48 protein-coding genes, 9 tRNA genes and 1 rRNA gene (1 of these 58 running past the window's edge) are annotated in these 57671 nt (G+C 41.2%); 8 read left to right on the top strand and 50 right to left on the bottom strand.

Translation table 11 applies throughout. The features are described from left to right. The 6 genes from ACQKL5_RS19085 to ACQKL5_RS19060 form a co-directional block, all read right to left on the bottom strand. Positions 1 to 2090 carry the start of an amino acid adenylation domain-containing protein gene (locus tag ACQKL5_RS19085; RefSeq protein WP_427610466.1) on the bottom strand. 5080 nt of this gene lie to the left of the window's left edge, so the window shows 2090 of its 7170 coding nt (coding positions 1–2090); its start codon is at positions 2088 to 2090; its stop codon lies off the left edge, out of view. Positions 2091 to 2125: 35 nt separating this feature from the next. Next, positions 2126 to 3037: an isochorismatase family protein gene (locus tag ACQKL5_RS19080; protein WP_427610440.1), complete on the bottom strand. Its 912-nt coding sequence runs from the start codon at positions 3035 to 3037 to the stop codon at positions 2126 to 2128. Positions 3038 to 3057: 20 nt separating this feature from the next. Continuing rightward, positions 3058 to 4692 carry a (2,3-dihydroxybenzoyl)adenylate synthase gene (locus ACQKL5_RS19075; RefSeq protein WP_427610439.1) on the bottom strand — a complete coding sequence of 545 codons (1635 nt, stop codon included), beginning with the start codon at positions 4690 to 4692 and terminating at the stop codon, positions 3058 to 3060. Between the two features lie 20 nt (positions 4693 to 4712). Beyond that, positions 4713 to 5930, bottom strand: coding sequence for an isochorismate synthase DhbC (gene dhbC, locus ACQKL5_RS19070; protein ID WP_427610438.1), 1218 nt, complete (start codon positions 5928 to 5930; stop codon positions 4713 to 4715). Positions 5931 to 5985: 55 nt separating this feature from the next. Then, a complete protein-coding gene (locus tag ACQKL5_RS19065) occupies positions 5986 to 6771 on the bottom strand; it encodes a 2,3-dihydro-2,3-dihydroxybenzoate dehydrogenase (protein ID WP_427610437.1) in 786 nt (261 codons plus the stop codon). A 154-nt stretch (positions 6772 to 6925) separates the two neighbouring features. Further along, positions 6926 to 7798 (bottom strand): alpha/beta hydrolase, encoded by an 873-nt coding sequence (locus tag ACQKL5_RS19060; RefSeq protein WP_427610436.1) that lies wholly within the window; start codon positions 7796 to 7798, stop codon positions 6926 to 6928. Between the two features lie 420 nt (positions 7799 to 8218). On the opposite strand from ACQKL5_RS19060, the gene ACQKL5_RS19055 reads away from it, so the two are divergent. Genes ACQKL5_RS19055 through ACQKL5_RS19040 form a run of 4 tightly spaced genes read left to right on the top strand, consistent with a single transcriptional unit; the run spans position 8219 to position 12075 of the window. After that, positions 8219 to 9187: an iron-hydroxamate ABC transporter substrate-binding protein gene (locus ACQKL5_RS19055; RefSeq protein ID WP_427610435.1), complete on the top strand. Its 969-nt coding sequence runs from the start codon at positions 8219 to 8221 to the stop codon at positions 9185 to 9187. 22 nt (positions 9188 to 9209) lie between these two features. Then, entirely contained in the window at positions 9210 to 10217 is a 1008-nt protein-coding gene (locus ACQKL5_RS19050) for a FecCD family ABC transporter permease (protein WP_427610434.1), read from the top strand. Between the two features lie 28 nt (positions 10218 to 10245). Continuing rightward, positions 10246 to 11238: a FecCD family ABC transporter permease gene (locus ACQKL5_RS19045; protein ID WP_427610465.1), complete on the top strand. Its 993-nt coding sequence runs from the start codon at positions 10246 to 10248 to the stop codon at positions 11236 to 11238. Positions 11239 to 11253: 15 nt separating this feature from the next. Next, complete coding sequence (locus ACQKL5_RS19040) at positions 11254 to 12075, top strand: ABC transporter ATP-binding protein (RefSeq protein ID WP_427610433.1); 822 nt, start codon at positions 11254 to 11256, stop codon at positions 12073 to 12075. A 51-nt stretch (positions 12076 to 12126) separates the two neighbouring features. Here ACQKL5_RS19040 and ACQKL5_RS19035 read toward each other — a convergent pair whose 3' ends face one another. Together ACQKL5_RS19035 and ACQKL5_RS19030 are read right to left on the bottom strand one after the other, a co-directional pair. Continuing rightward, positions 12127 to 15252 (bottom strand): MMPL family transporter, encoded by a 3126-nt coding sequence (locus ACQKL5_RS19035; protein WP_427610432.1) that lies wholly within the window; start codon positions 15250 to 15252, stop codon positions 12127 to 12129. Then, positions 15253 to 15717: a MarR family winged helix-turn-helix transcriptional regulator gene (locus ACQKL5_RS19030; protein WP_427610431.1), complete on the bottom strand. Its 465-nt coding sequence runs from the start codon at positions 15715 to 15717 to the stop codon at positions 15253 to 15255. Between the two features lie 172 nt (positions 15718 to 15889). On the opposite strand from ACQKL5_RS19030, the gene ACQKL5_RS19025 reads away from it, so the two are divergent. Further along, positions 15890 to 16423 (top strand): YtxH domain-containing protein, encoded by a 534-nt coding sequence (locus ACQKL5_RS19025; RefSeq protein WP_427610430.1) that lies wholly within the window; start codon positions 15890 to 15892, stop codon positions 16421 to 16423. A 56-nt stretch (positions 16424 to 16479) separates the two neighbouring features. Here the strand turns inward: ACQKL5_RS19025 and ACQKL5_RS19020 are convergent, their stop codons facing one another. The 12 genes from ACQKL5_RS19020 to ACQKL5_RS18965 form a co-directional block, all read right to left on the bottom strand. Next, positions 16480 to 18261 (bottom strand): ABC transporter ATP-binding protein, encoded by a 1782-nt coding sequence (locus tag ACQKL5_RS19020; RefSeq protein ID WP_427610464.1) that lies wholly within the window; start codon positions 18259 to 18261, stop codon positions 16480 to 16482. A 31-nt stretch (positions 18262 to 18292) separates the two neighbouring features. Further along, entirely contained in the window at positions 18293 to 20035 is a 1743-nt protein-coding gene (locus tag ACQKL5_RS19015; protein ID WP_427610429.1) for an ABC transporter ATP-binding protein, read from the bottom strand. A 299-nt stretch (positions 20036 to 20334) separates the two neighbouring features. Next, positions 20335 to 21225 carry a peptidylprolyl isomerase gene (locus tag ACQKL5_RS19010; protein ID WP_427610428.1) on the bottom strand — a complete coding sequence of 297 codons (891 nt, stop codon included), beginning with the start codon at positions 21223 to 21225 and terminating at the stop codon, positions 20335 to 20337. 236 nt (positions 21226 to 21461) lie between these two features. Continuing rightward, positions 21462 to 22535, bottom strand: a complete 1074-nt coding sequence (locus ACQKL5_RS19005; protein WP_427610427.1) for an ABC transporter substrate-binding protein — start codon at positions 22533 to 22535, stop codon at positions 21462 to 21464. Then, complete coding sequence (locus ACQKL5_RS19000; protein WP_427610426.1) at positions 22532 to 23335, bottom strand: ABC transporter permease; 804 nt, start codon at positions 23333 to 23335, stop codon at positions 22532 to 22534. Before ACQKL5_RS19000 ends, ACQKL5_RS19005 begins: the two co-directional genes overlap by 4 nt. Positions 23336 to 23338: 3 nt before the next feature. After that, entirely contained in the window at positions 23339 to 24142 is an 804-nt protein-coding gene (locus ACQKL5_RS18995; protein ID WP_427610463.1) for an ABC transporter permease, read from the bottom strand. Beyond that, a complete protein-coding gene (locus ACQKL5_RS18990) occupies positions 24132 to 25241 on the bottom strand; it encodes an ABC transporter ATP-binding protein (RefSeq protein WP_427610462.1) in 1110 nt (369 codons plus the stop codon). The genes ACQKL5_RS18995 and ACQKL5_RS18990 overlap by 11 nt, the downstream gene beginning before the upstream one ends. 75 nt (positions 25242 to 25316) lie before the next feature. Then, positions 25317 to 25859, bottom strand: coding sequence for a helix-turn-helix domain-containing protein (locus ACQKL5_RS18985; protein ID WP_427610425.1), 543 nt, complete (start codon positions 25857 to 25859; stop codon positions 25317 to 25319). A 333-nt stretch (positions 25860 to 26192) separates the two neighbouring features. After that, positions 26193 to 27575: a protoporphyrinogen oxidase gene (locus ACQKL5_RS18980; protein WP_427610424.1), complete on the bottom strand. Its 1383-nt coding sequence runs from the start codon at positions 27573 to 27575 to the stop codon at positions 26193 to 26195. A 135-nt stretch (positions 27576 to 27710) separates the two neighbouring features. Continuing rightward, the gene (locus ACQKL5_RS18975; protein ID WP_427610423.1) at positions 27711 to 28211 is read right to left on the bottom strand and encodes a GNAT family N-acetyltransferase; all 501 of its coding nucleotides are present in this window, start codon (positions 28209 to 28211) and stop codon (positions 27711 to 27713) included. Positions 28212 to 28329: 118 nt separating this feature from the next. Beyond that, positions 28330 to 30363, bottom strand: a complete 2034-nt coding sequence (locus ACQKL5_RS18970; protein WP_427610422.1) for a Na+/H+ antiporter — start codon at positions 30361 to 30363, stop codon at positions 28330 to 28332. Positions 30364 to 30630: 267 nt separating this feature from the next. Beyond that, complete coding sequence (locus ACQKL5_RS18965; RefSeq protein WP_427610421.1) at positions 30631 to 31533, bottom strand: diacylglycerol/lipid kinase family protein; 903 nt, start codon at positions 31531 to 31533, stop codon at positions 30631 to 30633. Between the two features lie 562 nt (positions 31534 to 32095). Here ACQKL5_RS18965 and yhfH (ACQKL5_RS18960) point away from each other — a divergent pair. Then, entirely contained in the window at positions 32096 to 32239 is a 144-nt protein-coding gene (yhfH, locus tag ACQKL5_RS18960; protein WP_427610461.1) for a protein YhfH, read from the top strand. 22 nt (positions 32240 to 32261) lie between these two features. Continuing rightward, a complete protein-coding gene (gene yhfH / locus ACQKL5_RS18955) occupies positions 32262 to 32402 on the top strand; it encodes a protein YhfH (protein ID WP_402969337.1) in 141 nt (46 codons plus the stop codon). 144 nt (positions 32403 to 32546) lie between these two features. Here yhfH (ACQKL5_RS18955) and ACQKL5_RS18950 read toward each other — a convergent pair whose 3' ends face one another. The 19 genes from ACQKL5_RS18950 to sigW all read right to left on the bottom strand — a co-directional run bounded on the left by ACQKL5_RS18950 (position 32547) and on the right by sigW (position 55080). Continuing rightward, on the bottom strand, positions 32547 to 34181 hold the full coding sequence (locus ACQKL5_RS18950; protein WP_427610420.1) for a PucR family transcriptional regulator: 1635 nt from the start codon (positions 34179 to 34181) through the stop codon (positions 32547 to 32549). 251 nt (positions 34182 to 34432) lie between these two features. Next, entirely contained in the window at positions 34433 to 34648 is a 216-nt protein-coding gene (locus ACQKL5_RS18945) for a hypothetical protein (protein WP_427610419.1), read from the bottom strand. Between the two features lie 13 nt (positions 34649 to 34661). Then, entirely contained in the window at positions 34662 to 36146 is a 1485-nt protein-coding gene (locus ACQKL5_RS18940) for an NCS1 family transporter (RefSeq protein ID WP_427610418.1), read from the bottom strand. Positions 36147 to 36189: 43 nt separating this feature from the next. Continuing rightward, positions 36190 to 37608, bottom strand: coding sequence for a dihydropyrimidinase (gene hydA, locus ACQKL5_RS18935; RefSeq protein WP_427610417.1), 1419 nt, complete (start codon positions 37606 to 37608; stop codon positions 36190 to 36192). Between the two features lie 15 nt (positions 37609 to 37623). Then, a complete protein-coding gene (gene preA / locus ACQKL5_RS18930; protein ID WP_427610416.1) occupies positions 37624 to 38910 on the bottom strand; it encodes an NAD-dependent dihydropyrimidine dehydrogenase subunit PreA in 1287 nt (428 codons plus the stop codon). A 26-nt stretch (positions 38911 to 38936) separates the two neighbouring features. Then, complete coding sequence (locus ACQKL5_RS18925; protein WP_427610460.1) at positions 38937 to 40295, bottom strand: NAD(P)-dependent oxidoreductase; 1359 nt, start codon at positions 40293 to 40295, stop codon at positions 38937 to 38939. Between the two features lie 556 nt (positions 40296 to 40851). Further along, a complete protein-coding gene (gene hflX / locus ACQKL5_RS18920) occupies positions 40852 to 42108 on the bottom strand; it encodes a GTPase HflX (protein WP_427610415.1) in 1257 nt (418 codons plus the stop codon). Between the two features lie 319 nt (positions 42109 to 42427). Then, positions 42428 to 44548: a heavy metal translocating P-type ATPase gene (locus ACQKL5_RS18915; RefSeq protein ID WP_427610414.1), complete on the bottom strand. Its 2121-nt coding sequence runs from the start codon at positions 44546 to 44548 to the stop codon at positions 42428 to 42430. After that, positions 44541 to 44903 carry an ArsR/SmtB family transcription factor gene (locus tag ACQKL5_RS18910; protein ID WP_427610459.1) on the bottom strand — a complete coding sequence of 121 codons (363 nt, stop codon included), beginning with the start codon at positions 44901 to 44903 and terminating at the stop codon, positions 44541 to 44543. The genes ACQKL5_RS18915 and ACQKL5_RS18910 overlap by 8 nt, the downstream gene beginning before the upstream one ends. Before the next feature lie 377 nt (positions 44904 to 45280). Next, positions 45281 to 45481: a cold-shock protein gene (locus ACQKL5_RS18905; RefSeq protein WP_034304915.1), complete on the bottom strand. Its 201-nt coding sequence runs from the start codon at positions 45479 to 45481 to the stop codon at positions 45281 to 45283. 324 nt (positions 45482 to 45805) lie between these two features. Beyond that, positions 45806 to 46360: a nucleotidyltransferase family protein gene (locus ACQKL5_RS18900; RefSeq protein WP_427610413.1), complete on the bottom strand. Its 555-nt coding sequence runs from the start codon at positions 46358 to 46360 to the stop codon at positions 45806 to 45808. Between the two features lie 229 nt (positions 46361 to 46589). Then, positions 46590 to 47471 carry a helix-turn-helix transcriptional regulator gene (locus tag ACQKL5_RS18895; protein WP_427610412.1) on the bottom strand — a complete coding sequence of 294 codons (882 nt, stop codon included), beginning with the start codon at positions 47469 to 47471 and terminating at the stop codon, positions 46590 to 46592. Between the two features lie 374 nt (positions 47472 to 47845). Further along, a complete protein-coding gene (glmS, locus tag ACQKL5_RS18890) occupies positions 47846 to 49648 on the bottom strand; it encodes a glutamine--fructose-6-phosphate transaminase (isomerizing) (RefSeq protein ID WP_427610411.1) in 1803 nt (600 codons plus the stop codon). A 77-nt stretch (positions 49649 to 49725) separates the two neighbouring features. Then, entirely contained in the window at positions 49726 to 49950 is a 225-nt protein-coding gene (locus ACQKL5_RS18885) for a hypothetical protein (RefSeq protein ID WP_427610410.1), read from the bottom strand. Between the two features lie 156 nt (positions 49951 to 50106). After that, positions 50107 to 51456, bottom strand: coding sequence for a phosphoglucosamine mutase (gene glmM / locus ACQKL5_RS18880; RefSeq protein ID WP_427610409.1), 1350 nt, complete (start codon positions 51454 to 51456; stop codon positions 50107 to 50109). Between the two features lie 53 nt (positions 51457 to 51509). Continuing rightward, positions 51510 to 52856, bottom strand: coding sequence for a CdaR family protein (locus ACQKL5_RS18875; protein ID WP_427610408.1), 1347 nt, complete (start codon positions 52854 to 52856; stop codon positions 51510 to 51512). After that, positions 52849 to 53673, bottom strand: coding sequence for a diadenylate cyclase CdaA (gene cdaA / locus ACQKL5_RS18870; protein WP_427610407.1), 825 nt, complete (start codon positions 53671 to 53673; stop codon positions 52849 to 52851). Before cdaA ends, ACQKL5_RS18875 begins: the two co-directional genes overlap by 8 nt. Positions 53674 to 53870: 197 nt before the next feature. Then, on the bottom strand, positions 53871 to 54500 hold the full coding sequence (locus tag ACQKL5_RS18865) for an anti-sigma factor family protein (RefSeq protein ID WP_427610406.1): 630 nt from the start codon (positions 54498 to 54500) through the stop codon (positions 53871 to 53873). Positions 54501 to 54516: 16 nt separating this feature from the next. Continuing rightward, a complete protein-coding gene (gene sigW, locus ACQKL5_RS18860; RefSeq protein ID WP_427610405.1) occupies positions 54517 to 55080 on the bottom strand; it encodes an RNA polymerase sigma factor SigW in 564 nt (187 codons plus the stop codon). Positions 55081 to 55246: 166 nt separating this feature from the next. Between sigW and ACQKL5_RS18855 the strand changes: the two genes are divergently transcribed. Continuing rightward, on the top strand, positions 55247 to 55432 hold the full coding sequence (locus ACQKL5_RS18855) for a Spo0E family sporulation regulatory protein-aspartic acid phosphatase (RefSeq protein ID WP_427610404.1): 186 nt from the start codon (positions 55247 to 55249) through the stop codon (positions 55430 to 55432). Positions 55433 to 55563: 131 nt separating this feature from the next. On the opposite strand, the gene rocF is transcribed toward ACQKL5_RS18855, so the two are convergent. The 11 genes from rocF to rrf form a co-directional block, all read right to left on the bottom strand. Further along, entirely contained in the window at positions 55564 to 56466 is a 903-nt protein-coding gene (rocF, locus tag ACQKL5_RS18850; protein ID WP_427610403.1) for an arginase, read from the bottom strand. A 182-nt stretch (positions 56467 to 56648) separates the two neighbouring features. Next, a tRNA-Ala gene (locus ACQKL5_RS18845) sits at positions 56649 to 56724 on the bottom strand. A 21-nt stretch (positions 56725 to 56745) separates the two neighbouring features. After that, positions 56746 to 56817 (bottom strand) — tRNA-Gly (locus ACQKL5_RS18840). Between the two features lie 3 nt (positions 56818 to 56820). Next, positions 56821 to 56895 (bottom strand) — tRNA-Gln (locus tag ACQKL5_RS18835). Between the two features lie 97 nt (positions 56896 to 56992). Then, positions 56993 to 57076, bottom strand: a tRNA-Tyr gene (locus ACQKL5_RS18830). Between the two features lie 16 nt (positions 57077 to 57092). Then, positions 57093 to 57168, bottom strand: a tRNA-Thr gene (locus tag ACQKL5_RS18825). A gap of 19 nt (positions 57169 to 57187) precedes the next feature. Beyond that, a tRNA-Val gene (locus tag ACQKL5_RS18820) sits at positions 57188 to 57263 on the bottom strand. Positions 57264 to 57279: 16 nt separating this feature from the next. Next, a tRNA-Glu gene (locus tag ACQKL5_RS18815) sits at positions 57280 to 57354 on the bottom strand. A gap of 29 nt (positions 57355 to 57383) precedes the next feature. Next, positions 57384 to 57456, bottom strand: a tRNA-Thr gene (locus ACQKL5_RS18810). 3 nt (positions 57457 to 57459) lie between these two features. Continuing rightward, positions 57460 to 57534: transfer RNA gene (locus ACQKL5_RS18805), tRNA-Asn, on the bottom strand. Between the two features lie 43 nt (positions 57535 to 57577). Next, positions 57578 to 57671: ribosomal RNA gene (gene rrf / locus ACQKL5_RS18800) — 5S ribosomal RNA — on the bottom strand; the annotation flags it as partial.

The following is a 57671-nucleotide window of genomic DNA, read 5'->3' as shown; positions in this document are numbered from 1 at the left end:
TCGGTAATGATGTTTGCCAAAGCCTTGGGTTCTTGAATCTTCTCCTTGGCAGCAACGACGCAGCTGGCTCCATTAAGAAGTGGCAGGTATATTTCTAAACCGGATATATCAAAAGCGATGGTAGTAACCGCCAAAAGTCTATCCTCTTGATTCAAAGAAAAATGACTTTGCATGGAAGAAAGGAAGTTAATCAAACTTTCCGATTGAATGACCACACCTTTTGGATTCCCTGTGGACCCTGATGTATAAATCATATACGCAGGGTTAAGCGGTGATATGGCTCCATTCCTTTTTACGTCATCCACATTCCCATCAGAATATTTCCCTGTTGTAAGAGCACTCTCTTCCTCTTCCAATATGATGAGCTCCGTTTCACCATCATTTGACAGTTTCGAAGCAAGTTCTCGATTAGTAATGAGGCAAATAGGCTTAGCGTCTTTCAGTATGTAATCGATGCGATCGGTTGGGTAATCCGGATCAATGGGTAGATATGCGGCCCCTGTCTTTAATACACCCAACATGACCACCACCATGTTAGCCGAGCGTGGTAGGGCAATCGCCACGAATTTTTCCGGTCCTAAACCTTTTTCCAAGAGAAGATGGGCAAGTCGATTAGCGCGCTTATTCAGTTCGTCATAACTAAGGACATTCACTTCATCGACCAAGGCTGTTAGATATGGGCTTTTGGCTGCTTGTTTTTCGAACAATCCCGGCAAGTTAACAGGTGCTATCTCCTCATTCGTTTGGTTCCACTCGTGCATGACCCTCTCCCGTTCTTCCGGTAAAAGCACGTCAAGGTCCCCTATACGGTGGACCTCTTCTGAAGTGGCCACCTTCTCGAGCAACCTTAAGAATCGGTTATGATGAATGCCTAGCTCTTCCAAATCGTACACTTCCGGGTTCGCATCCAAATCGATCCTTAGTCCATTTCCATCAGACTTGTCATATATGTTTATCGATATGTCATCGACGGGTCCTGTAGCCAGTTTATGTGTAATCCCATGATTACCGGCAAAGTCCAGTCCATAGTCAAAAGGCATGACATTGATTTGTGGACCGAACAATCTTTGATTATCACCAAGGAGCTTAAGGTCACGACGAAGCTCTTCGTGTCTGTAATTTTGATGGCGACGAATATTACGTACTTCGCTTGATACTTGCTTCACTAACTCCTTCAAGGTCATATCCGGTCGGACGGTTAAACGAAGTGGTAGTAAATTCATCACCATACTCGGAATATTGATTGAAGCAGATCCTAAACGTCCCATCATCGGTAGGGAGAGGATGACATCTTCCGTGCCCGTCAGACGATGAATATATACAGCGGTGACAGCCATGGCCACTTCATGCCATGTCCCCGAATATGTACGAGCATTTTTTTTGAAAGACTGTGTGGCAAAAGATGATAAATATCCTGTTTGGCTAAGAAAACCGTTAGACGTCCTAGGAGCGCGTTCGGCAAGGCTCATGACTTCCGGTTGATCAGCAAAACGCTCCATCCAAAAATGACGGTCCGCTTCGAATTTTTCGGATACTCTATATTGTGCGTCTTCTTCCAGAAGCTTAACGAATGGACTAAAGGCTCCATCTTTACAGGGTTGACCTTGGACTAGAGCCGTATATAGTTTCGACACTCGTTGCGATAGTAGTGAAAAACCAAAGGCGTCCATGACAATATGATGAATCCGCTGATACCAGAAATACCGCTCCGCTCCTACCTTAAACAATGCTTGAGAGTATAGACTATCCGTTTTTATGTTAATGGGATGAAGCAGGTCTTCTTTCATCCATTGCAAAGCCTTCTCTTCAGGATTATATTGATTACTCATATCCATGAAGTGAAACGGGATATCATTGGCCTCATCCAAGACTTGATAAGGTCCATTTTGATTTTCCCCAAAGTGGATGTGTAAACTCTCAGCCTCCCTCACTGCCTGGGTTAAGGCTTCTTCAAACTTACTTATTTCGATTTTCCCTTTAATTTCGATGTATTCACCGGTATTATAAATCGGGTTCTCCGGCTCTAGTTGCTGTGCAAACCATATGCCGGACTGCGCACCGGACAATGCCCAGCGGGTTTGATTCTCCATATTACTCACCTCATCTACCTCCTTTTCACCTCAGATCAAGCTAAAACTTTTTGGGAAGACAGCAGGTTCCACCAATCAGCAATTGTCGGGTTTTCAGCCATTTGCATAAAATTAATTTCTGCTCCTTTTCCTCTTAAAATTTCTACAAGGCTCATCATGCGAATGGAGTCCATCCCTCTGTCGACTAAATCCTCGCTATCATCGATCCCTTCTGAAGGGTCTTCACCAAGAAGTTCAAAAATCAGCATTCTTAAGTCATCTAATGACAAATCCGTTCTTTGCTGCGTCGCAACAGATGATGAATCTTCACTGACCTGTAATTGATCAAGCAACTGAAGTGTTGAGATGGTAAACGCACATCGTTCCGCTGCATATTTCAAAGCCATTTTATGCTCTTCCAACGAAAAATCGGCTACCGCATCTGCCACTAGGAATGACTGTATATCTTGCATAAACGCTTCGCTTGCGGTTAAAAGGCATCCGATATGTGCATATACTCCGCAAATAATAAGTTGGTCACGCCCCTGTTCCTCCATTAATTCCAGAAGATTGGTTCTTTTGAATGCGCTATATCTCCATTTAGTCAGCACGATGTCATCATCAGACGGCGCAACATCACCCACGATACTTGTTTGATTTGGGTCATCATCGAGCCCAGTCCCCCAAAAATCTGTCAGGAGCGCACGATCCTTAGGATTTTGATCGCCCGGTTGTGCCGTATAAACAACCGGTATGCCTAATTCCGCACAACGATTTTTAATGGTTGTTATGTTCTTCAACAGTTGCGGTATAGGCGAATCATTTTTTTCATAAAAATCAATGAAGTACTGCTGCATGTCATGAATGAGAAGAACTGTGCGTTTCAGTTCCACCTTCCACTCAACCTTGTTTTTCGGTAAATCAGATTCAGTTGGCATTACATATGGTGTGATAGCAGGAATAGCCATCAAATCACTCCTTCATCCTTTTATTTTATTAATGTCGTTCGGCGTTCCTTTAACTTCTCGGAAATTATGTGACGCAATGCTTTTTTACTCACTTTTCCTAGTGGGGTTTTTGGAAAAGTCTCGATGAATTCCACACGGTCGGGAATTTTAAATGTAGCTAAACCCCTGTCCTTCAGGAATTGTTTAAGCTCTCTAGCTTTAGGCGTTTCTCCCCTAGGTATCACGAATGCACATGACCGCTCCCCAAGGTATTCATCAGGCATCGAGACGATGGCTGCATCATGAACGGATTCATGGGCCAGCAGATGGTTTTCCACTTCCTCCGCCGCAATTTTTTCTCCCCCTCGATTGATTTGATCCTTATCTCGTCCTTCAACGACTAAGTAGCCCGAAGAATTTATGCTTACTAAGTCACCCGTGCGGTAAAATCCATCTTTAGTGAAAGCCTTTTCGTTATGTTCCGGTGCCTTGTAATAGCCGCAAATCGTATAAGGGCCTCTTGTCAAGAGTGTCCCTACTTCACCGGGTGCAACTTCCTTATCTTCTTCGTCAACCACACGAATTTCATCAAACTCCGACATTGGACTTCCTTGCGTGTTCACGATAAGCTCATTTGAATCATCAAGCCTTGTATAATTCACTAGTCCTTCCGCCATGCCGAATACTTGCTGTAATTCACATTGGAATGCCGGTCCTACACGACGGGCTGCCTCGGCACTAAACTTCGCTCCGCCAACTTGAAGCACCTGGAGGCTGGATAGATCATCATTGCTTGTCGAAACGGAATCGAGCCATCTCAAAGCAAGTGGTGGTACGAGCGCGGTAATCGTCACGCCATGCTCTTCAATGAGAGGGAACGCTTCATCGGGACTTGGACCAGGTGAAAGAACAACCCGTCCCCCACCATACAACGTGCCAAGAATGCCAGGTGAACTCATCGTAAAATTATGGGCGGTTGGAAGGACCGCCAAATAGATGCTATCTTGATTAATTCGGCAAATTTCAGCACTTACCCGCAAACTGTATATATAATCATCATGCGTTCTTGGAATTAATTTTGATAATCCTGTGCTTCCGCCGGATAACTGAAGGAAAGCAACATCACTGGACTGAACGTTGGTTTCCACCAATTCGGTAGAATCAGCATATAGACTTTCTAACGTCACAAACTCCTCTGCATCCCCCGTTACAATCACATTCAACAAGCTATCATTCTTATTTTGGACGCCACGTGCGAGTGTCCTGTAGTCAAAACCACCGTGCGTATCTGGAATGATGTAGGCAACAGCTTCAGTGAATTCGCAAAAATATCCGATTTCATTGCTGCGATGGGAAGGAAGAGCATATACAGGAAGAGCACCGATCCTGAATAAAGCGAAGATGACTTCAAAAAACTCCACGACATTAGGAAGCTGGATGACGACCCTATCATTCTTCTTTATTCCTAACTTTTGAAGGCCGGCCGCCAACCGATCGGCACGACTATCCAACTCTGCATAAGTCAGGTTTCTTTCCCCTCCCGTAATGGCAATCCTATCGCCATGCTCCTTGGCACGGTCACGTAGCATGCCGCCGAAAGTCTCCCCTTTCCAACAACCTTCTTGTCTATATAAATCAGCCAATTCCTTAGGCCACGAAGTATAACCTTCTAACATTTCTTTCCCCTCCATGCCGTTTACTTTGATAAATCCGTATCCATCCCCATTGCGCGAAGCATGGTTTGAAACTTAGCGGAAGTTTCGGCAAGTTCTTCTTCCGGTTTTGATTCTCCAACCACTCCGGCCCCGGCAAATAAACGAAGCGCCTTTTCTTCCACTTCTGCGCATCGAATCGTGACGATCCATTCACCGTCACCCTTTGCATCACACCATCCAACCATTCCCGTAAAATAACCCCGGTCGAAAGGTTCAATTTCCAGGATGGATTCCCTTGCCTGTTCAAACGGCGAACCGCAAACGGCAGGAGTCGGATGAAGGGCAATCGCAAGTTCTAGAGAAGAGGTTTCGGGATTGGCAAGTTCCCCCTTCACTTCCGTCGATAGATGCCACATTGTCTCTGTACTTATGACCGATGGGCTTTTGGGAACTTCTATCTTTTTGAAAAATGGACGAAGTGCTTCTGCCACTGCCTCCACTACGACAGCATGTTCATGTAAATCTTTTGAAGACGAAAGCAATTCCTTTGAACGTCTTTGATCTTCCACTGGATCGTCACTTCGCGGTCGCGAGCCTGCCAACGGATTAGCCACCACGTGTAAGCCAGTTCTTGAAACAAGTAGTTCCGGGCTTGCACCGATTAATGTTTTGGAGCAAAGGCTTGAATCTACGTTCTCTCCCAAATCAACGGCAAATGTATAACCTGTTGTATTTTGTCTTGCCAGGTTATGAAGCAGCTCGTTGATATTTACACTGTCCGAAGATGTAAGTTGCAAGGACCGGGCCAATACGATTTTGTCCAACTGGCCACTTGCTATATGGGCCAGCCCTTTTTCGACGCCATTTTTATACTGATCGGGTTCGGGAACGGAAATGATATCGTATGTAGGAATAGAATCGGTCTCTAGTGTTCTACCAACCCCATATTCTTGTGAAAGTGCAGATACATGTACGGTTTCAGGCACATGCAGATGAGCAGGCTTTTTATAATCGAATGGGATTGCCCCCGTGACGATAGGATTGTCATGCCCAAGCTCTTTTGCCTGCTCCAACGCAGCTGCAACCCTGTTAGCAAGATCTTCCATCTGGTTCTCTTTTTCTTCATTTCTCGGAACAGTCCTCATTGAACCTTTTCCTAATAGGGTTTGGTTCGGGCTTGATAGGAAGAAGTCACCAACTTGGTAGTCATCCAGCAAAGGTTTTTCCAGTACAGTAGAATTATATGGTTGCTTCGTCATTTGCTTAACCCCTTCGTTATTGAATAGTCTGATATTATCGTGGATATTCGTGCGTTTAGACTCCTAGTGTAGCTCCACCATCCACAAGAAGATTACTCATGGTAATATGATTTGATTGGTCGGATATGAAGAAGAGAATGGCATCCACAATGTTCGAAGGCTCTGCCATTTTTCTAAGTGGGATTCCTCCTTTAAATACTTCAGGGGTGCCGTCGATCACCGATTTTGGTCCATTATCCCCTTCCCATAAAGACCACTGCATTTCCGTAGCAGTCGAACCAGGAGCAACTATGTTGCAACGAATATTATGCTGAGCTAATTCCAGTCCTAAGCACTTGGTAAACATGGTGGCCGCCGCCTTGGATGCTGCATAGGCCGCTAAGTTGATTCGTGGAACACTCGCCGCATTTGAACCCACTGTAACGATGGAACCTTTTTTACGGGATATCATATGATTACTCACGGAACGAGAGACATTGAAAACGCCCGTGGAATTAACGGCAAAGGTCCTTTGCCAATCTTCATCACTATATGACTCGATTAGACCCGGACTAAGTACCCCAGCTACATTCACCAATATTTCTATCGGTCCAATTTCACGCTCTATGGTATTAACGATGCTATCGATTGCAGAACTATCACTCACATCGGCTGTAAACCCATATACATCTAACCCTTCCGACCTCAAAGCGTCTACGTGCTTCCGTAATTTATCCGTTTGGAAATCTACTGCCGCTACAACAATGCCAAGCCTAGCTAAAGATTGGACCACTGCACCTCCAATGCCTTGTGCTCCTCCTGTGACTAGTGCAACTTTGCCCTGACATTCCTCAAAGTACATGCTTAACTCTCCCCTTCTTGATAAGATAACCTAGTTGAACCGCGTGCTAGGTTATCATCAATAATGATAATCATTATCATTTGAATTCTACAGGTAATGTTATACATGTCTACATCCATGGTCAATGGGTATTCGTTGATTTGCTAAGAAAGACCTATTCCATGACCGGACTATTAGCACTAAGAGCAAAACGCAATCCTTTGTTAATTAATGGGGGTAAAACAGAAACATGGTTTTCCTCTTCGAACTCCTTGAATTTTACGTATAGACCACTTTTCACGGAACTCCTTAACCGTTCGGAAAGTTCTAATGCATTTTCGTTCATGCCGCTTTTGTGTCTTTTTTCGAATTCTCCCACACCTACAAATAAGGAAATTCTCCTATTATCCATTTTCAAACGTTCCAGGAAGGGATTCTCTTCTTCATGGAACCATTTCTTATTCCAATGGATTGATGGGCTCCCTGCGATATACGTTTGGAAAGCATGAGGCTTGCTAAATAAGGTATAGAGGGTAAACAATCCACCTAATGAATGACCAAGTAGCGATTGCCTGTCCCGGTTAACTTTAATGGAATTCATAATCTCAGGCTTGAGGTCTTCTTCAATGAAATGCAAGAAATTCTCTGCTCCCCCATGCTCAGGCCAAGTTCCTCCATCAGGTCTTTTTGGCAACTCCGAAAAATCAACGGGTAGGGTGAAATCATAATAGCGAGCGTCGGAAAATGCACCTTCTACCGGATACCCAATCCCAACGATAACGGCGGGTACAATCCCTGTCTTTTCAGGTCGCCTTGATTGCAAACGCATTGCCTCAACAATGGTTCCAAAAACCGAATTGGCATCAAGTACATAAATGACTGGGTAACCTTCTGGAGGCTCAGCCCCTTTTGGTTGATAGACGAAAATTTGGTATATGCGCCCTCCGTTGCTAGATTTCATCATGAATTGACTTGTTCCTTTTAAAACGACTTCGTTAGCTTCCCTATAACTGCCGGCTAGTATTTCTTCGCATTTTTCATTCTCCATACGCGTTCATTCCTCCCATATCTTTTCCTCAACTTTTAGTCTTCTTCCTTCACTTACCGCTTATATCCCTGGCTCGCCAATTGATAGTGAAGTAATTTTCCCCAACTGATAATATTTCTCATTTAGTTTAGCAACTCTGTTAAATTTTGCAACCATACCTACACCTAAATGTCTATCTATTCCAATAAGATCCAAGATTGAATTTTATTTTTTTACAAAAATACCATTGATAATTTTACTCATTACCTATATATTGAATATTGCATGATAATGATAATCGTTATCATTCTTTATCTAACTAAAACTTACTAGATTCCAAGTTTATTAGGTAACGATCATATATTGACTGCTAGAATACACCTACATATTGTTCGAAACATGTTTATTTTTAAATAATTTAGGAATAAGGGGAGTCAAAGGATGAGGAAAAAATTAATGGTACTTGGTATGGTGACTGTTTTTAGTATGGGACTTGGAGCTTGCGGCAATGCCGATGAAAGTTCGGGGGATTCTTCTAAGAAAGGAACGGTTACAGAAACAAAGAAGCAAGAGACACAAAAGGTAAACTATCTTGGTAAGGAATATACGATTCCTTCTGAAGTTAAAAAAATTGTGACAGCAAGTTTGGAGTCAATGGAAGATGCAGCTGCATTAGGAGTTAAACCAGTGGGTGCTATAACTGTGGGTGGAAAACTTCCAGAATATTTGGCAAAAGACCTTGAAGGGGCAGAGTCGATTGGTGAGAAGATGCAGCCAAACTATGAAACAATTCTCGGTCTTAAACCAGATGCTATCATGTGGACATCCAAATCCGACGGTACGGTAACAGAAAAAATGGAGAAAGTGGCTACAACATTCCCTTACTCACATATTTCTACTGATTGGGAGGACAACTTACGTTTAATGGCCAAGCTTTCCGGCAAAGAAGATGAGGCTGAATCCATCATCTCTCAATACAAAGAGGAAGCTGAAAAAGCAAAAGTAGAAATCGGCGAAAACCTTAAGGATAAAAAAGCATTGGTCGTGAGAGTAAGAAACGGTAGTCTATTCCTTTATCCTCAAGATGTATACTTCAATCCAGTTTTATATGCTGACTTGGGATTAACTGTTCCTGAAGAAATTAAACCAGTCAAAGCACAAGAAATGATTGCCTTAGAGAAATTTGCTGAAATTAACCCGGACTATATCTTCCTCCAGTTCTCAGAAAGCGAAAATGCTGAAAAGCCAAAAGCTTTAGAAGAACTGGAAAGCAACTCCATCTGGAAGAGCATTGAAGCTGTCAAAAATGATAAGGTGTTTGTGAACTCTGTGGATCCTCTTGCACAAGGTGGAACAGCGTGGAGTAAAACGGCATTTTTAAAAGCTGCAACCGAAAATTTAGCTAAATAAGCAGTAAGGTGCGTTGATTGATATGGCAAAAATAAATTCATTACCAATAATAATTCTATGTATGGCACCCATCCTCATTATTTTGACAACCATTTTGTCTATTCTCTATGGTGCAAAAAATATAGACTTTATAACAGTATGGAATGCATTTTTGCATTATGACCCAGAAAACGTCGATCATGCTATTATAATCACTTCTCGATTACCAAGAGTACTTGGTGCCCTTCTTGTTGGGGCATTTCTAGCCATATCAGGAGCACTTATGCAGGGGATGACAAGAAACTATCTTGCATCCCCTTCAATTATGGGTGTGACCGATGGTTCTGCATTTGTCATTACACTTTGCATGGTGTTCGCTCCTGGCATGTCCTCTTTCCATATGATACTTTTTTCGATGCTTGGATCTGCCTTAGGCGCCGGCATAGTTTTTGGTTTTGGTTCATTGTTACATAATGGCTTATCCCCGGTCCGTCTAGCCATCATCGGGACGGTAATCGGGACGTTCTTGAGTAGTATATCGGCTGCGATAGCCTCCTACTTCCAAATTTCCCAGAGCGTTAGTTTTTGGTATAATGCCAGATTACATCAGATTATTCCTGACATTCTGACACTCTCTATCCCCATTGGAGCAATAGGCATCATCCTAGCTTTAATCATTTCCAAGTCCATCACCGTTCTGTCTCTGGGCGATGAAGTCTCCATTAACTTAGGACAACGTACGAAACTTGTTAAGATTGTTTCCCTGCTCTCCGTCGTATGCCTAACAGGCATTGCTGTGGCACTCGTAGGGAAGATAGGATTTATCGGATTGATCATCCCACATATCACGCGCTTTTTAATCGGAATCGATTATAAATGGATCATTCCCTGTGCTGGTGTAATCGGTGGAATTTTCTTAGCATTATGCGATGTAATAAGCAGGTTTGTGAATTACCCATTCGAAACGCCGATTGGAGTCGTCACCTCCTTGATTGGCATCCCTTTCTTCCTTTATTTGATAAGAACGAAAGGAGGAGAAAAAAGTGTATAATACTTCATCAAAGCGCTTGGTCATTACAATGACATTCGGAATATGTTTAATCATTGTGGCAAGTTATTTAAGTTTAGTGAGCGGTACTTTCGATATGGCCATCTTGGATGTTGTGCGGACGTTATTCCGAATAAACCCGGTCGCAGACTATGACTTAGTCATTTTTGAGTTCAGGCTGCCCCGTATTATCATTGCTGGCTTAGTGGGCCTTGCGCTAGGCATTGCAGGGGCTGTCATTCAAGGTGTAACGAGCAATGGATTGGCCGATTCAGGTATTTTAGGAATAAATGCAGGGGCCGGTACCGCCATCGTCATCTTCATGTTTTTCTTTCAAGGAACATATATCGGAACAGGTGCGGATTGGCTGTCCATCATGAGTATTCCGTTGTTTGGATTAATTGGGGGAATTATGGCTGCCCTAATCATTTTCCTTTTTTCTTGGAAAAATGGGTCCCTTGATACAAGTCGCTTTTTACTGACGGGAATTGCCATTAGCTCTGCATTTGGAGCTCTTTCGTTATACATATCTTTGAAGATGAAATCCTCGGATTTCGAAATGGCTACCGTTTGGATCTCAGGCAGTATTTACTCTGCCAACTGGAAATATATCGTCGCCATGTTACCCTGGTTAATCATCCTAATTCCCATCATCATCAAGAAGGCCTATTTATTAGATTTGTTTCAGCTGGAACAAACAAGCATAAAGAGCCTTGGAGTTTCCGTAGAAAGAGAAACATCGATTCTCTTACTCGCAAGCATCGGTTTAGTGAGTGCGTGTGTTTCCGTCTCAGGTAACATTGGATTTATCGGCTTGATGTCCCCACATATTGCTAAACACCTTGTCGGGATCCATCACAAACATGTACTTCCCGTATGTGGTGTAATCGGTGCCTTCTTGGTAATCGTTTCCGACTATATAGCAAAAACGGTATTTGCGCCGGCAGAATTGCCGGTTGGAATCGTCATTTCCATTATCGGAGTTCCCTATTTCCTTTATTTATTGATAAAAGAAAAAAGATAAAAGGAGAGATGTCCCGTGAGCATTCTAGAGATGGAAAACCTGGAAACAAGTTATGATAAATTCACAGTGTTTAAAGATTTAAATTTGGAAATAAAAGAAGGATTAATCACCACCATCATTGGTCCAAATGGGTGTGGTAAATCTACTTTGCTTAAAACAATAGGACGTATCCTTAAGCAAAAAAAAGGAACCATTTATCTACAGGGGCAGGATTTACAGACGATCCATACGAAGAAAGTTGCTCAGTTGATGGCCTTGCTTCCTCAAAATCCAGTCGCACCTTCTCAATTAAAAGTGGAAGAGCTTATTTCATACGGAAGATATCCACACCGGAACAATGTAAACAAATTAACAAGAGAAGACAAAGAGAAAATTGAATGGGCCATGGATATTACCAAGACCCTCACTTTTCGTGATAGGGAGATTGCCAACCTGTCCGGGGGACAGCGTCAAAAGGTTTGGCTGGCCATGGCATTAGCGCAGGAAACAGGTATTTTATTGTTGGATGAACCCACCACCTATCTAGATATGGCCCATCAGCTAGAAGTGCTTAGCATCGTCGAAAAGCTAAATAGAGAACAAAAAAGGACCATCATCATGGTTTTACATGACATCAATCATGCAGCCCGCTTCTCAGATGAAATAATCACCATGAAAAATGGTGAAATCATCAAAATCGGATCTCCATCCAAAACGATTACACCGGAAGTCTTGAAAGAGGTCTTCCAGATTGATGCCCGGATCATGATAGACCCCTCCAATGGGGCTCCAGTATGTTATGGTTATGATAATATCGTTCAACAAGAAGAAGATAAAGATGTTTATATGGCCAATTAATTCATTGTCGGATTGAACTAAAGGCACCCATCCGGGTGCCTTTTTAATAAATTATTTCTCGGAGCGATCTTGGTTCACGAATGGCCACCAATTCGCTTTTCCGAACGTTGCAACCATTACTGGGATAAACAGCGGTAATATGATGAATGCATATAGAGCCAATCCTACTAATATTAATGTGGCAATCTCTAGAAGTGACAAAACCCCCGCAGGCATCATGGCCGCGAAAGTGCCTCCGAGAATGACAGCCGCAGAAATGATGACCGTTCCCATTTTTCGCATGGATAGATACATTGCTTCTTTTACGGGTTTATCTTTCCATTCATTAAAGCGATCCATCAAGAAAATGCTATAGTCTATGCCGAGTGCAATCAAGATAACGAACGCGAAGAAAGGGACGGCCCAACCGATGCCCGCATACCCTAGAATGTTAACAAAAATCAATTCCGTGATTGCTGCCGCCGTGTAATATGTCAAAACAAGTGAAATGATTAAATAGATGGGCATAATCAACGACCTGAACATAAAGAAAAGAACGATTGCGATGCCAGAAAGCATCCACACCACTGTCTTGGAAAAGTCGGCCTCCGACATCTCGCTCAAATCGTGATGTGTGCTTGTAATTCCACCTATAGCAATTTTGGCATTTTCAAGTTTCGTATCTTTCGTAACATTTTTAACCGCTTCCTCTATCGTATCAATTTGTTCTATGGACTCATTAGAATATGGATTCGTCTTGAAGATTACATCCAGTGTCATCACTTTGCCATCTTCAGATAAATAGGTGTTCAATGACTCCCCAAATTCCTCACTTTCCAACACTTCTTTGGGAATGTACATCCCTGTGACCGTCTTATCGGTTTTGGCAAGACCAGATAAATACCCCTGTGCTGAAGATAGGCCATCATGCACTTCATTCAGGCCATCCGCACTTTTATTTAAGCCATCTTCCAATTGATTAAGCTGACCACCCATGCTAGAAAAGCCATTTAATAGCTCTTGCTGGCCACTGCTTAAGCTTGTTAGGCCCCCTTCAAACTGAGATAGATTTTTAATGACTTCGCTTTGTCCATTGGCCATGGTTGTTAATCCTTTTTGCAAGGTATCCACGCCTGTGATTAACTGGGTTAAGCCTTTCCCCAGGGCTCTTTGTCCGTTCACGATTTCCGCCATGCTTTTATTGGCGGTATTCAGGCCACCAGATACAAGGCCGAGGTTCTTATTGAGTTCCGTTAGTCCAGCTGCCATCGACCCTAACCCGCTCTGCGCCCCCTGGACCGTTTGCTTGATTGTTTGGTAGTTCACATCTTGCTGAAGCTCCGGATTACTAGCTTCCATTTTTTCAAAGGATGCATTCAATCCCTTAAGGCTTTTCGAGATAGTATTAAGATTCGTTTGGATATCTTTGTATCCACTTTTCAGCTCACTTAACCCAGCTGTGGACTGTTGGTACCCATCCAAAAGCTTTCCACTACCTGTAGCCAGTTTTTCTAAGTTTGTCTTAACGTCATTCAGTCCTTTTTTTACATCCCCAGTACCCATAGAACCATCGCGGATACCCGCTTCAATACTCGTTAACGCTGTCTCCACTTGACCGATTCCACTTTTCAATTCATTGGTTCCAGAGATCAGGCCACCAATTCCATCCGTCGCCTTCTTTAAACGCGGTCCGGATTCCGACAGTTCACTACCTGCTGTCTTTAACCCGTCGCTAATCTGTTCTATCCCATCATTGCCTTCCCCAATTCCCTTTTCCAAAGTCTTGGCTTGATTGGAGACAAATAAATCCTCTATGGGCTCACCGGTTGGACGAGTCACAGAACGGACGACATCGACGTCATCCACCTTCGTGATTTCCTCGCTGATCTTTTCGGCAAGACCGACATAATCTTCTGAGTCCATCCGTTCATCATTTTGAATGACGATTTGGGTTGGCATGGATTGACCCGGCCCAAATTCATCGGCAATGATATTGAAGGCCATGATCGAGGGAACGTCATCCCCCGCTTCTTCAAGGGAATTATAAGAGATCTTCCCTTCATACTTGATCAAAAAGGGAACACAGACAATCGCCACTGTAAGTAAAGCCAACAACGGACGATTCAAGGAGAAGTTTCCTAACCTGCCCCATAACTTACTTTCACTATGCTCGAGCTTACCTTTTGATGGCCAGAATAGTTTCCTACCCAATATAGCCATGAAAAATGGAACAATCGTATATAGGGCAAGCATCAGGATAAAGACCCCGATGGCCACGGCAGCGGCTGATTGATATAACTTAAATGTAGAAAAACCTATGGCTGCAAAACCAATCATCACGGTCAAGCCACTGAAGAAGACCGTTTTCCCTGCCGTACGATACGTTTCCACAATGGCTTCCGTCAATGATTCCTGTGTCGATAGTTCCTCTTTGAAACGGCTTAACAAGAGTATGCAATAATCGGTCCCTATTCCGAACAAAATCCCAACCAAGAAAATCTGGGTATACGACGAGATTGGAAAATCCCAACGGTCCACTAAAAAGGAAACAATTGATTGGGAGCACAAATAGGTGAAGCCCACCGTAATCAGCGGAATGAGCGGAGTCACAACTGAACGGAAGACTAGGAGTAATACCACCAATATGAAGATAACGGTGATTCCCTCCGTTTTCTTCAATCCTTCCTGAGAATTGGTATTGAGATCTTCATCGATGATCCAACTGCTTGTATAATAATGTTCAACATCTATTTGATTCAATTCCTTATATAGAGCGTCAATGACTTCTTTTGCCTCACGGTCCCCTTTAACCATGGTGATTGAGGTCAGAATCGTGGATTGATCTTTAGAAACCAACTGTTCTTTAAGGGATGGTTCCTTAAAATGAGTCAGTATTTCTCTAATGCCTAGTTCCGTTTTATTCTTTTCTAGTTTTTGAATTCCCTTTTCAATCTCTTTCCTTTCATCGGAAGTCAACTTCTTATCACTATGGAAGACAAGGGCCACTTGCGATTCATCTTCATCTTGCACTCCTTTTAACAGTTCATTCGCCATTCCGGAAGTATACTCTTTTGGTACATCCAACTGTCCCTTTTCCTTGACGAGTTCCGCCATATTCGGAGCGATGAACAACAATCCAACCGTAATGACGAGCCAAGCAATGATGACCGCCCATTTCCCCTTTATAATCCCTTTCATCTATCTTCCCTCCCCTTTACCTGTCTTCATTTGAATAAAAGTTTGCGAAAGCTTTTCATATGTATCCAGAAAATTAACAATCTCTTCGTATTTAAAATTCCCCATGATCTCCTCTACCAATATATGAATCTTCTGTTCCGTTTCCTGAAATAGTGCCTCACCTTTTTCGGAAAGCTTCAAATGTACGACCCTTCGGTCATCAAGGTCACGAGCACGCTCTATCAAGCCTTTCCCTTCAAGGCGATTAATGCTCGATGTGACCGCGCTTTTATTGACGTAAAAAGCCTCACTAAGCTCGGTTGAAGTACAGTATTGCTGCTGTTCGATGAAACGCAAAGTATAATATTGTTCGTTAGTCAGTACATCACAAATCTCATCTTTAATTAAAAGTTCCCCCATCTTATTCACATAAAAGGAAACCTTCATGTACCGATCAATCAAGTCGGTAACTTTCTTATTACTCATTCTATCCCCCCTAAAAAATTAGTTCAGTTACTTAACTATTTGCCATCTTACTACGAATTGGTTGAATATGTCAATTGTATGACAGTTTTGGTATTACTCGTTTAAATCAAGAAAAATAAGGGAAATGAAACAGTAAGAACATGCTAACCATTTATAAAGGAGGAATTACCAAATGAATCAGCCAACTAAACAAAATGACTCGAATAGCAAACTACTAAAAGGTATTATTATCGGAGGAATTGTAGGAGGCGCTATAACTTTATTGGACTCGAATACAAGGAATAAAGTAAAACGTTCAGCCATGTCCTTAAAGGATAATTCCATGAATATGGTTGAACAGGTCAAATCAAACCCTGGTGAAGTGAAGGAACAAATGGTTTCCGGCGTGAAGGGTGCTACCAATACAATTAAAGAGGCAATCAGTGACGTTGAAACCTTGTATGAAACTGTTAATGATGAAGTGATAAGCAAAGTTTCGGAAGTCAAGGATATTTCCACGAACGCCCTTGATTCAGCCAAGGATGCAACAAGTGAACTAAAAGACATTAGCTCCAAAGTCGTTGTGGCAGGGAAACAATTGAAGGAAACTCCCTCTCAATCACTGAATACAGAAGAAGATAACAATAAAAGCGGCAAAAAAGTTAGCGATGAAATGGTTACTAAATCTGAATTATCAAATGAAAAGTCCATCTCATCTAACTTCTAATATTAAATAGATCTATAAAAAGAGCAAAGGACTTCTTCCTTTGCTCTTTTATGTTTTTAAATATTAAATTGGCTATCGTACAAGTCTTTATAGAACCCTTGGTTCATTATGAGATCACTATGTGTACCCGCCTCTATGATTTCACCATCTTTTATGACCAATATCTTGTCGGCAGTTTCTATTGTCTTCAATCGGTGAGCTATAACGAAGCTCGTTCGGCCCTCCGTCAACCGGTTCACACCTTTTTGAATTTCGATTTCCGTTCTAGTATCAATACTGGATGTCGCTTCATCCAAAATCAACAAATCCGAATTCGCCAAGATGGCCCTCGCTATTGCCAAAAGTTGCTTTTGGCCCTGGCTTAAATTCAAACCGCCAGATGTGATCCGTGTCTGGTACTGATTGGGAAAATGTTTGATGAAGCCGTGTGCGGAAGCAATCTTAGCCGCTTCAATAACTTCGGAGTCCGTAGCATCTAACCGGCCATACCGGATGTTTTCCAAAATGGTCCCTGAAAACAGAAAGGTTTCCTGTAGGACAATGCCTATTTTCTTTCGTAAATCACTAATTTTATAGTCTTGTATGTTTCGACCATCAATTTTGATTTGGCCTTTATCCACCTCATAAAACCGGGATAGCAAATTAATAATCGTCGTTTTTCCCGATCCGGTCGGGCCAACAAGGGCAATGGTCTGCCCTGCTGACGCCGTAAAGTTTATTCCCTTTAGAATCGGTCGATCTTTGGAATAGCCAAAATGGACATCAGTAAATTCTACATCCCCCTTAAAGGCATCGACCGCTATTGCATCTTTTTTATCCTCCATATCAGGCGTTTCATCTAAGATTTCAAATACTCGTTCGGCTCCTGCGATCGCCGATTGAAAGGTATTCAGTAGACTGGATAGTTGATTGATTGGCCGAAAAAATTGTCGGGAGTACGTCACAAATGCAGCAATGAGTCCTACCGTAACCGTTCCTTGGACAGCCAACAAAGCACCCACACCGATGACAATTGCTAAGCCGATGTTATTAATGAAATTATTAATGGGTCCCAAGAATCCGGACACGGTATCTGCAGCCATAGAAGAATGGCGCAACCTCTCGTTAACAGCTGAAAACTGGCTGAAAACTTTTTCTTCTTTCCCGAATAAAGTAATGACTTCCGTTCCCGAGATGGATTCCTCAATGAACCCATTTAACTCTCCTAAGTCACGCTGCCTTTTTATGAAGTTACTGCTGCTGTACTTGATGATCTTTTTAGTCGTGAGTATCATCAGCGGGACAATCAGTAGGGTCACAACTGCCAAAATAGCATTCATGGAGAACATTGCAATCGTCACACCTGCAATCATCAGCAGCGAATTGAAAATTTGGATGACACTTTGGCTAAGTGCATTGTTCAATTGATCAATATCATTCGTTACCCGGCTCATCAAGTCTCCATGGACCCGATTATCAAAAAATCGTAAGGAAAGGCTGTGAAACTTATCATATAAGTCTTTACGAAGCGTTCGGATTGTCCGTAACGATACATTAATCATGATAGCCGTCTGCAACCAGGTGAACAAAGATGACCCGATATAGACAGCTGCAAGCACACCTAGCATCCTTACCGTACCCGTTATATCTTTTGGAATAATATAAAGGTCTATAATTCTTCCAATCAGATATGGACCTGATAAACCAAGTAAGGTTGAGAGCACCACAAATAAAATCGATATGACCAAACCTGCCTTCTGCTTCTCTAAATACCTCCAAATCCTTTTCACTGTGCTCTTTTTATCTTTTGCTTGAACGACTGGACCGCCAAACCCTCTTGGTCCGCGGGCTTTCCCCATCACATCGGATGCTGGAGGTTGATTCATCTGCTTACTCATGAAGGGTTGCCCCCCTTCCGCTTTGCGTCCGATAAATGTCCCGGTAAACGCGACTTTGGGCAAACAGTTCTTCATGCGTACCTCTCGCTTCGATCATCCCGTCATCCATCACAAGTATCTGGTCGGCATCTATAATGGAAGAAATTTTGGATGAGACGATGAACACAGTCGAGTCTGTAAATTCCTGCTTCAATGCCTGTAGTATTTTGGCTTCCGATAGGGCATCTACTGCTGAAGTTGGATCATCCAAAACCAAGATTTTAGGTTTTCTGACAAAGGCCCTAGCAATGGATAACCTTTGCTTTTGTCCACCTGATAAATTGTTTGCACCTTGAGCCACCTTATGCGAAAATCCCCCCTCAAAACCATTTACAAAATCAAGAGCTGCCGCTGAGCGGGCGGCTGTTTCCATATCAGCCATACTGGCTTCCTCTTTTCCATATCGTAAATTTTCTTCGATGCTTCCAGAGAAGAGAGAGGCCCTTTGTGGGATATACCCAATTTCATCCCTTAGACTTTTTAGAGGGTAATCCTGTAATGGGACGCCATCAATCGATATCGTGCCAGTATCAGGATCATACAAACGCGGAATCAGTTTAACTAGGGTTGATTTCCCACTGCCCGTTGAACCGATAATACCGATTTTTTGCCCGCCTTGAGCATGAAAGCTAATATCCTTTAACACATATTCACCATTTTTGCTATAACTGTAATTTACATGTTCAAACTTCACATCCCCTGTCCTTGACTGAACAGATGTGGGTTTTGAAGGTTCGATAATATCAATTTCCGTTTCTAATACTTGCTGAATGCGGTCTGCCGAAGGAAAGGAGCGTGTGATTTGCATCAAAACGTGACTACTTGACATCAATCCGTTCATGATGATATTCAAGTAATTGATGAAGGCCAGTATGACACCAACCTGCATGGTTCCATTTTCAACCCTGATTGCACCCATCCACATACCGGCCACTACACCCAAATTGATGACAAATAATAATATGGGCATTAAGGCCATAATGGTCTGTTCTGCCGCAACATTTCTTTTTGTGAGCTTATCATTAAAACCTTTGAAACTTTCCTTTTCAAAATCCTGGCGATCAAAGGCCTTAATGACCCGGATACCGCTCAATGTCTCCTGAAGTTTAGTATTCACATGATCCATTGCTTCCTGGACTCGCTTAAATAATTTACCTGCTTGTGAGGAAAAATAGATAATGGCGACCATCAATAAAGGAACGGCGACTACTAACACCGGAAACAATTCACGCGCAGTCACCCAGACGATAATGACACTTCCAATAAACATAAGCGGTCCCCGTACAAATATCCGTAAAGTCATCATCAGAGATGTCTGGACAGATGTAATATCATTGGTCACTATCGTTATCAGCTTCCCCGTTCCAAACGAATCCGTGTTCTTACTAGAAAAGAGTTCCGTTTTCCAAAAAACATCCCTCCGTACATCCGAAGCAAAATGAACAGCGGCTTTCGTGCTGTATACGGTACAACCCAATCCACCTATCAGCCCTATCACTGCAGCTCCCAACATCAAAATCCCCAGTTTAACGACATACCCATTGTCTTGGTTGGAAATGCCATCATCTATGATATGTTGCATCATAGTGGGTTGCAATAAATCCATCGCTACCTCTATACACATAAGTAGCGGTCCTAAAATTACAAACAGTATATATGGCTTCAAGTAAGGTAATAACTTTCTTAAAGACTTCACTAGGCCTTCCCCTTCTTTCTAGTTGTCTATCCTTATTGGGACAATTCCTCTCCTTTAAAGAGTTTCTTTCTTGCTCCTATTTGACTCGATCCTTATAAAGAAAACTTAAATGGCCTATAGTATGTCCATTTTATGTAAATGAATCTTTCTATCGATTAATTTTAAACCCAAAAATCTTGAAAAACAATTGAATTCCTCATGGGAGCCAGACCTCTTCCAATGATCCCCCTTTGTCTAACAAGAAAAAAAATGGTGCAATATCGTCTATTAAACGATGTTGCACCATTTCAGCTTATTTCTTATTCAGTAGCTTCAAACTTATTGGTTATGTCATAATCTTTCTTCACTTCTTCTAACCAAACCGCGTATTCTTCTTGTAGCTTATTATTTAAAAGCTCTTCTTTAATTTCCGCCTTGCTATCTTCTAGATTCGCCTTTTTAGCTTTCTTTACACCTGTAACTTTTATGATATGGTATCCATACTCCGTTTTGACCGGATCACTGATTTCATTAACGTCCATGTTAAAGGCAACGTCTTCGAATTCCGCTACCATGCTGCCTTTTCCGAAGTATCCTAAGCTTCCGCCTTTTTCCTTCGTTCCGGCATCCGTAGAATACTTAGTCGCCAGCTCAGCAAAGTCTCCTCCAGCAGCGAGTTCTTTTTCTACTTTATCCGCTGTCTTTTTGTCTTTCACTAAAATATGACTAGCTTCTACTTGTCCTTCTTGAGCAAACTTATCTTTATTTTCTTCAAAATACGCACTGATTTCGTCATCTGTAACAGTAATCCTTGGTTCTACTAATTTTTTCGTATGGAGATAAGCCACAATATCTTGTTTAAATTCTGCAAGGGAAGAACCACTCGCTTTCAGTTGTTCTTTCAGTTTATCTTCTCCACCATAAGACTCTGCTAAAGTATCGATTTCTTTCTGAATTTCTTTATCCGTTACTTTAATGCCCTCTTTTTCCGCTTCTAGCTCAACAATTTTATCGGTAATTAATTGATTGACTGTTTCCGCTCCGTAATTTTTAACAAGCGTATCATGTAGCTCTGCCTCTTTGATTTTCTCTCCACCCACGCTCGCAACGGTCTTATCGGAAGTAACCACCATCGCGTATATGAGGATGGCAGCGATGATTATTATGGCCGCCGCCCATACATATGCCTTCTTGCTTCTCAATACATTCATATTCTCTCTCCCTTGACTTTTGTTCTTATACTAGCAGGAAATTATTAAGAATACCTTAAGATTCCCCTTCACTTGTTCTTACCAATACCATAATGATTATACTAACATAACTTTATCTCCGCTGACATTTTAGAGTACCAAAGGCATTCTGCTTACCCCGATGAAAAACTTATCTGTTTTGAAAAAAAAACATGGTCCAAGAAGAAGAGCGCTTCTTGAAACCATGCTTTTTATAATCATTTACGGTGCATTTTGAATTCTAAAAAGAGGTCGTTATATCGGGCTAATTTTTTCTTTCCGATATTTTTATACACCTCTAATTTATCGGTCAGTTGAGGAGATGGGTAAAACCGTTCATCCTTAACTACGTCTTCCGGTAAATACTCCAATGCTGCCTTATTTGGAGTAGAGTAGCTTACGTATTCCGTATTCTGTGCAGCCACTTCGGGATCCAGCATAAAATTAATGAACTGGTGGGCCGCATTCACGTTTTTCGTTGTTTTCGGGATGACCATATTATCGAACCATAAGTTCGATCCCTCTTTAGGCACCACATATTCAAGGTCTTCGTTTTCGGCCATGATTTCAGAAGCCACACCAGACCAGACGATTCCTATTGCCGCTTCTTGTGTTTCCAAGAGCATACGGCTCTCATCGCCAACAATGGCTTTAATGTTGGGAGTGAGGCTATCGAGCTTCGTTTTGGCTTCTTGAAGGTGTTTTTCGTTCGTATCATTCAGGGAATAATTCAACGAGTTCAGACCCATGCCCATTATTTCGCGGGCACCATCCGTTAAAAGGATTTGGTTTTTCAGATCGTGATCCCATAAATCTTCCCAACTTGTTATTTCTTTTCCACCAAGCATCTTGGAATTATAAACAATACCAACCGTGCCCCAGAAGTAAGGGACCGAATACTTATTTTCTGGATCGAAAGGCAAGTCGATAAATCGCTCATCGATATTTTTTAAATTCGGCAGTTTGGAATGATCTAATGGAATCAACAAGTTTTCTTCGCGCATTTTATCAATCATATACTCGGATGGCACAGCCACATCATATGTGGTACCGCCCTGTTCAATTTTTGTCATCATCGCTTCATTCGAATCGAACGTCTCATAAATGACCTTGATTCCGGTTTCTTCCTCAAAACGGTCAATTAAATCTGTATCAATATAGTCTCCCCAATTATATATAGTCAGCGTATCGCTACTTGTAAAACCTTGAGATGAATTCAACTTCGATGTTGCATACAAAAGCAAGGCAGAGATAATTGAAATGACTAGGAACATTTGAACAATCTTCTTCATCTTTTCCCCCCCATTCCCGTATGCTTGACTCGCTGCGTCACGAAGTAATAGACAACGACCAGCATTAGCGTCACAAAGAATAGCAAGGTCGATAACGCATTAATATTCAACGAAATTCCACGGCGGGCCAATGAATAGATTTCCACTGATAAAGTAGAGAACCCATTGCCCGTCACAAAGAACGTAACCGCAAAATCATCCAGTGAATAAGTCAGAGCCATGAAAAACCCTGCGAAAATACCTGGTGAGATATAAGGCAGAATGACTTTCGTCAGTACATTCCACCGGCTCGCCCCTAAATCACGTGCGGCATCAATTAAGGTAGGGCTCATTTCTTGAAGTTTTGGAAGCACCAATAACACAACAATTGGAATACTAAATGCGATGTGTGATAAAAGTACCGAATAAAACCCTAGCTTGATACCAGCCATAGTGAATAGAATCAAGAAGGAAGCACCAATAATTACATCCGGGCTTACAATCAGGACATTATTCAATGATAAGAAAGAATTTCTCACTTGGCTGTTTGTAAAGGAGCGAATGCCAACCGCACCTATGACCCCGATAATCGTGGAGATTAGGGCCGACAATAAAGCTATAACAATGGTATTTAACACAATGATCAATAGCCTTGTATCATGGAATAACTCTTTATACCAATCCAAAGTGAAGCTCTCGAAATCATACATCGTTCCACCACTGTTAAACGAATAATATACTAAAAAGAAAATCGGCGCATAGAGTACCAAAAAAATCAGGACAAGAAAAACTCTAGATAATGGTGATAATTTTTTGCTCAATTTTTATACACCCTGCTTTCGGTTACCCGTTACGAACATAATCAGGAACATAATGATAATTAAAAAGACGGCAATTGTGGAACCCATTCCCCAGTCCTGGGTCACTAAGAAATGCTGTTCAATTGCTGTTCCGAGCGTAGTGACCCGGTTTCCAGCAATTAACCTTGTCAACATGAAAAGTGATAATGCCGGGATGAAAACAACCTGGCAGCCCGTCTTAACGCCGTCAATCGTTAACGGGAATATTACGCGTCGGAATGTCATCCATCGAGATGCACCTAAATCATTAGCCGCATCTACAAGTGTCGGGTTCATTTTGTCCAGCGCATTGAATATCGGCAAAATCATGAATGGGATAAAAATATAAACGGAAACGAATATGAAGCTGAAATCAGTAAAGAGTATTTGCCGTTTTCCGATCCCTATCGCTTCTAAAAAGGCGTTAGTCATGCCATATGTTCCGAATATTCCTAGGAAAGCATAGGCCTTTAATAATAGGTTAATCCAAGAAGGCACAATGACCAGAAGCAGCCAGAGCTGCTTATGTTTGGTTTTTGTCAGAAGATATGCCGTTGGGTAGGCTACTAACAGCGAAAATGCTGTAATTAAAAAGGCATACCAAAACGAACTAAGTGTCATCTTCAAATAAACAGGAGTAAAGAATTTTTGATAGTTAATGAACGACAAATTGCCTTCAATATCGAAAAAGGAATAGTAGAGTACCAATAATATCGGTGCAATGACGAAAAATGCGATCCATAAGACATAAGGGATAAAGTATATATTTCTGGAGAATTTATTCTTCATGGCTTTCCCCATCATGATACGCTTCTAAACGCTTATCGAATTCTTCCTCTGTTTCTCCTAAACGCATGACATGTATCGCTTCAGGATCAAAAAACAATCCGATTTCATCCCCAACAGTCACCTTTTTCGTCGATTGGACCAACCACTCATTCCCATCATGGTCATAACAGCTAATTTCATAATGAACACCACGGAACAGCTGGGAGTCCACACGAACTTGCAGTTTCCCTCGATCGACTGAAGTAATCTCCAAGTCTTCAGGTCGAATGACGATATCCACGGCCTCATTACGATTCAAGCCCTGGTCCACACATTCGAATTTTCTCCCCACAAACTCCACAAGATAATCTTCAATCATCTTCCCTTTTACGATATTGGACTCCCCGATAAAATCGGCGACAAAACGGTTCAAAGGTTCGTCATAAATGTCTAGAGGCGTCCCACTTTGTTGGATTTTCCCTTTATTGAGGACGAAGATTTCGTCTGACATCGCAAGTGCTTCTTCCTGGTCATGAGTGACGAAGATAAACGTAATGCCAAGCCTCCGTTGCAATTCCCTCAATTCATACTGCATTTCAGTACGCAGTTTTAAATCCAGGGCTGATAAAGGTTCATCTAATAAAATGACTTCTGGTTCATTCACGATTGCCCGTGCAATCGCTACCCGCTGACGCTGCCCGCCTGACATTTCCCTGATTTCGCGGGTTTCATAGCCATCTAAGTTCACAAAACTTAAGGCTTCCTTGACCTTAACCTCAACATCGGCATTTTTCATTTTTTTAATTCGAAGTCCAAACGCCACGTTTTCAAATACATTCAAATGTGGGAATAGGGCATAATCTTGAAAAACCGTATTGACCTGACGTTTATTGGCAGGGACATCATTGATTTTTTTGCCCTCAAAATAAATATCTCCTTCGGAAGCTTCCGTGAATCCGGCTATCAAGCGCAGGATGGTCGTCTTTCCACAACCTGAAGGGCCCAAAAGGGTATAAAATTTACCTTTTTCAATTTCAAAACTTACATTATCTAGTACAACAGTATTGTCATCGAATTGCTTCGTAACATTTTCAAATCGTATTATCTTTTCAATTGCCATAGATACTTCCTTCTTTCCGTTGAACCGCACATCCATTTGTCCAATAGACAAGCGTTTGCAATCACTAGATTTCTTCTATAAATATGATTCCGTCACCACAAGCAGTAATTCTGATTGCCCATCGAAATCATTGATGATTTGATGTTCCTCCGATGCATGGAAATAAATCGATTCGCCAGCTTTAACAAAATAAGTGTATGTACCAAGCTTTACAATCACTCTGCCACTCAATACATAGCCAAAGGTTTCTGACAGTGACGGTTCAAATTGCTTGAATTCCCCTTTTTCCTGAAGGGTTAGCCTAATGGGCTCCATTTCCTTCTCATTGGATTCGGGGACAAGCCATTGTATTTGATAACCACGTTCTTCATCGATGAAAAATGTTTGGGCCTCTTCTTCATACACTACCTTTTGAACCTGCTCCTCTTCATCAAAGAAGTTTTTTGGAGAGCAGCCAAGCACTTCGAGGATATTAAAGAAAGTCTCTATTGAAGGTGAACTTAAATCTCTTTCTAGCTGCGAGATATATCCCTTACTCAAATCCGTTCTTTCTCCCAGCTCTTCCTGAGTCAATCCTTTTTTTAATCGGAGGTTTTTGATTTTTTTACCAATATGCATAGTATTACCCTCGATCCGTTTAGGAATAGTAAACTTCCAGTCAATAAAGTTTTATATAAGTAAACTTTAAGTTTAATTTCAATTTTAAATTAACGGTTTTTATTATACAGGAATTAAGTAAAACTTCAACGGAAATGTAGGGAAAGAATTCACGTTTAAGAAGGTAAGTTTAAATGTCAGTCCATAAATGGGTGGAGGCTTGATCGATTTTTTTAACTTGGATTTAATCAATCGTTTGATTAAAGTGTACCCGTTCACAAGAACATGCCATTCTTTACAAATAGAAAAAGATAGGAACAATAAAAAGAACTGCCGCCATGGCAGTCCCTTTCACTATAGTTTGGACGCGATTTCCTGCGCCTTCTTCTCCCCATCCGCAATACAATCAGGTATTCCGACTCCGTAATACGAACAACCTGCAAGAAGTAAATTCGGATATTTTTCAGTGATTTTCTCCTCTAGGGATTGGACAATGTAGGGATGCTGAATATGGTAATTCGGCATATTATCCTTCCACTTTGTGACCTCGCTTGTTACAGGTTTCTCGGAAATATCCAAACTTCTTTTTATATCATCTAAAGCTACTTGGATTAATTCCTGTTTCGATAAAGACTGTAACTTTTCATAATCGGGGTTGGAACTCTTATAAAAGAGCCTTACTAGCAACTGGTTGTTTTCTGAGGTATGTTCCCATTTCCTGCTAGTCCATGTACATGCATTGCATATCAAATCACTATTATCACCGACAATAAATCCCGTTCCATCAGGCAATGTACTATCCTGGATATCAAAGCCAAGGTAAATGCTGATCATCGAGCTATTAAGCAAGCCCGCAAAAACCTGGTCCAGCTCAGTATCGCCCAATATTTTTTGAGTTGTCGTATGCGGTGTACATAGGACGACGAAGTCCATTTCGATACTTTGTCCATTTTCTAGTGAAACCATATACCGATCATCATTTTTTATTATCTTTTCAACCGGATTGCCTTTTAATATTTCGACGGTATCAAGGAGTTCTTCTAGCCGTTCAATTAACATGGATAAGCCTTTCTTAAACGAAAGGAATTTCTTATTTCCCTTGCTCTGGTATTTCTCCTTATTCTCCGATAGGCCACGAATGATGCTACCATATTTATCTTTATACTCCAGCATCTCCGGTAATGTCTTGGCTATCGTCAGATCATTTAATCTTCCTGAATAAACACCGGATAAGACTGGAGATATCTGCTTTTGGACCAGTTCCTTGCCCAGAAATCTCTCAAGAAACAAACCGATTGAATCATTCTTTGTAAATGTCTCATTTTTTGTATAGAAATCTTTTAATGCTTCTACCTTTCCTTCTGCAGATACAAGTTCTGTATTGGCCAAGGATTCAAGGCTCATTGGAATTCCGAATAGAGCATCCTCGGGAATTTTCTTCAGTTCCCCGTCTGTATGGATGAACGATCTTCCTGTGGCATTGTAGACCACTTCATCCTCAAGGCCTAATTCTTCGATAAATGGCTTGATATTTTGCTTTCTGGCAACAATTGAATCCGCGCCAGCTTCCATCTTGAATGCATCATCATGAACCGTATTGATTTTGCCTCCCAACGTATCCTTTCCTTCTATTAGGATTAATCTAACAGGAAGACCGTTCGCTTTCACAATCTTTTGTAAATGATACATGGTCGATAATCCGGTGATACCTCCGCCAATGACTCCAACTGTTTTCATATTCACACCTCTATTAGCATACTTAACAATAAATAAAGTGTACCATAAGGCAGAAGGAAAATTAAAACAGCCATGAATTCAACATGGAATTTTGAAACAGGTGTACCATTTCAGACAAATTCATAGGAAGATTTCCTAATCGACACTTAATCTATACTCCATGATATGCATCCAACCGCTCCTGCCTTTCTTCTTTACACCAGTATCTTGAAATCCAGACTTCAAGTAAAGGGCTTTCGCCACTACATTCTTTACATTTACTGCGAGTACAATACAATCTTTTCTAGGAAAAAGGTCAGTTGCAAACCCTGGAAGCATTTTCAATGCTTTCATACCATATTTCTTGCCTTGATGGTTATGATCGATAAGAAATCCCCGTAATAGGATCGCCCTTTCATTGTCTGTGAAAGGAGTGATAGCTTTCCCGATATGTAAAACAAAAAAACCCACCGGGACCTCATCCACCAAAACAACAATAGGATGTTTATCCGGATCCTCATCGCAATACCTCAGAGACTGTTCTGGCAATGCGGAATACCCCATTTGATTTTCTGGGAGATAAAAGGCGGATAGCGTTTTATTATGTTCTTCCTGAAAGGTAGCTAATGAAACGGTTTCTGTTTCATTGTTTCTCATCTTTGTTCCCCCATCTTTTATTTAATCTTCTCCTATTCCCTATAAATGATTGAAACTCCTCCAAAAGTGCGAAAAAGCACTGCCAAGTTTACATGACAGTGCTGCTTCTCTCCATTTTTCAATGGCTTTTTTCATTGATTGTAAGTGCTTCACGCAAATTGATTTGCTGGCGAATTTTATTGGCGACATCCCGTGTGATTTTTCGATTTTCAAACATAAGCTGTACTTCATCACGCTCTGCCTGAATCGCCTTATAAAATAGTTCTCTTTCATAATTGAGCATTTTACTAGGAGTGCGCCCTTTATTTTCTCTTTTATATCTCATGATAAGTATTTTATACTCTTCGATGATCATGGAAGAAGTCTCATGGTTTTCAGGTGTAATTCCTGCTTGTATCTCTTGGATGGCCACTTTATACATCCTGATCTTAAGGTCTTTCACCTTTTCCAATCTCTCTAAATTGATTCTTCTTATTTCTTTTCTATTTGGGAAGAATAATTTGAACGTCTTTAGCATCGATCGTCTGAAAAGTGTCATGGACCTATAAAGACGGAATTTCATCCGATTGGTGACTGCGCCTTCCATGCGTTGGATATATTCCAAGCAGATATAGGCCGATTCTCGATCTACTTTCTCATCTTTAATGAGTTGATCCAGGAATGTCCTTTCGGCTTCAAGAGCTTTAAAGCGAAGATCCTTTTCTTCTTCTCCAATCGCATTCGAATTCTTATCCTGTTCAATATAGCAAAGCGCATTGATTTTCGTATGGTATCTCGAAATAATGGACATAGCCGCTTCCCGGTTCTCATCCGTCATTTGGGATTCCACAATTTTAATCGCCGCTTGATGTGCATGAATGGTAGCCAATCTTAGCTTGTCCGCCTGCTTATCTACCACCTCTTCTTCCTCCGTTCTGGCCACGATGGGAAGGAAGACGCTTGCAATGATAAGAGACAGTAATATGACACCCGCTGCGATGAAGATAATTAAAGAACGCTCCGGAAAGGGGCTACCATCAGCTAGTACATACGGGATTGAAAAAGACCCTGCTAGTGTAACTGCACCGCGAACTCCAGAGATGGTGATAATGCCGGCCGCTTTGAAGTCCGGCTTTTGGGCGCCCGGCTTTTTCGTCATCCAACCGATCGACCAAGCAGCTGTAATCCAAATGTATCGTAAAACAAAAAGGAACAGGGTAATGACAAAGATATAGAATATCACTATTCCATTATGAAATGCCGGGTCTCCAAATATCGTTTTGGCTACACTAGGAATTTGTAGACCTAATAGAACGAATACAAGACCATTCAATACATATAAAATGACAGACCATGTACTCTTAGATACGACCTGTAATTCAATTGTTGGTGATAGTTCTCGATCTCGTTCAATGGCATGAACAATTCCTCCTGCCACGACAGCTAGAATACCTGAAAGGTGGAAATGTTCCACAACGAGGAAAATGATAAAAGGCGTTAGGATTTGGATCAGCATATGCATCGTTACATCTTCCATACCTAAACGACGAAGGATGACACGTAGCCTGATAATGATGAACGACAAAACGGCCCCGCCAACAAACCCTCCAATAGCAATCAAGATAAAACTAAACGTTGCATCCACCAGGGAGAATACTCCTGTCACAGTGGCCGCCACAGCAAATTTAAAGGCTACAAGACCTGACGCATCATTCATTAACCCTTCCCCTTCAAGAAGATGCATGATGCTTTTCGGCAACTTAACCCTGCTAGCCAAAGCACTGACCGCGACCACATCGGTAGGAGAAAGGATGGCCGCTAAGGCAAAAGCAGCAGGCAAATGAATAGAAGGAATCATCCAGTTAATAAGATAGCCTCCTGCCCAAACGGTTACAAATACTAGGCCTAAAGCAAGCATGAGAATCGGCGTCCTCAAATTCCATAGGGCTGTACGTGGCACATTTTTACCGTCGTTAAATAAAAGTGGTGCTATAAACAGAAGCAAAAACAGTTCTGTCTCCATTTGTATATGTATACCTAAAGGTAAGAGTGCTATTACGACACCCAGTGCTATTTGAATTAAAGGCACTGGTACAAAGGGTATAAAATGATTGATTATATTAGACGCTCCAATCAGTATAAGCAGTGCTAATATAACAAGAAAAAACTCCATGCGAATATCCTACTTCCTTTCTTAAGTAATCTCATAACTATAAGCGTACCATAATATGTAGGCATCAATCATGTAATAACTATCCTACCCTTGAATTCTCTATACATTTCATCTAAAACCTTTTGATTCGAACCTTATGTAAGGGATAAAGATGAGGAAAGGTATTGGAGTGTTCTATATAATCAAAGAAATTACCGATATAAACACATGCAGACTGAAGAAAAGCTGTAAGACCTTTGGTCGAACAGCCCTTCCCTTTATAGGCGGTCATTTTCGCTCAATCATCACGCTCGGAACGAACAAACTCAGGTGATTATGCAATACTTCAGCTTGAAAAGGCAACTCGTTACCTCTCTCGCCATCCATGTTAACAAGTAGGTCTTCTGATGTTGATACATAAAGCTTGGAGGTTTGAATGTACTCTATTTCCTCATGGTCCTTGATTTCTCCCTTTATTAAACTTGGAATGATTTTGAGAATGAGCGGAAAGGAAAGACTTTTGATGATAAATGTATGCAGTTTCCCGTCATTCACTTCCGCTTCCGGTGCAAGTTGTTCAAAACCACCGACAGAGTTGGTCATTGTTGCGACCAGTAAATAAGCCTCGCCTATCCACCTTCCTTTATCATGTTCCACGGTTATTGGAAATGGTGTCTTTTTGACTAACGTCTTGGCTCCTTCTATAAAGTAGGAAAGTGAGCCAAGACGTGTTTTTTGCTCCACGCTCACATCATAGGTAGCTTCTGCAATCGCGCCGACCGCTAACACATTCATGAAATACTGATCATTAACCTTACCGATATCGGCCTCTTTGACATCTGAGTTTTGGAGCATCTCAATTGCTTCAACCGGATCTAACGGTATATGAAGTGCCCTGGCAAAGTCATTCACTGTTCCAAGCGGGATTATTCCGAATTTTGGCCTGTGCTCTTGTTCTGCTAACCCATTCACCGTCTCATTCACCGTGCCATCTCCTCCCATGGAAATGACGGCATCGAACTTCCCTTCACATGCTTCCTTGGCAAACTTTGAAGCATCCCCTTCACCCTCAGTCTTCCGGACTATAACATGCTCATAGATCTTACCAAGTACCTCTTTTGCATTAGGCAAAATTTCTCCTGCTTTTTCTTTTCCTGAGGACGGGTTGATAATAATCATTACTTTCGACATATTTGACCTCCCGTTAATTACTTCTACTAACAAGTTACCTCAATACTAAAACACTAAAACCACATTCCCCTATCTTTTACCGTGATAACTTTTACAAAGGCATCTGTTTCATTCTTTCTTACAAGTTACTTAAACCTACCCCATTGAACATGCTAAAATTCGATTGAATTAAGCTTAAATACTTCAAACCCACTATTTAAAGGAGTTAAAGATCCAATTTACCCAAACATATATATGACTTAAAAAATTTTGGCAATCCTAATACTTATAGGATTTACAAAATTAACATGAAAATATTTCTGAATTTCATGTAAAACACCTATACTTTTTCCAATTACAGGTATATACTGTATTATAACAACAAGTAAATAATAAAAACTGTACTATAGAAAGGGAGTGTAACATGCAAACGAATCAATTAGAAAGTATCAAAGATCAGTCAATAACCCAATGTGCAGAGTGTGGTGAAACACTTTTTAATGGCACCGTTTCTTACTTGATGGAATGTGATCGTTGCCTTTCTAAACGTGAGGAATAGATAAAACCCTTAGAGGAGGAAACCATTTTGCAAACTAAAAAAACGATTGAATTTTTCAACAGTATACCTGCCAAGTACTGTCCAGAATGTGGCGATCATATCGTCGAACATGCTGAATCTTACCTGATGGAATGCGACCGCTGCCTTTCTAAAAGCGAAGACTACTAAAACAATTGAAGGAGGAAACTATATGCAAACCAAAAATCCAATGGAATTCTTCAGAACTCTTCCACCCAAGCAATGCCCAGAATGCGGGAATCAAATTATAGAACAAGCCGAATCCTACCTCGTGGAATGTGACCACTGCCTTTCAAAAAAAGATGAATATTAAAAAATGCCACTGACATCGAAGAGCTGTAAAGGCCAACTCTTTGATGTCAGTATATTTTTACCATGGAACCTTAGTCCTCCCTGCCATGTGACTTCACATAAAAAAAGGATGCCTTTTAGACACCCTTTTATTACAGTGTTAAATTTAATTCTCCACATACCCGTCAACTATATTTTCATTTACCTTCCTCTTACGAAGTTTTAAATAGTCTAGAGCAAAAATCATGAACTCAATGCCCAAACGTTGATCGGACCTCATAAAATTAGCGCCTAATAGTCTTTCTAACTTTTCAAGGCGATGGTAAAGTGTTTGTCGAACGATAAATAATTGTTTGGATGTCTCCTGTTTGGAGCCATTACAAGCTAGATACGTCTTTAATGTAGGCATCAATTCACCATTGTTTCGTTTATCATATTCAATAACGGGACCTAAGTATTCATACACGGTTTCTTCTAAATTCCCATGCTTATTAATGAGAGCAATCATTCTATACATATGTAAATCTTGATAAAAATAGCTTTTGTTTTCCTCCGTTAGAGTCTCCTGAAGTAATAAAGTCTCACGTGCGGTATCGTAACTCTTATAAATTTCACTTAACTTACCAACATATTTACCAAACCCAATAGAAAGCATGTTCATCCGATTCCGGCCGGTAGCATCCATTCTAGCGATTCGATCCAAGGCCTCCGTCACTCTCCCTTTCCAATCTTCAGGCGAACGATTATCCCCTAAGATAAAAACCAGATGTTGGTGAATCTCCATGGGAAAAACCTGAAATCCATACTGTTCAAAAACGGATCTAAACAAGATTTTGAAATATGTTCCATCTAGTTTAGTGGAAGTTTTATTATTTCTTGAGTGTTGTTTGCAGATACAAACGATTCCGCCTTCCAATTGCATTTTCGGATCTATGTAAGAAAGTTGCTCTCGAATGACTTCATCACTACATTCCCCTTCAAGCCAGTTCGTGAGCCATTTACTTTCTTCAGATATTTTCTTTTCTTCTAAATAGATTTCACGTAATAGATATTGAGCTAAAGCCGTAGCCGTTCGATCCAAGATGAGGGAATCGAAGTCAGTCAGCTCTCTATCGCTACTGTAAATGACTAATTCCGCATAATTCTCACCAAGGACACGAATCCTTTGTTTCAACACGAACTTACTTGCGTGCGACTTATCTTCAGATATTTCTGATAATAATTGATGGATAATTTTTTTCTTTATTTTTGGAATATAGGCTATTTCACTTTCATTAGAAATAAGCATAACCTGTACATTTAAATATGAATGAAGAAATTTTAGAATTGGTTCATAATGGTCAATTTCGAGGAGTTTTTTATTTAACTGCTGTGAGTAGGTTTCTAAGTTAGAAATCATCTGATACTGTTTATTAATGATTAACGAATGAATATCCTGAGTAATTTCAACAAAAGGGACTTCTTGATTAAATAAGATAAGAGGAAAACCATGCTTATCTGCAAGATCAATGGCAGACTGCGGAATTGACATAGAATGAGTAGCCATCTCTATACAGAGTCCTGCCGCTTCACACTTAATGAGCTGACTTAGATAAGAAAGAAAGGTGCTATCGGAATCCTTCCATCCTAAACCGGTGGTAAGAATTAGTTCATTTCCATTTAATAAATGGCTGATTTGGGTGACTTCCAAACAGTGGACCCATTTAACTTGGCGCTTTAATCCACTGATCCCTCCGACTACATCTATCCGGTTAAAATGCCTGCGCGTTAAAATTTCCTCAATTGTAATCGACGTATTCATCCAACCACCATCCTTTTATAGAGCTATAGATTCTATTATAAACGGACAATCTGTAAATCTCCAGATACTGGACATATTATCTAACGTCAAAATTCTACAAAAATTTTATATTTTTTTGTAGAATTCGTGCTATACATTTCATTTTCTCTTAAGTCATTTCACTTTACAAGTCGATATCTATTCATCAACCACATAAAAAATGACCTATTCAACTGAAAATAGGCCGACTTTACAATTCCATGTATCATTCTTTAATTGGGTTTTGTAAAAAGTAATGTTGAGAAATACTTTCTTCCTTCTGGTGTTTTGATATTTAACTGCTTCCATTCCTGTTTCGTTCCTTCTATCAATTCGAAATCAAGAAAAGCGCCACTTAAATTTTCAGAGACTCGGGTGATTCTGTACCCTCGTTCAAGCAAAAAATCAATTTGTTCCCTTTCTAAGCGATACTCTTGATATTCAGACATGTTCCACGCCTCCTTAATTAACGTTCTCACTGTCTAAAGACATATTCAATGACTCTTTTTCGTCTTCTATTCTCTCTCCAATAACCCAATCCCTGCCAACAGAAATACCTAAATATTTCTCATCGCTCGGATCTATAATTTCCGCTTGTTCATACTTCTTAAACCACCAGTATTTAGCCAGTACATAATAGCTTGCACTTCCAAGTACAAAACCGACAATGAATGAATAATTGGAGAATATTGTGGCGCCACTTCCTCCAATAACCCAAGCAATGATTCCCGCCCAGTTTACACCGTTCATGTACTTATATTGCCCTTCATTTTCATATAAATCTGGTACATTGACTCGGCGCTTACGAAGAAAATAATAATCGGCCACCAATATGCCCACAATGGAGGCTAATATCCCGCCGACAATCAGTAAAACCTCAATAATAACGTCGAAAAGGCTCCATGGTTGGACGACGATACCAATAATCCCTGCTACAACAACCCCGGACCAAAACGGCATTCTAGGACCCAGTACATTCGAGAAGATTGTTGCAGCCGGAATGACATTGGCCGTAGTATTCGTTGACCATTGGGCAAAAACGATCATGAGCAAAAGGATACCAAGGGTAATGCCGCTGGCTGACCCCTGTATAGCTACGACTGGGTCATAATTGGAAACGGCCATGTAAGAAACCGCTCCAATAATAACCATGAACGTCTGAGTGATGGGATAGGTAATAACGTTACCTATAATCTGGCCCTTATTGCGCTTAAACCAGTTCTTCTTATTTTTTGGTGCTTTTATAAAACGAGATAGCGTCGGCATATCCGCTGTTAACGTTCCCCAAAATCCCATATTTGACATGATGACGACCATGAAAGCTGTTACAGCCGCACCCCCGGTTACCGGACTCTCAATCCAGGACCAAACATCCCTTCCTTGGGCTATGGCTTGATCAGAAAGCGTAAAATACATCCAACCGGAAATCAAGATGATTGCGGGTGCTGCCAAATCCGCAAACCGTTCGATTGACTTGATTCCCATCGCTGTATTAACCAGTTGTAAAAGCGCAAAAACCAGAAAGCAGATAAACCAATTGTCAAAATTAAAAAGAGTGGCGAAAATGGCATTCATCGCCGTTGCACCAAAATAAGTATTCAGACCAAACCAGCAAGAGGCAACAAAAGCCCTGACAAGCGAAGGAATATGAGTCCCTATCGTTCCAAAAGGCGCCCTCATATATATAGGAAATGAAATACCATGCTCAACGCCTATATCTCCTGTCATTGTCATTAAAAAACCAAGAACCACACAGGCAATAACTGTTGCAAGTACAACCCAACCAAGCGATAGGCTTTGGATCCCATTTCCTCCAATGGCAAAGGCGGCCAATACTACAGCCATCCCTACCCAGATGAATCCAAACCCCACTGCGCTAATGTTCTTCTCTCTATGCGGTATAGGCAGCAAATCGGGAGACTTTAAATAATCCTCTTTTTCACTCATCCATAAAATCCCCCTTTTATTTGCTAAAGAACTTCTGGTGACTTTAGACTGTAAGCTTTTGCTCTGAATCAGACTCTAGTGATGTATTGTATTTAGCCCGCTTCAAAAATTGTCCTTTTCCAGCCTCTCCCACAAATTGTTTATCACGGATGACAAACTGACCGCGCGATAAGACCGAAACCGGTTCACCTGTAATTTTCATTCCTTCAAAGGCATTGTAGTCTGCAGCCATATGGTGGGTATCGGCAGAAATCGTTCTCTCCACTTTCGGGTCAAAAATGACAAGGTCGGCATCGGAACCAACTGCTATCGTTCCTTTTTTAGGGAACATTCCAAAAAGTTTGGCTACTTTCGTAGAAGTAATGTCGACAAACTGATTCAAGGTGATGCGTTCTTTTTTGACTCCCTCTGAATAAAGGATACTCATTCGGTCCTCAATCGTCGGTCCTCCGTTCGGAATTTTTGTAAAGTCGTCACGTCCCAGGTCCTTTTGTCCATTAAAGTCAAAAGAACATTGGTCTGAGCCTATGGTTTGCAACTGGCCTGTTTTTAAGGCGTTCCATAACACATCCTGATTCTTCTTCTCCCTTAATGGTGGAGACCAGACATATTTAGCCCCTTCAAAATCGGGCTTCTCGAGATAGCTTTGGTCCAGAACAAGGTATTGTGGGCAGGTCTCTCCCCAGATATCCACACCTTTATTTCTTGCTTCGGTAATTTTCTCTACCGCATCTTCGCAAGTGACATGAACGACGTAAAGTTGGCCATTTGCCATCTCTGTTAACTTCGCTGCTCTTCCTGTTGCTTCTCCTTCAAGCTCTGGAGGCCTAGTTAAGGCATGATAAATCGGGTCCGTTTGTCCTTTTTCGAGTGCCTGCTTAGTTAAATAATCGATGACATCCCCATTTTCCGCATGGACCATGACAAGAGCGCCAAGTTCTTTTGCCTGAAGCAAAGTCCGATAAAGCGTTGCATCATCTGCCTGAAAGACATTTTTGTAAGCCATGAACACTTTAAAAGAAGAAATCCCTTCTTTTTCGATGATGCTTGGCAGCTCCGCCAGAACTTCATCATTGATTTCACTGATCATGAGATGAAAGCTATAATCGATGGCCGCTTTGCCGGCCGCTTTTTCGTGCCATGTTGCAATGGCATCCTTTAATGGCTCACCTTTATCCGTTAAACAGAAGTCAATGACCGTCGTCGTTCCTCCATAGGCCGCTGCAATCGTTCCCGTTTCATAATCATCCTTAGTGGTCGTCCCACCAAACGGCATATCTAGATGGGTATGTGGGTCTATTCCTCCAGGGAAGATAAGAGCACCCTTGGCATCAATGATTTCCGCTCCATCCGCTGAAAGGTCTTTACCAATCAATGTAATGATTTCATTTTCTATCAAAATATCTGCTTGATACGTATCTGCCGCTGTTGCAATGGTTCCGTTTTTAATAATTTTTTTCATAGACTTACCCCTCCATTATTTTACGAAATCAACACGTTCAGTACCGATGTTCCCAAGCAGACCCTGACGCTCATTCCATGTCATAGGAGCTAGATCGCTTTCCATTTCAACCATATCGATTGCTCCATCAACCGGACATACGATTGAACAAAGATTACAGCCGACACAATCTTCTTCACGAACTCGCAAAAATGAATTTCCTGAAGTGTCCTTTAGCATATCGATGCATTGGTGAGAAGTATCTTCACAGGCTATATGACACTTATTGCAGTTGATGCACACATCATTATTGATGCGGGCGACTACTTTATAATTCAAATCCAGATTTCCCCAATCGGAATATCGTGGTACAGATTTTCCGACGATATCCATCACGGAAGCAATTCCTTTTTCATCAAGATAATTAGACAGACCGTCAATCATATCTTCTACAATCCGGAAACCATGATGCATGGCCGCGGTACAAATCTGTACGCCTGTCGAGCCCATCAATAAAAACTCAACCGTGTCCTGCCAATTAGAAATCCCTCCAATACCGGATATCGGGACATTAAATCGTGGGTTTCTTGCACATTCAGCCACCATATTCAAGGCGATTGGTTTCACTGCAGGACCACAGTAACCACCGTGTGCCCCTTTCCCACCTACATGGGGAATCGTGTTCCATGAATGTATATCCACCCCTGCAAGACTGTTGATCGTATTGATCATGCTAATCGCATCCGCTCCCCCTCTTACAGCAGCTTCAGCGGTAACCGTAATGTCGGTAATATTAGGGGTAAGCTTGACGATGACTGGTTTCGAGGCCACTTCCTTCGCCCAATATGTCTGTTTTTCCACCAGCTCAGGAACCTGACCCGATGCAGCCCCCATTCCTCTTTCGGCCATCCCATGCGGGCACCCGAAATTCAATTCATAACCATCCACGCCCACAGCTTCTATCTTTTTGATAATTTCATGCCACTTTTCCTGCTGTGGCTCAACCATTACGGACGCTATGATCGCATGATCGGGAAATCTCTTTTTCGTTTCATATATCTCCTGAAGGTTCACTTCAAGCGGACGATCTGTAATCAGTTCAATATTGTTGAATCCTGCTACTCTTTGGCCATTAAAACCGACGGCTGCAAAACGAGAGGAAACATTAAGGATGGGATCCCCAAGTGTCTTCCAAACAGCTCCTCCCCATCCAGCTTCGAAAGCCCTCTGAACTTGATACCCCGAATTAGTTGGTGGGGCCGAAGCAAGCCAAAAAGGGTTAGGAGATTTAATACCTGCAAGATTAATTGATAAATCAGCCATTGATACGCCTCCCTATTCTCATTTTATTAAGCTATGTCTTCTGCTTTTCTCATTAAAATTCCATCAATCTCATAAGCTGTCATTTTCCCTTGTTGAGCTGCGGAAACGACCATCGCCTCGCCTTGGCCCTTCCCAAAGATGACATCCCCACAAGCAAATACCTTCTCATTGGACGTCTTGTAGGAGCCTCCAGTCAATGTAACGACGCCTCCATCATGCTCAATATTGAATTGTTCAATTAGATCAACATATCGTGATTGTCCTATCGCACGAATCACACCATCAGCTGGAAGGATAAATTCAGAGCCTGCAATCGGAATCGGACGTCTGCGGCCATCTTCCCCTGCCTCACTAAGTTCCATTTTCACACACTCAATGCCCGTTACCTGACCCTTTTCATCAGCCACAATTCTAGAAGGATTCGTCAGCCAATGAAAATGGACTCCTTCCTGTTTGGCAAACTCATATTCAAAATCATAAGCTGTCATTTCCGCCTGAGTTCGACGATAGATGATTCCAGCTTCTTCAGCCCCAAGACGGACCGAACAGGTTGCAGCATCGATGGCTGTATTCCCAGCACCTATGACCAACATCTTCTTGCCAACAAATTTATCAGTAATAGCCTCCGTTTTTGTCGCTTTAACGAAATCGATTGCATCGTATACTTCAGCCAAGTCCTCTCCTTCAATACCTAGTTTAGGTACCTCGGACATACCAATTGCTAAAATAACTGCATCATAGTCCTTAACCAGTTGTGTAGCGGCAATGTCCACTCCCACCCTGGAATTCGTTCTTATTTCTACATCAAGGCTCTTTACTTGATCAACTTCCCAATAGGAAATGGATTGTGGCAAACGGAAGGAGACTATTCCATACGTGTTCAATCCGCCAGGGTTCTTCTCTGCTTCGAAGATGGTTACGCTGTAGCCAAGCAAAGCTAATTCCCTTGCTGCAGACAAGCCCGCAGGACCACTTCCGACAATGGCTACCGTTTTGCCATTCTTCTTGCCGGCCTTGAATAGAGCTTGTTTATTTTGAATGGCCCAATCTGTGGAATAACGCTGGAGATCTCCAATAGGAATTGGTTTTGTAGAATGATTCAGGACACATGCCCCTTCACATAGCTCTTCTGTCGGACATACCCGCGCACAGCTGGCACCGACCGGGTTGGCCGTCATGATCGTTTTGGCCGAACCTTTTAAATTCCCTGATGAGATTTTTTTTATAAAGGTAGGAATGTCTATGCCTGTAGGACAGGCTTGGATACAAGGAGCATCATAACAGTATAAACATCGATTAGATTCTTCCAGTGCCTCTCTTGGGGTTAAACCCCTCTCTGCCTCCTGGAAGTTTCTCTTCAAATCGTCTTTTAACGCGCTTGTCATATCCATCTACTATTCTCCTTCCAAAGAAATTATTGTGGAAAATAAAAAGGCAGGAATTGCTTTCAGTCTTCGCATCAGCAATATCCTATCCCAACTTTTATGATGATTTATGGCTGTAGCACTGTCATTTTCTCTTTACAGGTTACACTTATAATCACCAATTGCCCCCTATTCATCTATTGATATCTAAATAAAATGAATATTCTTTATTTTATAATAATAGGAAGGCAGTTACATTATACAAAGTGTAAAATAAAGCTAACTACATAATGTGCACTATGTAAGAACTATGTTATGTTTCTTTACAGAAATCGATGGTTAAAATCAATATCCTACTCTTATTGCTAACTATTCGCCATTTTTCGTAATGCTTTACATACTTATCAACAAGTTGTCCACAAAATAAAAAGCCTCGAAACTTCATTTCAAGTTTTCGAGGCTTTTCCTCTAAAGTATCCACAAGTTATACACATTTAAATTCTATGTGAATAACTTGTACTAAAAAAAACAAAGTTATTAACATGTATTGAAAATCAGGAACAGAAAGGCAATAGGATTAGTCCATCACATACTTTTGATATTTTTCATAATCCGTCTGCTTGCATTCAAGTTTTATTTTGGTTCCATTTTCTTCATACTCCGTTTCCGTTATATGTCCATTTTCATTGAAATAGGACACCAACTGTCCCTGATCGTATGGAATCAACATTTGACAGTGAATATAGTCCTTAAAGATATGACCCCGAACCTGATCTATCAATTCCTTGATGCCCACCTTGTTTTTGGCTGCCATATAAACGGAATCATGGTTTACCTGTGGAATATCAATGTCAGTCATATCTGCTTTATTATAAGCAAAAATAGTTGGTATTTCTTTAATGCCGATATCCTCTAATGTCTGTTCTGTTATCTCAATCTGTTGTTCATGGTTAGGATTGGAATAATCAACAACATGAATCAGTAAATCGGCCTCAATCACTTCCTCTAAGGTTGAACGGAACGCCTTAACCAAATGGTGGGGCAGTTTAGATACGAATCCAACGGTATCCGTAAGCAAAAATTCCTTATTATCCGGCAATGGAATGTTCCTAACGGACGTCTCAAGCGTAGCGAAAAGCATGTCCTTTTCTAGTACCTGCTTTTCCGATGTAGGATGGTACATATCAATTAATGCGTTCATGATTGATGATTTCCCGGCATTTGTGTAACCCACTAAAGACACAACAGGTATTGCATTCTTTTTCCGTTGTTTCCTCTGGGTTTGACGGTGTGCAACAAGTTCTTCCAATTCCTTATTCAGTACACTAATGTTCTCCTCAATTCTCCTGCGGTCAAGTTCAAGTTGCTTTTCCCCGGCTCCCTTATTGGTACCCACTCCACCGCTCTGGCGACCTAATGATTCCCTCAAACCGATGAGGCGGGGGAGCATATATTGAAGTTTTGCCACTTCAACCTGGAGCTGAGCTTCTTTCGTTTTAGCCCGTTGCGCGAAGATATCCAGGATGAGAATAGACCGATCAATCACCTTACAATCCATATCTCGCTCCAAGTTTCGCAGTTGTGAGGGTGATAGTTGGTCATTGAAGATCACAACATTCGCATCTTTGTACTCCACTAGCGCTTTTACTTCATCGATTTTCCCTGTGCCGATGAAATGCGAGGAAGTGACCCGATGCATATTCTGCGTGATGCTTCCAACCACTTCTACTTCACAGGCTTCTGTTAAATTGGCGAGCTCCTCCATCGAATAAGCAAAATCCTTTTGGCTATTCAGATTGACCCCTACTAATATTGCCTTCTGGTGTAACTCCATCCTTCCAAATCCCTTCCCATACTCCCGTAATCTATTTCAACAAACTCACAGATCCGTGGCCTGCATTCCTATAAAAGTCAGCCACATTGTAGCACACTACCTATCCTGTTCATAGTATTATCCTGGCTATGCTTTCAATATATCCTAAATTCATATCAACATAACAACTCTCTACATTAGTCTGCTTCTTTTCATCCCATTAAGTCACGGCTTTGGTAACTTTCCTATTAATTAGTTCATGGAATTTTAACGTTTCACATGAAACGTATAGCAATAAAAAGGGTTTCTTGATTCCTGGAATCAAGAAACCCTTTTTATTTCATTCTTTTATTCTCAGCAATCTTAGACTGTTCAACGTTACAATCAACGTCGCACCCATATCGGCGAAGATCGCCATCCAAAGTGTTAACCAGCCCGGCGCAATCAACAGTAAAGCCACTACCTTAATCGCTAACGAAAACGTAATATTCTGCTTAATGATTTTCAACGTTTTCCTGCTTAAAGAAATGGTGTAAGGTAGCTTCGATAAATCATCACCCATCAGAGCGATATCTGCTGTTTCGAGAGCCGTATCCGTACCTGCTCCTCCCATCGCAATCCCTACCGTGGAAGCTGCCAAGGCAGGGGCATCATTGACACCATCGCCTACCATAGCCACTCGATTATATTTCTGTTTCCATTGTTTGATGGAGGACAGTTTATCTTGAGGCAATAATTCCGCTTGAATCTCATGAACGCCAGCAGCTGCGCCAATCACTTTTGCCGTCCCAATATTATCGCCGGTCAGCATGATTGTTTTTTCAATTCCCAATGCATGTAATTTACGGATAGCTTCCTTACTGCTTTCCCTTATTTCATCCGCCACAGCAATCAGTGCAAGAACATGAATTCGATTGCCCAGGACCATCACCGTTTTCCCTTCATTCTGGTAGTCAAGGATCTGATGTTGAACAGATTCAGAAATGGTTAATCCCACTTCATCAAAGAGATGTGGTTTACCAATATAATAGACTTCTTGATTAATTGTTCCTTTCAACCCTTTACCTGTCAATGCTGTGAAATCTTCAACCATGAGAGAACGATAGTCTATGGCCTGGCTATCCGCTTGTTGGAGAATAGCCGTCCCCAAAGGATGTTGCGAACGACTTTCTAAAGCAGCAGCAATTCCTAACGCGTCCCTTTCACTCATATCAACTACAATCATCGAAAAATTCGTCACTTCAGGTATTCCCTTTGTCAATGTACCCGTTTTATCAAAAGCAATTGCCTTCAAGGCACCCGCTTCTTCCAAATGGATTCCGCCTTTGATTAGAACACCGTTTTTCGCTGCATTCCCAATGGCTGTCACAATCGCGATGGGTGTGGAAATGACTAATGCACAGGGACATCCGACCACTAGCACAGTCAATCCGCGGTAAATCCAATCTCCCCATTCTCCATCCATCATCAATGGTGGGATGATTGCAAGTGCTAACGCAATCAGCATAATGGCCGGAGTATAGAATTTTGCAAATTTATCAACGAACGCTTGGGAAGGAGCCTTCTCTGCTTGTGCCTCTTCTACAAGATGAATGATCTTAGCAATCGTCGTATCCTCAACCCTTTTCGTGACTTCCACTTCCAAAAGGCCTTCGCCGTTCAGCGTCCCAGCAAACACTTCTTCTTCGACCGTTTTAAATAACGGTTCCGATTCACCCGTAATGGCCGCCTGATTCAGTGTGGAGGAGCCCTTTATGATCCTTCCATCCATAGCAAGCTTCTGGCCAGGTTTGACGATCATAGTGTCGCCCACCTCAATGGCATCGACAGCCATCATCATTTCATGATGGCCCCTCCGGATCCATGCTTCTTTAGGAGCAATGTTCATAAGGGACTCAATGGAGTTTCGAGCTTTATCCATTGAATATTTTTCAAGCGCTTCACTAATAGCAAATAGGATGACCACAGTTGCGCCCTCGCCCCATTCACCAAGGATTGCCGCTCCAATAATGGCTACTGTCATGAGCGTATGCATATCAAAACGAAGTCTTATCAGGTTTTTCAACCCATTCATGAATAAAGAGTATCCTCCGACTAAAATGGCAGCCCCATAACCAAGGACCGGCAAAAGACTACCCTCTCCATACCACTGTTCCAGCATCCAACTGATAAAAAGAAGTATAGCGGAAAGAACGACCTTGATATTCTCTTTTTGCTTCCAAAACGGTTCCTTTTCTGTCACCTGTTCCTGTTCAGTTCGAATTTTCAGATTATCAAAGGCTCCAGCCTTCTCTATATCTTCAATCGTCGCGCTTCCGGAAATGGATATCTTCGAAGCCCCGAAATTGAGCTTTGCTTCCTTCACTCCTTCAAGTCCGCGTACATTGTTCTCGAATTTCGCTGCACAATTCGTACAGGACAGACCTTGAATCCGATACGTCTTGTATTGTGACTCATCCATCTACTCTCACCTCCTGCTGATGGGCTAGTGCGATAAGGATTAACTGTTTTATATGATCATCATCTAATGAGTAAAAAGCTAATTTTCCTTCTTTCCTGTATTTCACAATGGAATGTTTATATAGAGTACGGAGATGATGAGAGGTTGTCGCCATGGAAGCCCCGATGATATTGGCCAAATCACATACGCATAACTCTTCATCCTCACAAAGTGCATACGAGATTTTCACCCGGTTTTCATCACCGATTACTTTAAACAACTTCGACATACTTGAAATATCAACCTGACTTATTACCTTTTGGATACGGTTCACCTTTTCTTCATCATGCAGGTGAACCTCACACATGTCTTTCATTTCATCCATCTTCTCACATCCATTCATTCAAACCTACATTTGATTATAATATACCACATTTTACATTATACTCAAACCACCATTTGAATGTGCACGAATTCATTCCTTTTAGATAAATATATACACACTTTTAAAAGCTGATATTTTTCAGTACGCGTAGGAAAGACTCCTTTTTCAATCTTTTACCCTTTACACTTTCCTTCAAATGAGTTTGCTTTGAAAAAAACTATGCTATACTTAGTAGGCCTTTTTAAGCGCTTTACTTTACTTGTTTCTTCACCCCTGCACAATCATGAGCAGGGTTTTTTGTTATATTTTTTTATACGACAAAAAAGGCAGACCCTATAAATAGGATCTGCCTTTTTTGTTTTTAGAAATTATGCTTTTTGAACGTTAGAAGCTTGAGGTCCGCGTTGACCTTGTTCTACTTCAAAAGTAACTTCTTGGCCTTCGTCTAAAGATTTGAATCCTTCGCTTTGGATAGCTGAGAAATGTACGAATACATCGTCTCCGTTTTCGCGTTCGATGAAGCCAAATCCTTTTTCTGCGTTAAACCATTTCACTTTACCTTGTTCCATTGTTGTTGCCTCCTAGTGCTAAAGCACATTGTATTACTATCCTTGCTCTAAGTCATCATCGAAACGAAAAGTAGTACTTTTAGTATTCTTAGTACCGAACATGAATAATTAAACTAAGCATACCATCAAATGGTAGGGATTGCAAATAGTTTAAGAAATCTTTTTCAAACCGTTTCTTTTCTGCCCTGAAACTAACAGGAACCTTGATTAAAATCACACCTGTTTATTACGTAAACATGGGTAGTTCCAAAACATCACTTAATTCGAGCATAGGAGGAAGGCCGGAAAATCCCCAAGTAGGAAAGTAACTCTCCACTTCCTTCCTTACATTTCTATATATAAATCTCGCCAAATTTCATTCCACTTTTTCTCCTGCATACGCTCACTAAATACAGGATATAATTTATTATTTCTAGTATATAACGGCGTAGGTCTTACTATCTTTTCAAATAAATCAGTTAATCCATAAGGAGCCATCACTTCTAGCTTATTATTATGTAATTTCACAGCAATTGCCGTCGGACTTTCAGGGAAATGAGCTACGGCATCATAAGAGGAATTGTAGGGGAGAGCGTCGTTTTTTTCGTGCATGCGTGCTTGGTTTTTTACAGACCAAGGTTGCTGCGGCATTAGCCCTTCCAGAACTTTTTCGAAATGCTTCTCCATGCTTATCGATGTATCTGTTGGATCAAAATAAATAACATCTATATCATTGATAGGTGTCTTGATATTATGTATGACATCCCACACTTTGTTTCGAATTAGCCCTGCACAAACCCAACAATCATCCATCTTTACCTGTTCAACAACTTTTAACACAGACATGATGTATGGATCATTCGTCATGATTTCATTGAAGAGAGTTTTATATTTTTCCATGATTCATCCACCTTCCTCTTCTTGAAATATAATTTCATTGAAAAAAATGGCGTTATGATAAAAAACTCGTCTTTTGGGGGAGAGTGAAAGGCGAGCGATGATTTGCTTTATTTATAGAAGAGAAAGATGCCCGGGTTTCTTTACTCTGCTTTATCATTCTCTTTTGGATCCTTCTCTCCTAATCCCAATGATGTATACAATGTAAAAATTATTTCCATACAAACTTCTATCATGAACATATTTCATCAAACCCTAAATTCACCGGCTCCAATGGTAGATACTCCTGATGTAATATATTCGTTGTAGGAACGGTAGTGTTAACTTCTTCAAACTTAAAGCCATCTGCCCATACTTTTCCTGTTCCTATTAAAAGCACCCCAAAGTGAATGGATGCACTATCACTTGGGATATCCAAAACAACGGAATAAATATTCCAATTCGTTGTACCATGAATCGAACGGTTATCCATATTATCAAATTGAATCATGTCACCTGATGCATTATCCACCCGACACCAGACCCCACATTTTACAACTTCCTCTGTTTTTAAGAAACAGGATACTTTAATACGTTTCCCTTTCCAGTTATCTGCTGAAAAGCTCTGCATCATCGTTCCGAACTGCCCTTCGCCAGCATCGGTTTTTGAAGCCAGTAAACCTGATCTGGTTCCTGTATGAAAAACTTTTGGGTCGGTTACCATTTCATAAAGATTCGGGTGAGAACCACTTAATAGCCACCCTTTAATATTTGTTTTCTCGGTCATTTCAACTTCCTCCATTCCTTGTAGTGTTCGCATCAGCTTGCGATATTTACCTGGTGGCATTTTATATAGCTCTTTAAAAGAACGTGTAAAAGCTTCTTGTGACTGGAATTGTAGGTCAAAGGCAATTTGAATGATCCTTTCATCTGAATGGAGTAAATACATTGCAGCTGTTGCTAGTCTTCGCTTACGGATATATTCACTGATTGAAATGCCTGTTTCTCGTTTGAAAACACGTGACAAGTGAAATTGAGAATAACCAAGTTCAAATGCATAATCTGCTAACTTCCAGTCTTCTAGTAAACGGTCTTCTAAGAAATAAATAACATCCTGAGTTACCTTGCTATACATTTAGCTCACCTCACTTTTGAGTGTAAAGGAATATATAAAGTTAATTTTGATATCATTTGCTATTCGAATTAAATATCTAAGTATTTCCTTTTTTACATAAAAAAGATGGCCTGAAATTTTGATTCAAACCATCCTAAATTACAATTCTATTTGAATATGTTTAAATCCTTTCTTTTTTAACTAAAGCAGTATTATGACCTAACTGAGTTTCCCCTCATTTTTTTGATTATCAAACGCATCGACATATTTTATCCTTTCTTAAACTTGTGATGTTTTCTCTTTTAGACATAAAAACACCCCTTTAGATAATCTAAAGGGGTGTTTCATCGTGTCTTTTTTCAAAGTCACGATTAGCACAAACAAGTCATTCCTACTTATTCAACCGTTACACTTTTAGCAAGGTTACGAGGTTTATCCACGTCACACTCACGGTGTAGGGCAGCGTAGTACGCTATGAGTTGTAGCGGGATAACAGAGACAAGCGGTGTTAATAGTTCGTTCACTTCCGGGATGACGAAGCGATCATCATCTTCTTCCAACCCTTTCATAGAAATGATGCAAGGGTTCGCACCACGAGCGACCACTTCTTTGACGTTCCCACGGATGCCTAGATTGACGCCTGCTTGCGTAGCAAGGGCTATGATAGGTGTTCCATCCTCAATCAAGGCAATCGTTCCGTGCTTAAGCTCTCCACCGGCAAAGCCTTCTGCCTGGATGTAGGAGATTTCTTTCAGCTTAAGGGCACCTTCAAGACCCAGGTAAAAGTCAAGAGATCGACCAATGAAGAAGCAGTTACGTGTCACAGATAGATATTCACGTGCGATTTCTTCCATCTCTTCTTTCGAGTCGCATAGAGCTTCCATACCTGTTGCAGCAATTCCAAGTTCTTTGACAAGATCGAAATCGAATGAAAGGTTACGGAACTGTCCTGTCACGTTCGCCAATATGGCCAATACAGCTACTTGAGCCGTGTATGCCTTGGTAGAGGCTACAGCAATTTCAGGACCTGCATGTAACAGAAGTGTATAATCTGATTCCCGTGACAATGTAGAGCCCGGTACATTTGTGATGGTTAATGCTTTATGACCAAGTTCTTTAATGGCCACTAGCACTGCACGGCTATCTGCTGTTTCCCCACTTTGAGAAATGAAGATGAAGAGCGGCTTATCGGATAATATCGGCATGTTATAAGTGAACTCTGACGCTACATGAACCTCAACCGGAATTTTAGCCATTTTTTCAATGAATTGCTTACCGATTAAGCCTGCATGGTAGCTCGTTCCACAAGCCACAATATAGATACGGTCCGCCTCGCTTAAAGCCTCTGCAATATTGTAATCAATCGCCAATTTACCTTCTTCATTTTGGTAAGCTTGAATGATTTTACGGATGACAGTAGGCTGCTCATCAATTTCTTTAAGCATATAATGTGGATATGTGCCTTTTTCTATATCACTGGCATCCAGTTCTGCCGTGAATGGAGCACGAAGTACTTCTTCATTGGAAAGATTCTTAATGGTTACTTTTTCTTTCGTGACTACGACCATTTCTTTATCCATTAATTCAAGGAATTGATCGGTAACTTGCAGCATCGCCATTGCATCAGAAGCGACAACATTGAAGTCTTTACCCACTCCGATCAATAATGGACTCTTATTCTTAGCAACAAAGATTGTTTCATCGTTTTCAGCATCCAACAAAGCAAGTGCATACGAACCTTCTAAAAGCGTGAGTGTGTGACGGAATGCTTCTTCCACTTCCATACCGTCGTTCACGAATTTCTCTACTAACTGAACGATGACTTCCGTATCAGTTTCGCTTTTGAAAGCAACATCCTTCAAATATTCACGTTTTAAAATCGCATAGTTTTCGATGACCCCGTTATGAACTAAAGTCAGACGCCCTGAATTGCTTTGGTGAGGATGAGCATTATCACGACTTGGTACGCCATGAGTGGCCCAGCGAGTGTGTCCGATTCCTGTATTTGCTAGGATTCCTTCATCCACAACATTGCGTAAGTCTGCAATCCGTCCTTTTTCCTTGAAAACCTTGATGCCCTCGTCATTTTTCACGGCGATGCCCGCGGAGTCATATCCACGGTATTCTAGTTTTTCAAGACCTTTTAACAACACTTCTTTTGCATCATTTAGACCAATATATCCTACAATTCCACACATAATTTCTGTTCCTCCAACCGATTAGAGGGAACAGGAATGCGCGAGGGCATCCCTGCCCCCCCATCTCTGATATTATTTTAATAAAGGAAATACCCGAAGGCTTTTTCCCTTAGTACATTTCCAACTCTTTGTGCAGTCGGTTGCCCCACTGTTTTAAAATTGGAATTATTACGGCTGTGCACTTCAGCCGGGAGGTATCCGCCGAATACTCGATACTCCTCCTCCTCGTCAACTAAACCCGTCTCGACCCAGTTTAGTTCAGGCGCTTTTGGTTTCCGATTATGATACCTTCCCTCCTTCATGCTTATACCACTTTTTGGAAAAAGTAGTTATAAATCAGGATAATCATACCCTATGAAAGGGACATAGGTCAATTCTTTAGTACATTTAAGCAAAATTTGACTCATAATAAAAATATGCATAAAAGGAAATTTCGTTCCCTTTATGCATACGATTAGTTATTCAGTTAATCCCATTTCCGCTCTCACGATTTCTACAATGCGGTCGACATACTGCGTACATTCTTCAATAGTCGGCGCTTCAGCCATAACACGGACAAGCGGTTCTGTTCCAGATGGACGCACCAAGATTCGCCCGTTGCCTTCCATTTCCGCTTCCACTTCTTTTATGACTTCCTGTACTTTTTCATTTTTCGTTACCCCATGCTTGTCTGTTACTTTAACATTGATAAGCGTCTGTGGATATTTTTGCATTTCACTCGCAAGCTCGGATAGAGGTTTTTGCGTTTCACTCATAATGTTAACAAGCTGTAAGCCTGTCAATAAGCCATCACCCGTTGTATTGTAATCCAAGAAAATAATATGCCCAGATTGCTCTCCGCCAAGGTTATAGCCACCCTTACGCATCTCTTCTACTACATAGCGATCACCTACTGCTGTTTGAGCACTATGTATACCATGTTCTTCAAGGCCTTTGTAAAAACCAAGGTTACTCATAATTGTGGAAACCACTGTCCCCTGTTTCAATCGGTTGTTTTCTTTTAGATATTTTGCACATATATACATGATTTGATCGCCGTCGACAATGTTTCCCTTTTCGTCAATGGCTATAATGCGATCGCCGTCTCCATCAAAAGCAAGCCCCACATCTGCCCCTTTTTCCTTTAAGAATTCAGCAAGAGCTTCAGGGTGGGTGGAACCAACCCCATCATTGATGTTCAAGCCATTAGGCGATGCTCCCATAGTAGAGATATCCGCATCTAAATCCGCGAATAAATGCATGGCTAAGGAAGATGTAGCGCCATGGGCACAATCAAGTGCAACATGTATGCCTGTAAAATCTTCATCAACTGACTGCTTTAAGTATTGGAGATATTTTTGTCCGCCCTCGAAGTAATCATTTAAATGTCCTAAATCGCCGCCTGTAGGACGTGGCAACTCATCATTTTCTAAATCAAGCAAAGCCTCAACTTCAGCTTCCTGTTCATCTGAAAGTTTGAAACCATCCGGTCCAAAAAATTTGATTCCATTATCCGCTACAGGATTGTGAGACGCTGAGATCATGACACCCGCTTCAGCACTTAACGCTTTTGTTAAATACGCCACTCCTGGTGTTGATATGATACCTAGACGCATAACTTCAGCGCCGATAGATAATAAGCCGGCAACAAGAGCACCTTCTAGCATTTCCCCTGAAATGCGGGTATCTCTTCCTATTAACACTTTTGGTTTTTCTGAATTCTTAGTAAGGACATAGCCACCAAAACGACCTAGTTTAAATGCCAACTCTGGCGTTAACTCCGTATTTGCTATTCCCCTGACTCCATCTGTTCCAAAATATTTACCCATCTATATCGCTCCTTCTTCAAATCGTTACTAAATTAAATGATGTTAAGGACAGCTTATGTATCTTCCTCTTTTGGAGACAAGGAAACTGACACTGCGACTCTTTTTGAATCTAGTTCCCAAGTTACTCCCGCAGGTACTTTTACTGCCAGTTCTACATCATGCTGACCCTCATCTAAATTACTTACATCAACCGTGAGCGAAATGTTGTCTTTAGATATTCTTTTTAGATCCTCCGCTTTCCCATTCAATGTAATGTTCGTCACATCGTTTTCCAATTTCACTTCTTGATTATCCTGTTTACCTACGGGGATTATTTTCAAGTTAGTGAAGGTCTTGGATTCAATGGTTTCCGGTTCTTCCTCTTTAACCGTTTCCTCTTCGTCAACTATTACTTCTTCTACCTCTTTCTCTTCCTCTTTCTCTTCCTCATCATCCACATTAATTTTTTCGGTGCGGATTTTGACCGTGGCTTTGCTTGAGGACATTTTTTGCACGCTCTCAGGTTTTGAAAGATCCAGTTCCATTTCGGTATCCCCATCCACTTTCGAGATATTAACTGGAAGATATAATGCATTTATTTTATCCAAGGCCTTTTCTTGACCGTAAAGCGTTACCTCTTTAGGGTCGACGCTAATACTTTTGATTCGGACGCCTGCTTTGGCTTTTCCGGTCTGCTTGGGTTCAATTGATACCTTCTTGGAAGGGATGCTCACCTTCAATGATACAGCTACAGAAGCAGGCTCAATCGTGACATCCAACTTATTCAGATCACGGTCGAGTGCTTTTACCGTCGCTTGCCCGTTCACCGTTTCGTTAAGACCTTTTCTTATTTCAAGGTTAGCCTTTACATAGGATATTTGTTCAATCACATCCTTGGCACCTGTAATCTTCACGATTTCAGGATTGACCGTTGGTTGGCCCGCAGTATACCCCTCTTCTAGTAAGGAACTGTTATATTCCGCGTCAACTTTGAACTCTTTCGTCATTCGTTCCTGAACATTCACTTCTGCATACTCCGGATCTATCGTAGCCACTAGCTTTTCATTTAAGTCGCTTATTTTGAATGTGACCGATCGATCCCCCATGGAAATTTCAGGATCGGAAAGATCTACATATACCTTGAAATCCCTTTGGCTTTTAGCATTGATCAAAAGGCTTTTAGCCCCCTTCAAAGTGACATCCACCGTTTCTGGAACACCGCTCACCACTAAATTTTCACGGTCATAGTACACTTCGACAGGAACATTTTCAATGGTTTCCGTCCCATTCTCTGGAGCAGTAGACAATCCAAGTGACTTCTTATCAGACTCCATCTCAAAATTTACGGATATAAATAATAGAGCAGCCAAGGCAAAAGCGACAATTCTCATAAACCAAGCGCTATTCGCGAATTTATCCATTTTTCTTCCCCCTCCAATTCCAAATACCCGAGGAAGTTGTTTTGACATTCTTCAATACCAGTTCACTTGTAAGCATAGCTCTAAATGAATCCTGACTTAAGTCACGGAAAAGCTCCCCATTCTTGGTGACGGAGATTCCTCCCGTTTCTTCAGACACAACAATTGTTACACTATCTGTTACTTCACTCATTCCAATGGCAGCTCTATGCCTTGTGCCCAACTCTTTTGAAATGAATGGACTTTCTGATAAAGGCAGGTAGCAGGCTGCCGCGGCGACTTGATTATCCTGTAAGATAACTGCTCCATCATGGAGTGGTGTATTCGGGATGAAAATATTAATGAGCAGTTCAGAAGAAACATAGGACCTTAAAGGAATTCCCGTTTCAACATAATCACCTAGTGCCGTACCTTTTTCAATCGTAATTAGGGCGCCAATTCGCCTTTTTGCCATATACGTAGAAGCTTTTAAAATTTCTTCTACTAAACGCTCTTGTTGATTCTCTTCAGGAACACTGCCCCTTGAAAAAATCTTTCCTCGTCCTAGTTGTTCAAGTGCTCTTCTCAATTCAGGTTGGAAAATGACAAGAATCGCCAAAACACCCCAGTTCATGACTTGCTCCATTAACCATCCAAGGGTATTAAAACCAAACAGATTGCTTAAGCTTTTTACAATGACAATTACAAAAATACCCTTTAGCAGTTGTATGGCCTTTGTACCTCGAATTATAGTTAACAATTTATATATCACAAACCAAACAAGGAAAATATCAATGAACATTGCTACAAAGTTCCAAACATTCAAATTGGAAATAGACATGTTGTTTCCTCCAGTCCGTAATACTCCAAATACACAATAACCATCGTTATGTAATAACCTTAATAGTATACCATTTTTTAAATCATACATCTAAAACTAGTCGTGAAATTTATATGGGAGGTCATTCTAATTATGCACAATTGATGTCAAACTCAAAAGCACGGTTCTAAACAGAACCGTGCTTTTGTACATCCCAACTAATTCTTTTTATCTTCATCTGATATAGAGGGGAGAAGCGAAGTTCCGGTGTCCTTTATTTTATACCATATCCATTCAAAAGCTTGATCTATGACTTCAATATCCCCCGTCACATTCCCTGCCTTTGCCATGTACTCCTGCCCATTGATGACCGTGACATCTCCCTTTACTTCACCCTCAATACGTATATCTCCGTTTTGAACCACGACGTTCCCTTCAACGGTTTCCCCCTTTGGCACTATGACCGTTTCTCCTTCAACTAATAGGTTAGGCTGCTTGGAAACGGAAAAATGTTCGTCTTGATTGTAAGTGGAGAAGATAGAACCCGTCATCAATACAATGAACATTGCCGCTGCCGTCATAAATGGATGAGACTTAAACCATCTCTTAGCACCACTGGCTTTCTTTTCCTTTGGTAATTGTGCCATCACTCTTGCTGTAAAATCATCGGGAGCCTTAATATGGGAAGTGCTTTGTACAAGAGCAACTGCTTTTTTCATTTCATTAAAATAATCTCGGCATGCAGGACAGGTAAGGAGGTGCTCCCGTAAAATTTCTATATGCTCAGGTCTAATGTCCTCATCTAAGTAATTATGCATATAATTAATGATATCCTCGTGGCAGTTCATTTTTCTCACCTTCTTTTTATAAATGGCGCAGTTGTTTACGCAAAGCTTCTCGCCCACGATGTATCCTCGTCTTAACAGTCCCCACCGGCAAATCGAGAATTTCACTAATTTCCTTTAATGACAATTCTTCAATGTACTTCAATACAATGACCGAACGATACTTATCCGGTAACTTCATAACTTCAGCCTGGATGGTTTCCTGGAGCTCTAATGATTCTACTTCTTCCTCTGGCATGGCCATGTCTGATGAAATTTGAGAATACATGTTCAATCCCTCTGTACCAGTGACTTCCGCATCTAAATAGTAATCAGGCTTTTTCTTACGAAGACGGTCGATACAGAGATTCGTTGCTATGCGATATAACCATGTAGAAAATTTCATATCGATATTAAAACTTCGAATATTCACAAAGGCTCTTACAAAGGCTTCTTGGGACAGGTCTTCAGCTTCCTGACGGTTACCAAGCATCCTAAAACATATCTGAAAAACTTTATCCTTATAAATTTCGACAATTTCCCCAAATGCATTGTGATCCCCTTTTAGCACTTGGTTTATTCTCTCTTTAATGAGTCCATCCATTTTTGTTTTTTACCCCCGCTTCATGCGGCTATACGATTATTACGAATCGTAAGCTGAAAGGTTTCATAATTTATTACTTTTATTTTAACAAACTTTTACAATTTATGTTTAAAACGAAAAAAACAAGGTTATATAGTAATAAATTGTTAAACAAAGGAAGTGAATCATGATAATGACTGCAGAACAAATACTAGACCATATTGAACACTACAGACAGAAAATGATTATCTTAGCTTCCCATTCCTCAATGATAGATAATGAAGTGATTGAAGTTAGTAGCAAACTTGATATTCTGATGAATCAATATTTTCATTTGACCAAAAGCATAAATAATAAGCAAACAGTTAAGTGAAGGGAGAATGACCTTGGAATCCTATAATGATACATTTTTTCAACCGTACCTAAATAATATACTCATGTATTCTAGCATATAAAAAAACAGTAACCCATAAAAAATGGTTACTGTTTCTTTAATTTCTTCTCTTATAGCAACTTTTCTCCAAAGAGGGAACCCATGAGAGCCACGGCAACGATTGCCGTCTTGTTACGCTCATCTAAAACGGGATTTACTTCAACAAATTCAGCTGAGGTAATCAATCCCGATTCAGACAGCATTTCCATAGCCAAATGACTTTCCCGGTAACTTATTCCACCAAGGACTGGAGTCCCTACCCCAGGTGCCTCTGCCGGATCTACCCCATCAAGATCTAAAGAAAGATGGACCCCATCCGTTTTGTCCCGTAAGTATTCAATACTTTGTTCCATTACCTTCGTCATTCCTAGCCTGTCAATTTCATGCATCGTAAAAACCTTAATACCCTTATCGCGTATTAACAGTTTTTCTCCCTCATCCAATGACCGTGCTCCAATAATAACAATATTCTCCGGTTTCACTTTCTGTGCATAACCATATAGATTGACGAGATCATGGTGGCCAAGCCCGATACTTACAGCAAGCGGCATGCCATGTATGTTTCCTGAAGGGGAAGTCTCCTCGGTGTTTAAATCTCCATGGGCATCATACCAAATGACTCCTAAACTCTCATAATGCTTCGATATCCCTGCCAGCGTCCCAATTGCTATAGAATGGTCACCACCAAGGACAAGCGGGAAGGATCCGTCAGCAACAATTTTATCTACCCTTGCCGCTAATTGAGCATTCCCTTTAGCGACAAGTGATAAGTTTTTTAAATTTGAACCAGACTCAACAGTCGATTCAGGCCGTCCCACTATGATATCTCCCAAATCCTCTACTTCTATCTGTAATTGTTCAATTCGTTCCACGACACCTGCACAACGGAGTGCGCTTGGACCCATGTCAACACCACGTCTTGTCTGACCAAGATCCATTGGAAGACCAATAACCGAAACATTCTGAATAGACATACTATTCCCCCTTTCTTCTATTTTATATCTGTTGAACTCAATGGTTCAACCGGACATTTTTATGTATAAAGATACAGTCTATATATGCCAGTATTTGTCCCATTCTTCCGAATAAAAAAGGTATAAAAAAAGCCTTAAACCGGATTCGGCTTAAGGCATAAATGTTGGTGTATGTAGTTTGATGGTGGAGCCTAGCGGGATCGAACCGCTGACCTCCTGCGTGCAAGGCAGGCGCTCTCCCAGCTGAGCTAAGGCCCCTAAGTATAAAAAATAATAAAAAGCGAAAGACGGGATTCGAACCCGCGACCCCAACCTTGGCAAGGTTGTATTCTACCACTGAACTACTTTCGCAAATGGCTGGGCTAGAAGGGATCGAACCTTCGCATGACGGAATCAAAATCCGTTGCCTTACCGCTTGGCTATAGCCCAAAATATGTAAAATAATAGTTAGCAAAATAAAAAGCGGTAATTATATATTTCCCTTAAAAAGAAAGTATATAACCGATCCACATTTTTTTAAAAAAGATGGTGGAGGGGGGCAGATTCGAACTGCCGAACCCGAAGGAGCGGATTTACAGTCCGCCGCGTTTAGCCACTTCGCTACCCCTCCACATATAAGTGAAACATGGTGCCGGCAAGAGGACTTGAACCCCCAACCTACTGATTACAAGTCAGTTGCTCTACCAGTTGAGCTACACCGGCAAATCAAAGCTATTAAAAATGGTGGAGGATGACGGGATCGAACCGCCGACCCTCTGCTTGTAAGGCAGATGCTCTCCCAGCTGAGCTAATCCTCCAATAATATTAAGAAAATGGTGACCCGTACGGGAATCGAACCCGTGTTACCGCCGTGAAAGGGCGGTGTCTTAACCGCTTGACCAACGGGCCGCTAATTGATTATAAAAGGTAGTTTGGGAAGCTCCCAAGCGGATTCGAACCGCTGACCTCTTCCTTACCATGGAAGTGCTCTACCTACTGAGCTATGGAAGCATATGGCTCCGCAGGTAGGACTCGAACCTACGACCGTTCGGTTAACAGCCGAATGCTCTACCACTGAGCTACTGCGGAATAATATAATGTTTCCTAAAACTCTGAGAAGATAAATTGAACTGCTTGGCGGCGTCCTACTCTCACAGGGGGAAACCCCCAACTACCATCGGCGCTGAAGAGCTTAACTGCCGTGTTCGGAATGGGAACGGGTGTGA

The sequence above is a fragment of the Peribacillus sp. NPDC097675 genome (genome assembly GCF_050277655.1).
Classification (GTDB): Bacteria; Bacillota; Bacilli; order Bacillales; family DSM-1321; genus Peribacillus.
The sequence above is the reverse complement of the archived record's forward strand: the minus strand, read 5'-3'. Positions and strand labels throughout refer to the sequence as shown.

What these genes read in the sequence shown, in the direction of transcription:
- ACQKL5_RS19035 (WP_427610432.1), bottom strand. Translation starts at nt 15,252, where the DNA reads ATGAAAGGGATTATAAAGGGGAAATGGGCGGTCATCATTGCTTGGCTC.
- ACQKL5_RS19080 (WP_427610440.1), bottom strand. Translation starts at nt 3,037, where the DNA reads ATGGCTATTCCTGCTATCACACCATATGTAATGCCAACTGAATCTGAT.
- ACQKL5_RS18885 (WP_427610410.1), bottom strand. Translation starts at nt 49,950, where the DNA reads ATGAAGGAGGGAAGGTATCATAATCGGAAACCAAAAGCGCCTGAACTA.
- ACQKL5_RS18945 (WP_427610419.1), bottom strand. Translation starts at nt 34,648, where the DNA reads ATGTCTGAATATCAAGAGTATCGCTTAGAAAGGGAACAAATTGATTTT.
- ACQKL5_RS18865 (WP_427610406.1), bottom strand. Translation starts at nt 54,500, where the DNA reads ATGAACTGCCACGAGGATATCATTAATTATATGCATAATTACTTAGAT.
- ACQKL5_RS18940 (WP_427610418.1), bottom strand. Translation starts at nt 36,146, where the DNA reads ATGAGTGAAAAAGAGGATTATTTAAAGTCTCCCGATTTGCTGCCTATA.
- ACQKL5_RS18965 (WP_427610421.1), bottom strand. Translation starts at nt 31,533, where the DNA reads ATGTCGAAAGTAATGATTATTATCAACCCGTCCTCAGGAAAAGAAAAA.
- glmM (WP_427610409.1), bottom strand. Translation starts at nt 51,456, where the DNA reads ATGGGTAAATATTTTGGAACAGATGGAGTCAGGGGAATAGCAAATACG.
- ACQKL5_RS18980 (WP_427610424.1), bottom strand. Translation starts at nt 27,575, where the DNA reads ATGAAAACAGTTGGAGTCATTGGCGGAGGTATCACCGGATTATCGACC.
- ACQKL5_RS19030 (WP_427610431.1), bottom strand. Translation starts at nt 15,717, where the DNA reads ATGAGTAATAAGAAAGTTACCGACTTGATTGATCGGTACATGAAGGTT.
- ACQKL5_RS18990 (WP_427610462.1), bottom strand. Translation starts at nt 25,241, where the DNA reads ATGGCAATTGAAAAGATAATACGATTTGAAAATGTTACGAAGCAATTC.
- ACQKL5_RS19065 (WP_427610437.1), bottom strand. Translation starts at nt 6,771, where the DNA reads ATGTACTTTGAGGAATGTCAGGGCAAAGTTGCACTAGTCACAGGAGGA.
- preA (WP_427610416.1), bottom strand. Translation starts at nt 38,910, where the DNA reads ATGGCTGATTTATCAATTAATCTTGCAGGTATTAAATCTCCTAACCCT.
- glmS (WP_427610411.1), bottom strand. Translation starts at nt 49,648, where the DNA reads ATGTGTGGAATTGTAGGATATATTGGTCTAAATGATGCAAAAGAAGTG.
- dhbC (WP_427610438.1), bottom strand. Translation starts at nt 5,930, where the DNA reads ATGACGAAGCAACCATATAATTCTACTGTACTGGAAAAACCTTTGCTG.
- cdaA (WP_427610407.1), bottom strand. Translation starts at nt 53,673, where the DNA reads ATGTCTATTTCCAATTTGAATGTTTGGAACTTTGTAGCAATGTTCATT.
- ACQKL5_RS18970 (WP_427610422.1), bottom strand. Translation starts at nt 30,363, where the DNA reads ATGGAGTTTTTTCTTGTTATATTAGCACTGCTTATACTGATTGGAGCG.
- sigW (WP_427610405.1), bottom strand. Translation starts at nt 55,080, where the DNA reads ATGGATGGACTCATTAAAGAGAGAATAAACCAAGTGCTAAAAGGGGAT.
- ACQKL5_RS19045 (WP_427610465.1), top strand. Translation starts at nt 10,246, where the DNA reads ATGACATTCGGAATATGTTTAATCATTGTGGCAAGTTATTTAAGTTTA.
- ACQKL5_RS18900 (WP_427610413.1), bottom strand. Translation starts at nt 46,360, where the DNA reads ATGGAAAAATATAAAACTCTCTTCAATGAAATCATGACGAATGATCCA.
- ACQKL5_RS18925 (WP_427610460.1), bottom strand. Translation starts at nt 40,295, where the DNA reads ATGACAAGCGCGTTAAAAGACGATTTGAAGAGAAACTTCCAGGAGGCA.
- ACQKL5_RS19055 (WP_427610435.1), top strand. Translation starts at nt 8,219, where the DNA reads ATGAGGAAAAAATTAATGGTACTTGGTATGGTGACTGTTTTTAGTATG.
- ACQKL5_RS19005 (WP_427610427.1), bottom strand. Translation starts at nt 22,535, where the DNA reads ATGAAGAAGATTGTTCAAATGTTCCTAGTCATTTCAATTATCTCTGCC.
- ACQKL5_RS19060 (WP_427610436.1), bottom strand. Translation starts at nt 7,798, where the DNA reads ATGGAGAATGAAAAATGCGAAGAAATACTAGCCGGCAGTTATAGGGAA.
- ACQKL5_RS19020 (WP_427610464.1), bottom strand. Translation starts at nt 18,261, where the DNA reads ATGGGGAAAGCCCGCGGACCAAGAGGGTTTGGCGGTCCAGTCGTTCAA.
- ACQKL5_RS18985 (WP_427610425.1), bottom strand. Translation starts at nt 25,859, where the DNA reads ATGCATATTGGTAAAAAAATCAAAAACCTCCGATTAAAAAAAGGATTG.
- ACQKL5_RS18995 (WP_427610463.1), bottom strand. Translation starts at nt 24,142, where the DNA reads ATGAAGAATAAATTCTCCAGAAATATATACTTTATCCCTTATGTCTTA.
- ACQKL5_RS19010 (WP_427610428.1), bottom strand. Translation starts at nt 21,225, where the DNA reads ATGAATGTATTGAGAAGCAAGAAGGCATATGTATGGGCGGCGGCCATA.
- hflX (WP_427610415.1), bottom strand. Translation starts at nt 42,108, where the DNA reads ATGGAGTTACACCAGAAGGCAATATTAGTAGGGGTCAATCTGAATAGC.
- ACQKL5_RS18910 (WP_427610459.1), bottom strand. Translation starts at nt 44,903, where the DNA reads ATGAAAGACATGTGTGAGGTTCACCTGCATGATGAAGAAAAGGTGAAC.
- ACQKL5_RS18975 (WP_427610423.1), bottom strand. Translation starts at nt 28,211, where the DNA reads ATGAGAAACAATGAAACAGAAACCGTTTCATTAGCTACCTTTCAGGAA.
- ACQKL5_RS18875 (WP_427610408.1), bottom strand. Translation starts at nt 52,856, where the DNA reads ATGGATAAATTCGCGAATAGCGCTTGGTTTATGAGAATTGTCGCTTTT.
- ACQKL5_RS19075 (WP_427610439.1), bottom strand. Translation starts at nt 4,692, where the DNA reads ATGTTAGAAGGTTATACTTCGTGGCCTAAGGAATTGGCTGATTTATAT.
- ACQKL5_RS18905 (WP_034304915.1), bottom strand. Translation starts at nt 45,481, where the DNA reads ATGGAACAAGGTAAAGTGAAATGGTTTAACGCAGAAAAAGGATTTGGC.
- rocF (WP_427610403.1), bottom strand. Translation starts at nt 56,466, where the DNA reads ATGTCTATTCAGAATGTTTCGGTTATTGGTCTTCCAATGGATCTTGGT.
- ACQKL5_RS19025 (WP_427610430.1), top strand. Translation starts at nt 15,890, where the DNA reads ATGAATCAGCCAACTAAACAAAATGACTCGAATAGCAAACTACTAAAA.
- ACQKL5_RS18950 (WP_427610420.1), bottom strand. Translation starts at nt 34,181, where the DNA reads ATGAATACGTCGATTACAATTGAGGAAATTTTAACGCGCAGGCATTTT.
- ACQKL5_RS18915 (WP_427610414.1), bottom strand. Translation starts at nt 44,548, where the DNA reads ATGGATGAGTCACAATACAAGACGTATCGGATTCAAGGTCTGTCCTGT.
- hydA (WP_427610417.1), bottom strand. Translation starts at nt 37,608, where the DNA reads ATGAAAAAAATTATTAAAAACGGAACCATTGCAACAGCGGCAGATACG.
- ACQKL5_RS18855 (WP_427610404.1), top strand. Translation starts at nt 55,247, where the DNA reads ATGATAATGACTGCAGAACAAATACTAGACCATATTGAACACTACAGA.
- ACQKL5_RS18895 (WP_427610412.1), bottom strand. Translation starts at nt 47,471, where the DNA reads ATGTATAGCAAGGTAACTCAGGATGTTATTTATTTCTTAGAAGACCGT.
- yhfH (WP_402969337.1), top strand. Translation starts at nt 32,262, where the DNA reads ATGCAAACCAAAAATCCAATGGAATTCTTCAGAACTCTTCCACCCAAG.
- ACQKL5_RS19050 (WP_427610434.1), top strand. Translation starts at nt 9,210, where the DNA reads ATGGCAAAAATAAATTCATTACCAATAATAATTCTATGTATGGCACCC.